Raw genomic sequence first — 57,671 nt, 5'->3', positions numbered from 1 at the left:
GCTCACCGACAGAAGATGATCGAACGCGGCTTCGACGACATCGGTGCCATATTTGCGCGCAAGCTCGGCCATGCGTCTGGCGGCAACGCGGACGGTCGCAACCTGCGCCGTGAGATCGCCTATCGCGACTTCGGGCAGACGGACATTCTCGCGGATGATGCGCAGAACCTCGCCCGAAAAGCGATCGCTACGCATGACTTTCACGCCCGGCAGCCTCAATCCCTCTTGAAAAACGGAGGTCGCATTGGGCGCCAGCGAGCCCGGAACCGAGCCGCCGACATCGAGATAATGCGCAACATTGATCGCATAGGCCAGAATCCGACCATCGAAAAAGATCGGCTTGACGATGGCAAAATCGCAGGCATGCGTGCCGCCGGAATAGGGATCGTTGGTGAGCAGGATGTCGCCGTCTTCCAAATCGTCGCCGTAAAGTGCGATCAGCGATTTGACCTGCGTGCCGAACGTGCCGGTAAAGAGGGTGATGCCGTTCATCTGCGCTACCAGCTCACCGTCACGGGTGAGAAGACCACAGGCAAAATCAAGCACCTCGTAGATCACAGGGCTCATCGAGGTTCTGGCCATGACCACGCCCATCTCGTCGACGGTGGCTGCCAGCTTGCCTTCGATAATCTCCTGCGTCACCGGATCGACGACGATCACGAATCTACCTCTCATCACTATATTCGCACGAGTGCAGATTAGGTGTTTTTTCGTCTATCGATAGCCTTTCCGATGGGTGGGCGGAGATGCCAAAACCCACCCGAACGGGTGGGTTATCGATCAAGCACGCCTTTTTGACGTGCCGCCGTCACGGCCGCGGTCCGAGTCGAGACGTTGAGCTTCGCAAAGATATTGCGCAGGTGAAACTTGATCGTATTGTCGGACAAGGCGAGCATCCGGCCGATTTCCTTGTTGGAAAGCCCCGAGCTCAGCAATTCCAGCACCGTGCGCTCCCGGCCTGTGAAAACAGAACCATCTTCACTGCCGACGGCCGGCTCTTCCGATACGTCCGCATCCGTAAATAGCGATTGAAGGCGCTGGCGGGTAATCGCTGCGACGGTCGGATGTTTGACAAGCGCACGAAGCTCTGAAAGCGCTACCGGGTGGCCCAAACGAAGCAGGTTGCGATAATCGGCAAGCGGCGTCGTCAATACGAGATCGGATAGGCGGGCGGCGGCAAGTTCGCTTTGACCCTCCGCCAGAAGAATTTCGATTTCGATGAGGGCAAGCTCGATTGCACGCGGAACATGCGGGCGCTGCGTCTGGCGCATCATGAATTGATCGAAGATCTCTCGCGCCTTGACCTTATCGCCAAGGGCCAGATGGGTGCGGGTCCAGAAGATAGCCGGCGTGGCTCCGCGCAAATGAATGGCCAGCGCATTGGCGCGATCCGAAGCGACTGCCTGTATGCCAAAACCATTGGCCTCGGCATGGCGGATTGCATGATCGAGATCGCCGGAAGCCATGAGCAGCATGGCGCGCTCCCCATCGATCAGCCGCGTGAGCCGATCGAAATTACGGCGTCTCGCAGTGGCGCGGATGCGGTCCATGGCCGCATGCGCGGCGAGCAGATCCCCACGCATGCGCAGGACCCGCTGTTCGGCCATGAAGCCGGCAGCCAGAAGATCGAACCAGGTATCGTGAAGCTCGAGATGCGGCAGCGCCCATTCAAGCATTTCCGCCGCGGTTTCCGCCTCACCGCGCATCGACAGAACCTCGGCCTTCAATACTTGGCCGACAGCATCGAGATCGCTGCCTGGACCAATATTGGCCTGGGCTTCGCAGATCAGCTCCTCATAGGCCGACAGAGCGCTCGCACAATCGCCAGAGAGAAAGAAGGCCTGGCCGATATGGGTATAAAGGTGCATCGCGCCAAAATCGGCTCCGCCATCACGGAAGGCGCGAATGGCCAGATGCCCGTAATGCAGAGCCCGGTCAAGCTCGCTGCGGATCAGAAAATTGTAGGAGAGCATGTTGAGCGCAAGCGCCCGATGAATGAGCTCCATTCCATCCGGCTGCCGCAGGTCGTCCTCAAGAGCGGAAAGGTCGGCCGCACTCGCCCAATGGTCGGTATAAAGCGCCAGGAGGATGCGCACCACGCGCACATCCTTTGCCAGGACCGGATCGCCGACGGCCGTCCGATCGGCGATGACCAGATAATGATTGGCCGCCCCAAGCTGCGCCGCCTTGGCGTTGAAGATCGAAAGGCCGAGGGTCGCAAGTGGAAAACGGGCCAGATCGATTTCCGAGGCATGGCCGCTCAGGGCCTGAAACAATGTTGCGCCGCCGCGGGTGGTGGCATAGACGCGCCGCCATCCGCCGGCGGTTTCGACAATGCGCGCTGCAAGATTGGCATCGCCTGCGGAAAGCGCATGATGAACCGCCCGGTCTATGTCGCCCCGGGCTTCGAACCAGTGTGCCGCACGATTAAGAGCGCGATTGGCATCGACACCCCTGCGACTGGCGGTTTTCTTGAGGAATTCGTTGAAGACGGGGTGAAACCGCATCCAGTTGCCGGGGCCGGCAAGCAAGGTGACCGGAAGCGCATATTCGGCCAGGCTTTCGCAGAGGTCGGCACGCTCTCTACTTTCCAGCACCGCTTCGAGCAGAGAATGATTGAAAGCAGGAAGGGCGGCCGTGTCGATGAGAAACTGGCGTATATCCTCGGGCAGATGCTCGAACACCTGCTCCGATAGATAAGAGCCCATATCCGTATCGCCGCCATCGAAAGATGCAAGGATGCTGTCGCTTTCATCCGATTCAGATACGAGCAGGCTCACCATCTGCAGTGCGACCGCCCAGCCTTCGGTCCGGCGATTGAAAGAACCGATCTGCTCCTCCGTCAGATGGGTGCCCTTCCCGGCAAAAAGCTCTCCAGCTTCGGCATCGCTGAAGCCAAGCTCGGTAACGCCGAACTGCTTGAACTCACCACGCAGCCGCAAGGCCGAGAGCGGAAAGCGTGGCGGGCTGCGGCTGACCAGTACCAGCTTGACGTGCTCGAGCGAGAGGTCGGCGAGGATCTTCGCCATCAGCGCCTCGGTCGCATCCGTCTGCGCGAAATGATAATCGTCGAGAAAGACGACGAGCGGTCCTTCGATCTTGCGCAGGCGGGTCGCCAGCACCGAAAGCAATGCTGCAGCCGGAAGGTTGCCGGCATCAGCCCCATCTTCATGAAGCAGCGTCTGCAAGGCATCGATCAATGCAAGCAGAAAGGCTTCCTGATTGGTGTGTTCGGCATCGAGCGACACCCAGCAGAGCTTGACACCATCCGCCTTCAGAAGCTCATACCACTGGACGGCGAGCGACGTCTTACCGTAGCCGGCAGGTGCGACAATGGTCGTCAAACGGCGCAGCCCGGCGCGCCGGAGCTGCCGCAATAGGTCGCTACGTTTGATTGTTTGCTGCCCGCTCGACGGGGGAGCAAATCGATTCTGTCCACTCATGGGGCGGGATGATGATGTCTTGGCAGACAGTTTGCAACCCACGCGAAAACGTTTGCAAAGCCGGTTTTACCTATCTTTTGGAAGAAACCGCCTTACAGGCAAGGGTTGACCGCTGACAGAATTGCAACGGCAAGGCTGAAGCTTTGAGAAATAAGGCATGCCAAGGGCGAAAGCGACCTCAACCGCCCATGAATATGCTCGGACCAACGAAATTTTTCCATTTCCGCCTTTAAACGGTCCGTTAGGGATTTGTTGACCATAATTGAAGGGTATAGCGATGCCGCAGGCGCGGCGCCTCTGATTTCTGTTTCTCTTAGCAAGGGCGAAAGTCGTATCCGTGCATCACGTGATCTTTTCCATTCCGGCGGCATTTTTCGCCACGACTTTCTCGTTCATCGCTTTCCGGGTGGCGCTGATCGCGATGCTGATGCTCGGCGCCTTTGCCGGTTCGGCGGCGGCCGAGGACAGGGCACTCAAGCTCTTCTTCACGCATACGGGGGAAAGGTCGACCATCGTCTTCAAGCGTAATGGCAAATATGACCCGCGCGGCCTTGCTCAAATCAACCGCTTCTTGCGCGATTGGCGAAAGAACGAGCCGACCAGGATCGATCCGGAATTGCTCGATCTCGTCTGGGAAGTCTACCGCCGCAGCGGCGCCAAAGAGGCCATTCACGTGGTTTCGGCTTATCGCTCTCCCTCGACCAACAACATGCTGAGAGGCCGGTCTCGCAGCTCCGGTGTCGCCAAGCACAGCCAGCACACGCTCGGCAAGGCAATGGATTTTTACATTCCCGGCGTGAAGCTTGCGAGCTTGCGCGCAATCGCAATGCAGATGCAGATCGGCGGTGTGGGCTTCTATCCCAATTCCGGCTCGCCCTTCGTGCATCTGGATGTTGGCGGAGTCCGCGCATGGCCGAGAATGTCGCGCCAGGAGCTTGCGCGGCTTTTCCCGAATGGACAGACGCTTCACGTGCCGGCAGATGGTAGACCGCTGCCGGGTTACGACGTAGCAGTCGCACAATCCAAAAAGCGCCCTTCCCAGATGGCGAGCAAGATCGCGGCCGTTGATGACGACAGTGACGATGCAGGGTCATTCACAGCCTCTCGCAACGTCGAGCCCGACCGCAGCCTTTTGACCAGCATGCTGCCAACCCCCAGAAGCCGGGCCGTGGATGGGCTGGAAGCTCAGCTTGGCAAGCGGGTGGCTGATGCAAACAAGAGCGAACCCTTTGCCGACCTCGCGGCCTATGCCGTTCCGCTGCCGGCGTGGCGGCCGACCAGCAGCATCGTCGTCATCCCGACGACCGCGCCGGAAAGACCTGCCCCCACTGCTGTGCTCGCCAGCCTGGTCGTGGGACGCAGCGACGCAGGTAAGCTCCTCGTGTCTGACAATGTGGAGAATACGGCCGAGAGCACCATGGCAAAGATGCAGCCGATCGCCGCCCTTCCCTCGGCGGCGGAGCAAGATGTCTCAGCCGGCGTAGGAGACATGTCGACGGGGGCGATCGTCGCCTGGGCTTTGCGTCCGCCAGGCATGGCCGTCGACATGACACTACCAGGCCTCGTCAGCGCGCCCATTCCGATGCACGACGATATGGCGGAGGCCCAAGCCGGAGCCATCAGCTATGATGGCGACGATTTCGACGTCGAGCGGTTCGGCTTCGAAGGTTGAGGCGAACTCGCACCATCCAGTAATACGATGCGCGCCAGTCGGAATTGCTCAGACTGGGGCGATCCATTTTATTCCGCGATCGCGACAGAGGCCACTCAACCCGCCATGTATTGAATGTTGCAGCGGCCGTGCACCGAGGATTTCTGCACATGCGCGCGCACGCCGAAAACGCGCTCGATTAACTCCTGCGTCAGCACCTCTTCAGGCGGCCCGGCCGCAACGACCTCGCCATTTTGCAAAACAGCAAGGCTGTCGCAGAACATGGCCGCCAGATTGAGATCGTGCAGCGCCACGATGGAGGTGACATCGAGCTTGGAGACCAGGCCGAGAATATCGAGCTGATGTTGGATATCGAGATGGTTCGTCGGCTCGTCAAGCAGCAGTTCGCTTGGAGTCTGGGCAAGCGCCCTCGCAATATGGACGCGCTGTCGTTCACCGCCCGACAGGGTTTGCCACGGCTGACCGGCGCGGCCTTGCATACCGACACGGGCAAGCGCATCGGAAACCGCCGCATCGTCGTGAGCGTTCCAGGCCGACAGGGGACCGCGATGGGGCGTACGGCCGAGACGGACGACGTCCATCACTGTGACCTGCGTATCGGTCGTCGCCTGCTGCTCGACAAGCGCGATGCGACGGGCAATATCGCTCCGCGAGATCGAGGCAATATCGCTGCCGCCGAGCCGGATGACCCCGCTTTTGACCTTCCGCAACCGGCAGATCAGCCTGAGCAGGCTGGATTTACCCGAGCCGTTCGGCCCAAGGAGCCCGAGTACCTTACCTTTTTCCACCGTCAGGCTGACGCCGTTGACGATGAGGCTGTTGCCGGCTGCAAAGGTTACCGTGTCCACAGCGATGCTCATGCCGTCCTCCGGGCGCGATAGAGAATGAGGGCGAAGGCCGGAGCCCCGAACAAGGCCGTGACGACGCCGATCGGCAGAATCTGCTGGGGAATGATGACCCGCGAGATGATATCGGCCGCGACCATGAAGATAGCGCCGGCCAGAGCCGCTGCCGGCAAAAGCCGGTCATGGCTCGGCCCGACAACGAAGCGGGCCGCATGCGGAATGACGAGCCCGACAAAACCAATCGAGCCGACGATACTGACGACCGCTGCCGTCATGAAAGCCGTCACGCCAAGCAGAACGACTTGGGCGCGCTTGACCGCAATGCCAAGCGATGCGGCAGCATCCGTGCCGAAGATAAAGGCATCGAGCACGCGGACATGCGCCATGCAGACGGCAAAGCCGATGATGGCAACCGGCCCGGAAAGATAAACGTCCGGCCAGCGCACGCCGCTCATGGAGCCGAGCAGCCAGAACATGACGCCCCTCGCCTGCTCCGCATTGGCCGAGGTGGTGACGATATAGGAGGTGAGCGCGTTGAAAAGCTGCGAACCGGCGACGCCGCATAGAATGATGCGCTCGCTCGTGCCGCCGACCCCGGCAGCAAGCACGCCGACGAAAAGAAAGGCTGCAACCGCGCCGAGGAAGGCGCCGCCGGAAAGGCCGAGAATGCCGTAGCCAAGCCCGAGGATCATGATGCAGACCGCCCCGGTGGAGGCACCGGCGGAAATGCCGAGCACAAAGGGTTCGGCGAGCGGATTGCGCAGCAACGCCTGCAAGACCACCCCGCTCAAGGCAAGCGACGCACCGGTGCTTGCAGCAACGAGCGCGCGGCTCAGGCGATAGTCCCAGACGATCCCCTGATGGATCCGGCTGAGTTCGAAGCTCGTTCCGAACAACCGGTTCGAAATGGCCTTTACGGTCGTCGACAGGGGGATCGAAATCTCGCCGATCGATACGGCGAGACTGATCATGAAGGTCAGAAGGATGACGGCAGCCATGGCGAGCGCCAAGAGCGCCCACCATGTCCTGCGTTTTGCGGCGAGACCCATATCTTACTGCGCCAGGCCGAAGGACTTAATGCCCTTGGCCAATACTTCAATGCCGTCGATGGTGCGGATGGTCGGGTTCATCGACTGCGCATCCATCATGACGAAACGCTTGTTCTTGACGGCATCGAGCTGGCTGGTGACGGGATCTTTTTCGAGGAAATCGACCTTGACCTTCGGATCGTCGGCCGCATAGCGGCGGCGATCCATGGTGGCTATGACGATCACGGCCGGATTGGCCTGCGCAATGGTCTCCCATCCGACCATCGGCCATTCCTCTTCCGTCGTCACCACATTTCTGGCGCCGAGCGTCTTCAGGATATAGGCTGGCGCGCTGTTCTTGCCGGCGATATAGGCATCGCCATTGACCTCCTTGCTGGAGAACCAGAACACGATCGGAAGATCCTTGGCTTTGGCAGCGGCAATCGAAGCGACTGCATCCGCCTCACGCTTTTTCAGATCCGCAATCAGGGCATCGCCACGATCCCTGACGTCGAAGATCTGCGAGAGCTCGGCGATTTCCTGATAGACCAGATCCACCGTGAAAAGCTCCTTGCGCACGCCGTCGCCGCCATCGGCGTTGACCTTGGCGACACAATCGGTCGGTGCAAGATAGGTATTGATGCCGAGCTCGGAAAATTGCTGGCGCTTGCCGACGGAACCCTGCGCGCCGACGTGCCATTCGAATTCGGCAGCGACGAGATCCGGGGCTTTGCCAACGACGGATTCGAAGCTCGGATCGTTATCGGCAAGCCGCGGGATCTTGCTGTTCGCCTCGGCATATTGCGGCAGAACCGGGCCGACCCAGACCGCCGTTCCGGCAATCTTGTCGGCAAGGCCGAGCGAAAAGAGGATTTCAGTCATGCCCTGGCCGATCGAAACGATCTTGGCCGGAGCCTTTTCAAAAGTGACCTTCTGACCGCAATTATCGATGGTGAGAGGATATTGGGTGGCGGCAAAGCCGGAGCTGGCAAACCCAGTCAGCCCAAGTGCAAATGCAATGGTCGTCAAAAAATGGCGCATGAAAGATCTCGATAGGATTAAGGAAACGGGGCGGCGTCAGCGCGATCGCGCTGAGAAAGACGGCCGCCGGCTGCGGAGATCCCAATCAAGGCCGATAGGTGTCGGATAATGTCGAAGGCGCGGGTCAATCATTTTCTGTCCTTTCCGAGCATCCCCGCCCGGCTGATTGGATCGTGATCGACGGCAGGTCTCCTGGCTTGCGGATCTCTGACGATCATCGGCCTTCCCGCAAGCATGCTTGCAGTGGCGCGGCTCAAAGCCTCAGGAAAGAACCAGCAGGCTGGTCATTCCCGGATGATCGGCAATCCGCTTACAGTTGCGGGGGCAGCCACGGTCTAGGTCCCGCTTGGGTCATCCTCACCGTGTTCCCTATTAATCCCCGCGGAGTCTTCCTTGGGGAACCGTCACGTCCAGTTATTCCGGACTGCCCCGTTCCGTCAAGGATGCTTGGATAGGAAATGCGGAAGCGCGGTGCTCATTGCCGAAGGAATGACCGCCAGCCTATGCGGCCTCCGCCAGTTCCACGCGATTTCTACCGCCCGCCTTCGCGCGATAAAGCGCCTTGTCGGCGGCCTCAAGCACATGTTTGAAATCCGTCGTCGGTTCGAGGGAGCAAGCAATCCCGATGCTGACTGTGACATGGACGGCTTCCTGCTCGAACATCAGGGTTGTGCCCTCGATGTCCTTGCGAATTTTCTCCGCGACAGCAGCCGCAGCCCGCGTATCGGTGTTGGGCAGCAGCACGACGATCTCCTCGCCGCCGTAACGGGCGGCAATGTCGGTCTTGCGGACGGTTTGCCTGATGACATCAGCCAACCGCGCCAGAACGGTGTCGCCAAAGGCATGGCCCCAGCTGTCGTTGATCTTCTTGAAGTGATCGATATCGAGCATGATGATCGAGAAGGGGATGCGCCGCATACCGGCCTCCTTGGTGCATCGATCACCTTCACGCTGCAGTACGCGGCGATTGGGAAGCTTTGTCAGCGGATCGAGGCTCGCTTCATTCTCCAGCGCGCGCTGGATGCCGATGCGATATTGCTCCCGCTGCAAGAGATCCGACAACAGCATGACACCGAAGATATTGACGATCGTCACCGGAAGTGTCGCCGAGATCAGAAGGGCGCGCGCAACCGCCCACGGCAAAAGGAAGACAACCACAATGGATGAGCATGTCGCCAGACCGAACAGAGCCGATCGCCGCCAGCCCGTGCCGGTCCATTGCCGTGGCAGCAGACTGAGTACATAGCCTACGGCCGCAACGATTATGATGCCGGCCACGCCGATCACGGCGCCCATGCCGCCCACCATGTACCGAAACAGGGCCATCATCGCCGCAGCGACAATGGTTCCCAAAAGGCCGCCATAGATTGGCGTAAGGACAAGGAGGATCGACCGGCCATCCTGGATCACACCTGGCATCCATTGGATGGGATCGCCCATGGACAGGATGCCGACCAGCCCGAACAACAGCCCGACGGCCACGGATTTCAAAGCGCCGCGCTCGACGATACGGATGACCCAGGAATAGGCATAGACAATAATCGCCACCTGGCCGAGGACACGTATTAGCGAGATCAGATGTGTTTCGACTTCCATGGCGATTCCCAGTCTTCGCAGCGCGCCGCGATGGATGAGCTGCGGCGGCATGGTCGAAGTCCTTACGAGATACCATGCGATCTCTAAAAATAGTTTATATGCCTCTCATCGATCGGCAGTACGGCAGCATCACGGCACGAATTGACGCATTGCGCTTGTGATAGGCCTGCCCTATGACTGAAACCTTATCCGCGAATGCGGTGGTGGGGACAAGCATGCGGAAGACGATTTCGCGAAGATTTCAGTGGAGCGCGCGCATTCTTTGCGCCGTTGCGCTGTTGCTCGTCGGCTTCGCCCATCAACCGATCGTCGCAACCGCCGACGAGATATCCCCGATCGAAGTCGCCCAATACAGGCTGCCGGACGGATCGCTGCCCATCCTCTGCATCACCTATAAGGATGCCGACGGCAAGATGCATGGGAAAGCCTACGCACCCGGATGCGAAGCATGCCGGATTGCGTCCGCCGCGATGCTGCCTGCGCCTCCGACTGAAATTTGCCAGCACTTTGCCTCCCCGCGCGGAGAGACCGTCGTCGCAAGATCGGAGGCGTTCCACCGCCAGCTTTATCCGCCGAATACAGGCCCGAGAGCACCGCCCCTCCCGGACATCGTTGGCTGAACCGGCGTTGCGGCTTTCGTCGCGATGCCCGCCGTCAATGCTGCCGCTTGCGCGACCATCACGTCGCGACATCTGAGGATTGGTGTTCACAGCTGCATCTTGCCGAACGAAGCAGGCCGATTGGTCGGCTGCTCAGGGAAAGCAAGCTCACGCCAAACGGCGACCATCTCGCCGCACCCTTCCTCAGATCGTCCCTTGCGGCAGCCTACCGATCTTCGGAGGATTTAATGTCTGCCTTTACCGCTGCAGAGCCTGCGGCCGCAGCGACCCACAATGTCTCGCTCTATCGCGCGATCTGGCGCTGGCATTTTTTCGCCGGCCTGCTCGTCATCCCTTTCATGCTCAATCTGGCGACCACCGGTTCGTTGTATCTATTCAAGGACCAGATTGCCGATACCTTCTACTCGCATCGCTATCTCGTCACCGGGGCCGGCACCATGCTGCGACCGCAGCAGATCGCCGACGCGGCGCTCTCGGCCTTTCCGGGCGCCCGCGCAACCTCCTATCACGAAGCGTCGGCGCCGAACCGCTCGGCTTGGATAACGCTGTCCAAGGATGGGCAATCGACCATCGTGTACGTCAATCCTTATGACGGCAGCATCCTGGGGTCGGTGGGTTCGAAGCAGGAATTCGGCTGGGTCGTCAAGCGCATTCACAGCCTCGAATATTTCGGCAAGTGGACCAATCGCCTCATCGAGATCGTCGCGGGCTTTGCCCTCGTGCTCGTCGTGACGGGCATTTATCTGTGGTGGCCCCGCCAGCAGACGGGCGGCGTGCTCACCGTTCGCGGCACCCCATCACGCCGCGTCTTCTGGCGCGACCTGCATGCCGTGACGGGAGCGCTTGCCGGCATCCTGATCTTCTTTCTCGCCTTCAGCGGCATGCCGTGGTCCGGCTACTGGGGCGCCAACGTCAATGCCTGGCTGACCGCTCACAATTTCGGAACACCGGCGGCAGTCTGGGACGACGTTCCGAAATCGACAAAGGTCACGCAGGATATCGTCAGCCGGCCCGGCTGGGTCGTCGAAAACGCGCCCGTTCCGCTCTCGGATATCGCGGCGCAATCGGCCAAGCCGATCGGTCTCGATAAGGCCGTCGACGTCATGCATGGGCTGGGCATGGTCGCCGGCTCGGATCTTGCCATCCCATCAGATGGGACCGGCGTCTATACGGCAAGCCATTATTTCGGCGACCTCGGCAAGGAACGCACCGTCCATATCGACCAATATTCCGGCAAGCCGCTCGTCGATATTTCCTACGATCAGTATCCGGCGCTCGGCAAGGCGATCGAATGGGGCATCAATGTCCATCAGGGACAGGAATGGGGCCTCTTCAACCAACTTCTGATGCTGGCCGCGTGTCTCGCCATCATCCTTTGCTGCGTGACGGCGGCGGCCATGTGGTGGAAGCGCCGGCCATCGGGCCGTCTCGGTGTACCGCCGATGCCGCCGCAGAAGTCCGTCTATGTCGGCCTCTGGCTCATTGCCATCGTCTTCGGCATGGCTTTCCCGCTGACGGGCGCCGCCATCGTCGCGATGCTGCTCCTCGACCAGCTCCTGGTTCGCTTCGTGCCGCCTCTCCGGCGCTTCCTCTCGTGACGAGGTGAGGCAGAGCCAGGGGCTTCGCCCGCCTGCTCTTCTTCCGGATCAAGGATATCGATCATGCAGAAACACATCTTTGCCTTTGCAGCCAACGAATATCGGTGATCGACCGATCGCCATCACACGATCCGCGGGCTTTCCGCGGATCACCAACATAGTGAGGAAATCAAATGCCCCCTATCAAGAAACTGCTTCTCGTTGCAGCTGCAATCAGCATCGCCCTTGCCGGCCAGGCTATGGCGCATGCCCATCTGAAATCTGCCATTCCGGCCGCCGACGGCGCGGTCAAGAGCGCCCCGTCGGAGCTCGACTTAACCTTCTCCGAAAGTCTCAATGTGAAATTCAGCGGCGTTAAGATAACCGGGCCCGACAAGGCAACCGCCAAGACCGGTGAGGCCATGCTGATGAATAGCGGCACGACGCTCATGGTGCCGGTAGCCGACAAGCTTGCGCCGGGGAAGTACACGGTCGAATGGCACGTGCTCTCCACGGATGGCCACAAGACCAACGGGAGCTACAGTTTCACCATAGCGCCTTGAACGGCCCGGAAGCGGCCGGCAACCATTGGTGCGCAAGCTAAACTACTTGCGATAAGCGGACGGATTGATGCCGTGGCGCTGCAGGCGTGCATAGAGACTGCGGCGCGGCAGTCTGAGCGCCTGCGCGACTTCGGCAATATCCCCTTCGAAACGTTCCAGCGTGGCCCGGAGAATGTTTGCCTCGAAATGATCCATCTGCTCGGAGAGGCCAAGCTCCAGCGCAGGCTGACTGCGAACGGAGGAGAGGCCTAGCGCCGCTTGTGTCGCATAGTTACGCAGTTCCCGGACATTGCCCGGCCAATCGTGCGTCAGAAACCGTGCCTCCATCGCGGCATCGATGGGCGGACGCGGCACGCCGTGCAGGCGGGCGGCCTCGTCGAGGAAGGCGCTGAACAACAGGCCGATATCGGCGCGGCGCTCCCGCAGCGACGGAATGCGGATTCTCACGGTTTCCAGCCGATAGAGCAGATCGGCGCGAAAAAGGCCATCGGCGACTGCAGCATGCAAATCGCTTTTGGTGGCAGCGACAATCCGGAGATCGACAGGGGTCGGCTCGCCGCTTGCCGAAGGCAGCTCGCGTTCCTCGGCGACACGCAGAAGCCGTCCCTGCAGCATGGGCGACATGCTATCGATCTCATCGAGAAACAGCGTGCCGCGATCTGCCTCGGCAATGCGTCCGCGCCGAACGCGGTTTCCGAACAGAGCCTCGTCGGCGATCGCGTCCGGCAAGGCGGCACAATCGACCGCGACGAAACTGCGGGTACGCCGCCTGCTCCAGCGGTGAATGAGCCGAGCCACAAGCTCCTTGCCGGTCCCGGTTTCGCCTTCGATCAGAACATCCACATCGGCGTTTGCGACCTGGCGGATCGTTTCGCGCAACCGTGCCATAACCGTCGTCTGGCCGAGAAGCGGCGATGCATCCTCCGCCTCGGCAGCCGCCTGCCGCAAACGCCGGTTTTCCAGCACTAGGCGGCGCGTTTCCAGCGCCCGGCGCACCGATGCGATCAGATGATCGGTGGCAAAGGGCTTGGCAATGAAATCATAAGCGCCCTGTTTCAGCGCCCCGACAGCCATGGCGATATCGCCGTGGCCAGTCATCAGGATAACGGGCAAGTCCGGATCGCGCGCCAGCACGGCTTCCAGCAGATCGTGCCCATCGATGCGCGGCAGACGGATATCGCTGACGATCACGCCGGGCAATGCGGTTGCAAGGCTTGCCAGCGCCGATTGCCCGTCACCATGCGTCTCCACGTCGAAGCCCGCTATAGCAAAGGAATCCGTGAGTGCGGCATTGAAGGGGCCGTCATCCTCGACCAGAAGAACTTTCTGCGGCGCTTCCAGGGTCATGCTCGCCTCACCGTCATTACGAAAGCCGCGCCACCGAGCCGCGAAGGGCCGATGGTCAATGATCCGCCGAGATCATTCATAATATCCTGGGCAATCCCGAGTCCGAGACCAAGTCCATCGGGCTTGCCGGTAACGAACGGACGGAATATTTCCTTGGCCAGTGCCGGATCGATACCGGGACCATTATCGGCGACCGTCAGTTTCACCGTATCCTTTTCGGCAGCGTCCACGAGCAGAGCAACATGCGGATCCTCGATACCGGCAACGGCATCGATAGCGTTCTGCAGCAGATTGACGATGACCTGCTCCAGCCGCACCCGTTCGGCAAGCACATGCGGCTGGCCCTGCGCCGGCAGATCCAGCCGCACGCCGGCTTTGCGAAACCGATTCCCCACCAGCAGCAAGGCGCCCGCGATGATGGCATCGAGCGGTTCCGCTCCGGCTGCGCGCCGTCCCCGGCGTGAAAAACGCCGCATCTCCTGCGTGATCGTCCCGATGCGCGCTGTCACTTCGACCGCGGCATCCAGATTGGCGCCGACGCGATCGAGGCGATTGGCCGCGAGATGATGGCGCGCATTCTCGGCAAGGGTGCGGATGGTCGCGACAGGCTGGTTGATCTCATGCATCAACCCCGCCGTGATCGAACCGACGGAAGCAAGCCGGTTCGCCTGGGCAAGTTCCTCACGGGCATCGCGATATCGATCCTCGGCGCGCGCACGTTCAGTCATCTCGTCGTGCAGCTCGGCCGTGCGTGCGGCGACGGCCTCCTCAAGTGCTCGTCGATCGTCTGCTGCTCTGGCCGCTCGGGTCATCCGCCACCAGATCGCAGCGACGATGGCGGCCAAACCCACGATGACGGGCAAAGCCAGCAGCCAGGCCTGCGCCTGCGCCTCCTGCAGCGCCGCGCGGGTGTCGAGAAGATGCAGGAGACGCAGATGCGTCCCGGCCACCGGCTGCTCCGCAGCAATCATGATCCGACCGCGCGGATCGCGTATGCGACCGGCATCCTCGACGCGATAATTCCCCTGCCCAAGGGCGGCGTCGCGATATTGGCCGCTTGCGGCGATGCCGGCCCGGACTTCAGGCGACAGAGGTGCAAGCGTCGTCAGCACTTGTGACGGGTCAGATGCGGCAAGGATGATCTGATGTTCGTCGACGACAAACGTTTTTCCGCGATCGTTCGCCCAGATCCGCGACACCGCGTCGAACTCGAATTTGACCACGACGACTCCCGCCGGAGCAGCGGCATCGCCGACCCTGCGAGCCAGAAACAGGCCCGGCCGGCCGCTGATGGCTCCAGCACCGTAATATTCCGCCTTGCCGTCTTTCAGCGCCTCGGAAAAATAGGGACGAAAGCTGAAGTTCTTGCCGACGAAACTGTCTTCTGTTCCCGCATTCGACGCGGAAATGACAAGTCCCTTCTGATCGACGAGATAGATGATATAGGCGCCGGTTTCCCGCGCCAGAAAGCCAAGCTTTTCGTCAAGTCGGCGGGCGGCATCCGTTGTGGGGCTCGTGAGCGCCTCACCAAGATCGCGATATTCGCCGAGCACGATTGGAAGAAGCCGGAAGCGCGCCAGCTCACTGTCGAGCAGGCGGATATGCTGGACCGCAAGCCCGCTCGCCTCCGCATCCAGCCGCCTGAGAGCGTCCTGACGCGCAAGCGAAAGCGCCGCATACCAAATGCCCGCGGCAGCGGCTAAACCGGCCACCACCAGCAGCACAATTCGCTTCAGACCTGTTCCGTTCATTTGTGCAGAATATTGCACAAACCCCGAAATAGCCATGCAGAATCTTGCGCGTGGTTTTCCAAGAGCGACGATATCATCCTGAGAAAAATGAAATATATCAATAGAATATCCTGAGTGGCCCTTAAATCTCGTGCACCGCGCTTTCCTCGCATATCAATAGCGCCACTGGGAGAGTGGGCCTTCAATACGCAGAACCGTCGGATGTCGGTCGGTCAATGGCATTGCGGATATCGCCTTGATAGTTGCCGCCAGCCAACCGAATGCGCAAGGCCTTCCCTGGCGAACCCGTCGTGTGCAACGCCATTGCTGCATAACGACGATCCGAAGCAAGAACGGGAGGAGAGGAACAATGCTGAATACACTGGATCCCATCACGACGACGGCAGCGACGGAGGCAGCCGCGCGGCGTCAACGTCTGAAATCGATCATCGGCGGCTCCACCGGCAATCTGGTCGAATGGTTCGACTGGTATGTCTATGCGGCCTTCGCGCTTTATTTCGCACCGCATTTCTTCCCGGCCGGCGACCAGACCGCACAGCTATTGAATTCGGCAGCGGTTTTTGCCGTGGGTTTCATCATGCGGCCGATCGGCGCCTGGATCATGGGGCTCTATGCCGACCGCAAGGGCCGCAAAGCCGGCCTCGCCCTGTCAGTGACGTTGATGTGCGCGGGGTCGCTGATTATCGCGCTGACGCCGGGATATGAAACCATCGGCGTTGTGGCGCCGGCGCTTCTGGTCCTCGCTCGCCTGATGCAGGGCCTCTCCGTCGGCGGTGAGTACGGCGCCTCGGCGACCTATCTTTCCGAAATGGCCGGCCGCCAGCGCCGCGGATTCTTCTCATCCTTTCAGTATGTCACGCTGATCTCGGGTCAGCTTCTTGCCATCGCGCTCCTGATCCTGTTGCAGGCCGTGATGACGACGGAAGCGTTGAACGCCTGGGGATGGCGCATTCCCTTCTTCATGGGAGCAGCGCTTGCAGTCGTGGTCTTTTGGCTGCGGCGCGGCCTTGCCGAAACCGAGAGCTTCAAGAATATGCGCGTGAGCAACACGCAGAAGTCCGGCTTCTGGATGCTCATCACCCGCCACCCCAAGGAAACCGCACTGGTCATGCTGCTGACGGCCGGCGGCACACTCGCCTTCTACGCCTATTCGATCTACATGCAGAAATTCCTGGTCAACACCTCCGGGTTCAGCCGGGAAACGTCGAGCGAGATCAACGCAATCACGTTGTTCATCTTCATGCTGCTGCAGCCGATCGCAGGCGGGCTTTCCGACAGGATCGGCCGCAAGCCGCTGATGATCGGCTTCGGCCTTTGTGGCGTCCTCTTTACCTATCCGATCTTCTCGGCGCTCGAAACCACGAAAGATCCTCTCATCGCCGGCCTGCTGGTCATGGGCGCATTGGTCATTGTCACCGGCTACACATCGATCAATGCGGTCGTGAAGGCGGAGCTGTTTCCTGCCCATATCCGAGCTCTCGGCGTCGCGTTGCCCTATGCCCTCGCCAATACGCTCTTCGGCGGCACAGCCGAATTTGTGGCGCTGAAATTCAAGAGCAGCGGCTGGGAACAGGGTTTCTACTGGTATGTGACGGCGATGATCGGCATTTCGCTCATCGTCTATCTCTTCATGCGGGATACGGCCCGAGACAGCGCCATCCAGGAAGATTGAGAGGATCGCCCAACCGTCGTCATGTCGGCCGGTGAGACCGGCCAATGCACGGGGAAACCAAAAACGGCAAAGCATCCATCCGCACTTCCTGAGCCGGATGGATGCAGTCGGGCCGGCCAATTATTGCGTCAGTGCACCAGTCCATGGCTTTTCTTGCGTTCGTTCAGCAGGTGAATGAAAGTAATCCCCTGCTCCAGCAGCAGTTCGGCTGCTTTCAGATCATTCGGGCCGAGATCGGACGAACAGCCGCGAAGATTGCAAGCCAGAAACAGGGAATTGGTGACGGCAAGCGTATCGCCGTCCTCCTCGGCCTCTTCGGCAGTGGCTTGCAGTACATCCGCAACGGCTGCCATAAGATCGGCCCGCTCCTGCAGGTTCATTTCACCAAGACTTTTCGAGATCTCATTCATGGCTTCTCCTTGGCGCGCACGATTGCCCACGGCATCGGTCGGTATCGGCGCGGCTCACAACGTGGAAATGATTGGAATGCGATTGGTAAGTAAAATATGGCGATGAGCACGCGAAGCAGCAAGGCATGGCTTCCATGTTGGAAACGCATGGCATTGCTGTTGGTTCACCATGCATGAGATGGGATGTCGGCGCTCTCAGGATCCAGCCTGAAGTCTCGTCTATACTCGACGATTTTAAAGTCGTGCTATCCAGTCGTGGTCCGGATGCAATCGTTTGAGGCAGAGGCGTAAGTCTGCTCTTCCTGAAACGACATGTCCGGGGCCGATCATCCGGCCCCGGATACAAGATACCTCCACTGCAAACCGCTCAACGCGGACGGCGGATCGCCCGCAGTTTGCCGCTACCGCCGCCACCGGCGTAGAAGCGGTCCTTGCCATCGGATTCCAGGCCGGAAACGCCGGTACCCTCGGGCATTTCCAGCCGCTCCAAAACCTCGCCGGTCACTGGATCAACACGGCGGACGTCGCTTTCGTCGCCCTCCCAGGTGCCGTGCCATAGCTCGCCATCCACCCATGTCACGCCCGTGACGATGCGGTTGGATTCGATGGTGCGCCGGATAGCGCCCGTTTCGGGATCGATTTCATAGATCTTGCGGCCGCGATGCTGGCCGACCCACAGGCTGCCCTCGCTCCAGGCAAGGCCTGAATCGCCGCCATGACCGGGCGCTGGAATGGTGGAGATTATCTTGCCGGTTTCCGGGTCGACCTTATGAATCTGGTCTTCGGCGATCTGGTAGAGGTAACGGCCGTCGAAGGCGGTGCCGGCGTGAGAGGCAACGTCGATCGTGCGCACTTGCTCACCGCTTTCGGGGTTGAGGGCATGCAGCTTCTCGCCGGAGGCGAACCACACGTGCTGGCCGTCGAAGGTGACGCCGTTTACACGCGGCGCATTGTCGAAGGGGCCGTATTCGCGAATGATTTCCGCTTGGGACTTTTTCATGCTTCCATCCTCCGGTCGGGATCGGTTGAGTGTCGATAATAATTAAGAAGCCTAGTCGCTCGGCAGCGGTCCCGGGAGTAACAATGTTGTCGGGAAGCCGACGACAGGCGGCATCATCCAGCGACAAGCCCGTCCGTTGCCGACGCTTTGCACCATGCCTGCCGCCGCAAGCGCATCGAGCGCACGCTGCACGGTACGCGGACTTGTCGACAGGGCAATTGACAGTGCCGAACTCGACCAAGCCTCGCCATCCGAAAGCAGGGCAAGCACAGAAGCATGCTCGACCTCGACCGGCGGCGCCAGCACGACGACATCACCTGGCATCCGCGGCGTCAGCACGAAACCGTCCGCCGTCGCGCTGATCTCTGTGAGCGGCTCCAAGGCGGCGCGAAGCCTGCCGACCTCCACACGCAGCCGCGCTCTGTGGGATTCGTCGGCATGGCGGGCACCGAATGCGCGGGAAAGCAAAAGCGCCCGCGGCGCATCGGCAGGAGCCGCTTCAGCAAGCACGCGCGCAAGGGCAAAAAGCACGGGCCGGCTCGCAAGCGATATGATGTCTCCGGCGCGGCGCACGACGTTGCGGCAGGCGTCCACGACCAAGGCATCGGACGCCAGAAGCGCCTCGACCTCGTCCAGCGACAATGGTCTTTCGCCTTCCTTGGCCACCAGGCGCGCGGCCGGCTCGTCGAGTGTGCGCGCCGCATCCTGTACCTCGACGATGAGCGCGGGGATTCCTGCCTTCTGTGCCGCTTCCGCCGCACGCGTCAGAGCGGCACGCGCCGGCTCAATACGCAGGCGGCGGATGGCAATGCCGGCAACCGCCAGCTCATGACTTGCCCTTACGGCCGGCGGCAGTGGCGATGGGTCGAGCCTCGCCAGCAAGCGCTCCGCCTCGTCCAGATGACCGATGAGCAGCAGGCGGCGTATCTGCAAATTGCGGGCATGAGCGGCGTTGATGCGATCGCCATGTTTTTCGAGAGCGGCCCGCGCCGTCTCCAGCGCCTTTTCCGGCCAGCCAAGGTCGCGTGAGACAAGGGCGATTTCCGCCTCGGCAACCACGCAACGGGCGCGGGCGATGGCCTCGCGCGGACCGAAGGCGCGCGCGGCACTCTTCAGCAGTACCTTGGCGCGGGCGAGATCGCCGAGCTGGGCCATGGCGATGCCGCGAAGTGCCAGCGCCGGAGCGTCGTCGCGCAATGCGACGCGCTTCAGCGCTCCCAGCACATCTCCGGCAGCGAGCGCCTGGGCAGCCGCGACGATCAGCGAGTCCATCGAAATCCCGTCACACTTGTAACTCCCACCCCTTCGCACTTCAGCCGTAAGGTATCGCACATCGGCAGGCAAGACGCAGCGCCGACAGGACAGATGTCGCTGACAAGAGGAGATCAATCATGACGATGCATGCGACTGGAACACGCAAAGATTGGCTTGCGGCACGACTTTCCCTGCTGGAGCAGGAAAAGGAGCTGACGCGGCGCAGCGACGAGATCGCCGCCCGCCGCCAGGAGTTGCCCTGGGTGAAGGTGGAAAAGGACTATCGGCTCGAGACCGACCAGGGTGTCGTTCCGCTCTCAGGCCTCTTCAAGGGGCGCTCGCAGCTTCTCGTCTATCATTTCATGTTCGGGCCGGACTATACGGCCGGTTGCCCATCCTGCTCATCGATCGCGGATGGTTTCAACGGCATTGCGGTGCATCTTGAAAATCACGACGTCGCCTTCTCGGCCATTTCCCGCGCACCGCTCGAAAAACTGCAGGAGTTCAAGCGGCGCATGGGCTGGACCTTCGACTGGGCCTCTTCGGCAAACAGCGATTTCAATCATGATTTCAATGTCTGGTTCACGCCGGAAGAACAGAGCGGCGGCAAAATCGAATATAATTATCGTCGCGAGCCGCCAATGCTCGATGCTCAGGCGGGCAAGACGATACAGCAATGGGAGCTGCGCGGCAGCGAAGGTCCGGTTGAACTGATGGCGTCAATGACGGGGACGGATATCGCGACCTACACGCGTGACCGGCCTGGCGTCAGCGCCTTCGTCATGCAGGATGGCGATATCTATCACACCTATTCGTCCTATGCCCGCGGCCTTGATGGTCTCTGGGGCATGTACCAGTGGCTCGACCGCGCGCCGCTGGGCCGCAACGAGACCGGCGTGTGGTGGAAGCATCACGATCGCTACGGGGCAAACTGATGTTGCGCCTATCCGAAAGCAATGAAGGGGCCGGCGTGCATCTCGCCGCCCCCAACCTGCCCGTCACCGCCAGCCGATGGCTGGCGCTGGCGGCAGCGCCGAGCTTCGCCCTCATGACCGTGCTGTCGGCCTACGGTGCGGGCGGCGATATGATCTGCTCGGCGCAAGGCGGTTCGATGCTCGGCGGGATGGTACCGATGTATCTGCTTATGAGCCTGTTTCATTGCGGCCCCTGGCTGAGGCTGCTTGCAAGACAGGAACATGGCGCTCGCGCGCCGGGCTAAGCCCCGGCGGCATTGACCAGTCTGAAAGAAAATCCACGACAGACGGCAAACGAGGGATCGATCGCCGTCTGTCGTAATTGATCGGCAGGTAAGTTCCTGCGGCTCTGTCAGAAACGTTGCGGCGAGAAGGGTGCCAGATCGATCGCCGGCCTCTGCCCCGTTAAAAGGTCGGCGACCAGGCGTGCGGTACCGGCCGATTGGGTCAGGCCGAGATGGCCGTGGCCGAAGGCATAGATCACATCCGGCGTAACCCTGGCCTGGCCGATAGCGGGGAGGCTGTCCGGCAGCGACGGCCGGAAGCCCATCCACCGCACCCCGCCCTCCGGTTTAAAGCCGGTCAAGAAAGTGCGGACCTTCTGAAGCATGGCCTCGGAGCGGCGAAAATTCGCAGGCAACTCCAGTCCGCCCAGCTCCACCGCACCACCGACGCGGATGCCGGTAGAAAGCTTGCTGACGACGAAGCCATGGCCGCCGAAGGTTATCTGCGTGCGCAGATCGAAGGCATCGGCCGGAAGCGTCGTGTTATAGCCGCGTTCGGTCTCAAGCGGGATGCGCTCGCCGAGCGTTTTGGCGATCCGATGCGAGAAGGCACCGGCAGCCAGGACGACCTTGCCGCTCTGGCGCAGTTTTCCATCCGCCGTCGCCACCTCGACACCCGCAGGGATCGCACGAAGCGCGGAGATATCAGCCGCCTCGATGACACCGCCGTGGCTGCGAAAATGCTCAGCCAGCGCCAGCGTATAAAGCTTTGGGTCGGCAATGGAATACCAGCCGGGCGTGAAGGTACCGAGTATAAAGCGCGACGCCAGCCCCGGCTGAATCGCCGCCATCTCGTCGGCTTTCAGGTGCTGAAATTCGATGCCGTGATTTCGGCGTGCGTCCCAACCGGGCAGCGAAGCACGGAATTCCGCCTCGCTTTCATAGACCTGCAGATTGCCCTCCTTGCGCAGCATCGAGAGCGTATCGGTGGCAGCCAGAAAAGGCTCCAGTTCCGCCTTCGACAAATCCATAAGGCTTGTCTGGGCCGCGATGGAATGGGCAACGCGCGACGGCTGGCAGGCGCGCCAAAACCGAAACATCCAGGGCGCGATCCGCAGCGCATAGGCGGGGGGCACGGAGAGCGGCCCAAGCGGATCGAGGAGCCACTTGGGCGCTTTCTTCAGGATACCTGGAGAGGCAAGCGGCAGGATATCGGTGAAAGCGAAAGCTCCGGCATTCCCCGCCGATGCACCTGCGGCCGGTCCCTCGCGATCGAGGACCACAACCTGCAAGCCGCGCTTCTGAGCCGCGATCGCAGTGGAAAGCCCAATCACGCCGGCCCCGATGACCATAACGTCCGGTCTGCTCATCTCTGTATTTCCGCAATCTGCGTCGCTCCGCGGGCAAACGCTATTCCAGGTGTCAGGCTGATCATGGGCATCCCTCCTCCCGGTACGGGATCAAGCGCGGATATCGATAGGTTAAGCAATTATCGTCAAGCGTTATGGCAAACCGAAATGCGCGACGAAACAGCGAACCCGCATGTCGATTTTTTGTATTCTTTTTGTATTTATAATTTCCATGTTTATGATGCAAGCAAGCATAATAAGGGAGAATCGAAATTGACCGATGTGACCACCCTGACATCCGCTGCACTGCAAAGCCGCGTCGAATTGATCCTTTCCAAAGCCGGCTTCAATGCACAACAGGGAGCTGCGATCGCACGGACGATCGTCGCGGGCGAACGGGACGCCTGCAAATCGCATGGCATCTATCGCATCGAAGGCGTGCTGCGCACGGTCAAGGCCGGCAAAGTTCGGCCGGATGCAGTGCCCGAACTGGAGCACCTAGCCGACTCGGCCATCGTTCGCGTGGATGCCAGGAGCGGCTTTTCCAATGCCGCCTTCGAGCTCGGCGTACCTGTACTTGCCGAACAGGCTCGCCATTTCGGCATTGCTGCACTTGCCATCAACGACTGCACGCATTTCGCAGCACTCTGGCCGGAGGTGGAAGCGCTGACGGAGCGTGGCCTTGCCGCCTTTGCCATGTGCCCCAGCTATGCCACCGTCGCGCCCGCAGGGGGCACGGCGCCGCTGCTGGGAACCAACCCATTCGCCTTCGGCTGGCCGCGCCTCGACAATCCGCCTTACGTCTTCGACTTCGCGACTTCGGTTGCGGCGCGCGGCGAGATCGAATTGCATCGGCGCGCCGGCAAGCCTTTGCCTGAGGGTTGGGCGATAGATACCGATGGTCAGCCGACGACCGATCCGGAAGCGGCGCTCGCGGGCGCTATGCTACCGTTTGGCGGTCACAAGGGTTCGGCGATCGGCACCATGATCGAACTTCTGGCTGGCATCATGATCGGTGATTTCACCAGCCGCGAGGCACTCGATTATCTCGGCTCGACCGCGTTTGCGCCACGCCACGGCGAACTCATCGTCGCCTTCTCGCCAGAGGCTTTTGCGGCGGGTCGACCAGGAAACCCGCTTGCCCGTGCCGAAGTGCTGTTCGAAGCAATTGTCGGCCAAGGCGCGCGCTTGCCCTCGCAACGTCGTTTCGACGCTCGCGCCCGTGCGGAAAAGAATGGTATCCCGCTGACATTAGAGGAGATGCGCCAACTCGATCGCCTGGAAGAGCTGGGCCTCGATGCCGTGGCCTGAGCGACGTTGAAATGCAAGTGAAGGCCAGAACAAGATAAAAGAGGCCCCGGAGCCTCTCGCATATCGAGCCTAAAGCGCGTCGCGATCTTTCAGATTCGCTTCCCGCGCTTTAGGTCCTTCATTTTGCGCATGTCGTTGTCGCAAAACCGCTGCACACTTTTGCGCGACATGCTCTAAGCTGATCGTAACAGCTTAGGCCTTATACTTTTCCACGGCGCCGGGAAGCCTGCTCCACTCGGCGTACCAGCTGTTGAACAGCTTGAACTGCGTCTCGACATAGCCGCGCTGGCTCTCGTTCAAGACATCGCTTTCATTGAAATGAAGCTCGTATTCCTTGTCGCCCTTCAGCACCATCATGTACTTGAAAAAGAGAACCAGATCCGGACCTTCATCGAAAGAAGACAGGACGGCAAGCGCCTGCTCCAGCTCGAGCGCGCGCTGACGCGCATCGACATCACCCTTAGCGGCAGCCTGCGCGAGATTGCAGAGATGGATGACTTCCTTGGGCAGAACGTTGCCGATGCCGGTGATAGCACCGGTCGCGCCGCAATTGACGAAGCCGTGGAAGACCGCGGTATCGACGCCGATCATGAGTGATACCTCATCGTCGCGGCTGGTGATGTTCTCGGCAGCATAGCGCATGTCGGCGGGGCCGCCGAATTCCTTAAAGCCCACGAGGTTCGGATGCTCGGCACGCAGCGCAAAGAACAGATCGGCACGCGTGGCAAACCCATAATAAGGGCTGTTATAGATAACGGCGGGAAGATCGGGCGCGGCTGACAAGATCGCCTTGAAGTGCGCCTTCTGCGCGGCAATCACAGAGCCGCGCGACAGCACGCGGGGGATCACCATCAGGCCCTTGGCGCCCACTTTCTGGGCATGCGCGGCATGGGCAACGGCCGAGGCCGTATTGACGGCGCCGGTGCCAACGACGACAGGTACGCCTGCCTGGGTCAGCCGTTCTACCCCTTCCATGCGCTGCGCATCGGTCAACAGCGGCCAATCGCCCATGGAGCCGCAATAGACGACAGCCGACATGCCCTCGGCAATGAGCCGCTTGCCCTTGCGCACGAGCGCATCGAAATCGGGGCTGCGATCGGCCTTGCACGGGGTCATCAAGGCAGGGATTACGCCGGAGAAAATGCTTGCGGTCATCTGTCTATCCTCTTGTGGCTTGGGCTCGAGTGGATCGGCAACCAGCCGCATTCGCCGCCACGCCTCACCGTCTGTGCAGCATTCATACAGCCTTGTATTTAATTTGTCGACAAGAAATATGCAGACTAAAGACTGACCTCGAGACGCTCTTCGCGCGTCAGCAGTTTCTGGATCTGACTGACGATCTGTTCGGCATGTTCGCGGGCGAGACGCTCCGCAAGCTCCGTATTCCGCGCCTCGATCGCGGCAATGATTTCATCGTGCTCCTCGACGAAGCGGCGCGGCAGCTGATCGTTGTAGGATTGGTAATAAAGGCGCAGGAGGCGCCGGCCCTCGTTCAGCAAACGCGAGAAGAGGCTGGTGAAATAGGGATTGCGCCCGGCCTCGGCGATCGCAAGATGCAGCGCGGCATTGGTCGAGATCATGGCAAGCGCATCCTGCGCTTCGACCGCATTGGCGAATTCAGCCTGGAGAGCCCTCACGGTTTCCAGATCCTCCGAACGGTGATATTTCGCCGCGAGCTGCGTCGTGACCCGATACATCAGCACCAGCGCATCGAAATAGCTGTGCATGTTGAGGAAGTCGATCTGCGACACCATGGTCGAGCGATTGGGCAGCGTATCGATCAGCCCCTCGCCCGCCAGCCGCACCAAGGCTTCACGGATCGGCGTGCGCGACATGCCGAAACGTTCGGAAAGCTGCACCTCGTCGATGGGGCTGCCCGGCGGCAGCTCCAGATCCAGAATCTCGTCACGCAAGATATCGTAGACCACCTTTACGCCGGAGCCGCGCTTGCGCTCGTTTCGGAGGCTTGTTTCATGATCCATGGCTGGCTGACCTCTTCTTTCAGCGAGAGAAGTAAAGGGGCCTGCCAGGTAAATCAACGGCGCTTCCGAGCCTTCGCTAAAATCGAGACTCGGCATCGCGCATATTCAGCGGCGCCGCAAGCTGCGGTCTTCACAGACCACCTCTTCCGGCGCCGGCGCATCACGATCTGTGTGTAAATGGGCAAATAGTGCGGCAAGCTTCGAATTATGATGAAGCCGCATCATATCCAGCCGGCCGGAGTGCCCACTTTGCGACAAGCACGCTGCCTGGCCCTTGCACCGCTGCGAAGAGCAGCCCCGCCAGGAAAACGAAATGATCTACGAAAAAGCCGAATTCGGCCTGGTTGCCGGCCCAGCGTGCCGGACCGTGGAACGAGAATCCGAGGAAGATGACATAAACGGCGGCAACAAGCGCCGCCGGGGTAAACAGGGCACCGGTCAAGAAGGCAATGACGAGCAGCACTTCAAGGATCGCCGCACACCAGGCCAGGAATAATGGGAACGGGAAACCGGCGGCGGCGATAAAGCCGGCGGTGGCGCCCATATCCATGAATTTGAACGAGGCGGCCATCACGAAGACGGCGGCGAAGATCAGGCGAGCGACGAGAATGGCGGCAATCTGCCAAACTGATTGAGCGTTTTCCACGATATTCCTCCAAGTTGAAGCGTTTGATGCTCCAAGGACGACGCACAGAAGGCGATTCCGACAAGCGGAAGAAAATTATTTTGATGGTGCAACCGCCGGCGAATAAAGAAACTGATCGAAGTCGTTTTCGCCAGCTTAGCGCCCCACATCCTTCTGCAAATCGGGATTGAACCTTTGGGAGGCGAGCCTGCCAAGATTGCCCCTCTTCGCCGCCTATGCGGCAAGAGTCACCCTCGGCTCAGACCCTGCGACATTTTCGCGGGACCGCTTGTTACGAATTCGAGATTGAGAGAGGATGCGCCGCGTACGCGCTACCTATCGCGGCGCCGCAAAAACTAGCCAGCCAACTATGAAAATCTCGTTAACCAAACTTGCTGCAGAACAACGCACCTCATATATGGACGTCGGCTTGGCGTGAGGGCGAACAAGCGGCAGCGGATTTCGTTGCCGTCTCGTCAAAATCACTTCACAATCAAACCGTAATGGAATTGCACGCAGAGGAACGATTTGATGGAAGAACCCTGGACGACCAATCGCGAGCCGATCGTGGCGACGGAGCTCGACATCAAGAAGGCGGCTGCGATCAACACGCTCCTGCTTCACCCCATCGGCATTCTGCCCGTCAAGGCCGGTGATCCAATTCGTCCCTTTGCGCTGGGTCTCTGGAATGAAATCCGTCCGCTTTTGAAGCCTGATGTGCCAGTCATGTCGCTTCGTCGCGCCACCAGCGCGTTTCTGCATTCCAAGCGATATTATCATGCCTGCGCTCTGTTGGATTCCATGCGTCACGATCTCGCCGGCAATCCCATCGAGCCGCTTTCGGCAGAGGACAGACTTGCCGCGCAGCAGCGACTGATCGCGCTGCGTCAAACACACGCCAAGGCGGCAACTCGGGCCGAAGAGCCGCCCCCGCCGCCGGTAGTGAACAAAGCGGAACTCATTCGAGCCTCCCTGCTGGGTAGACGATCCGACCGCGCCGCTCGCTGACGCACCTGAGGCGCGCCTCCTATACTTTCTCATTTTATTGCCGGGAGACCGCAGCGGAAGCGCCGTTCGTTCTTCCGTGAGGGTAGTGCGCCGTGTTCGCCGCACGACCGCCTTTCGAGATAACATTTGCCAAATCTCGCCTGCTCGACAGAATCGATGATTCCCCGGCTATTTGCGCCCCTTTGGGTTTGAAGAGCGGTCACATCGTGCCATGGGACAAGTTCGATGTGACGGATCCCGGCCATCTGAAGCTGAAATGCACCATCGCGGAGCGCGACGCGAAGCCTCGATGAGCATGCGCATGACCTCCCGATGATGTCTGTGCATGATCGCCTTCCACTTCGAATTGCCTGGCAAACGATACAACCGGACCCAAGACTACGAATATCGATTGGTTAAGAGCGAATAATGCGCTAACTTAGCGTTGCAGAATATTTGGATTGCCAAGATGTTTGACGCCAAGAAATTCATGTTGTCTGGATTATCATCTGCTGTTGGCAGATTTCATAAGAATAAAACTCTGCAAAAAGCTATTTTCAACGCCATTCGCCTGAACAGAGCGGAAATAGCCGATGTCATACTGGACGACAATGCCAGGTTCCTCAGCTATTGCCTGGCCAGGCGAAGCTGGTCGCACGCGCAGATTCTGCAGGATCTCTGGGTCTGTTTCGAGCTGGCAGAGAAAAGAAACGGATTTTTCGTGGAATTCGGCTCGACCAATGGCTTGAAGAATAGCAACAGCTGGCTCCTTGAAAAGAAGTTCGGCTGGAATGGGATCCTCGCCGAGCCGAACCCGATCTGGCATTCCGATCTGGCGGCCAACAGATCCGCCGCCATCGAGCATCGATGCGTATCATCGAGTTCCGGCGCGACAGTCAAGTTCATCGTTACGGATGAAACGGACCCGGAATTGAGCTCCATTGCAGATTTTTCTCAGGGAGATCATTTTTCCGGCGTTCGCAGTCAGGGGAGACAGATCGAGGTAGAGACCATATCGCTGGACGACCTGCTTGATACCTACAATGCGCCGACCGTCATCGACTACTTTTCGATAGATACGGAAGGCAGTGAGCTGGACATACTTTCTGCCTATAGTTTCAGCCGTGAATTTCAGCTCATTTCCGTGGAGAATAATCCCAAGACCGAAACGGCGATCCAGACGCTCCTTGAGGGCAAGGGATATAGGCGCGTATTTCCGCAGTTCTCCCAATGGGACGGCTGGTATGTTTCGCGGACGCTCAGAAGCGGAGAAACGCCAAAAATTATAGCGCCTGAATCCTGAGCGACGCACGGCCTCCCTTGCAAAACAAAGGCACAGACTATCAGCGCGGCTTTTCTTTCAGTCCGGCATCCCGGGGCGAGCTTTGTCGACACCTCCGCGCTCAGCTTTCGCAGAAAGCCTTGCATCCGAACGGGCTTGAAACAGATCGCTGGTGAAAAGGTCCGACCCGTTCCTCGAGTTCGACCTGCCGATATCCCGTCCGAGCACTTTTACATAGATGACGTAAAGTAACATGCGCGGAAAAATATACCCAGCCTCGAGCACGGCAGCCAGAATGAAAGACCATACTAAGATGTCGAGTGCAGAGCTACCAGAGCCGATATTGGAAAGTGCGTAGCCGACCATCACAATGAGGACGATGATCGTAAAAAGCAGAATTGGTACTCTTAGGGCACATAAAGCCCCCACTACGAAAGAGACAATGAGACCCCAAGCCATCAAACGTCTAGCTCCGAGTAGTTCATCTTCGATCAAAAATAATACCTATTCATAGTATCCGTGATCTGCGCCTCTGGGACAAGTCGAATATTTCCAGCTTATACGGTTATACGCCCAATTTTCAGAGAAAGACTGACGACGAGAGCAAAATTACTACTCTGAGATGATTATTGGCTGCGATCGATACGCGCATAATGCGAAATCCACTCTCAAAGCATCCTCTGCTTGCAGGCCTTTTGGATGATTTGCCCGAATCTACGGAACCGTCCTGTCATCACGGAGACAATGCCGGGCCTAACCCATTGTCCGTCGTTTGAGTCAGCGCCTGCGGCTTTTCATCTTCGACGCGAATGACATCGCCGGGCGCGACCGGGTCATTGTCGCTCGCAGCCATGCTATGTAAGCTGCCATCGACGATACGATCGATCGTGGTCTTGAGCGTGCGTCGCGGATCCTCGCTTGCCAGACTTGCCGCAGCCGCGGGGGCACGCGCTTGAATATTGTCGAGCAGAGCTTGGGTCGTTGCTGACTTCTCCCTGTTGGCGGCGAGGCGATCGCGCACATCTGCCGCCTCGGTCAATGCCTGCGTACGATAACGATTGCTGACATCGGCAATATCGCCATCCGCCTTCGCGATGTCCTGCCGTGCCTTGAGATTGGCAAGTGCCACGTCCAGGTTCTGGCTTTCGAGCTGGGCCAGGTTCTGATTGGCGTTAAGCTCGCGCGATGACACGGTCAACCCCTGGGCGATCAGCTTGTTGACCGTTCCGACATCCTTGTTGGCGAGTTCTATCTGCTTTGCAAGCGAAGCGGCTTTCGAGGTGAGAGCTTCGATCTGATTGCTGGCGAGAAGCTTTGCCTGGTTCAGCGCATCGGTCTCGGTGCGCAAGGAGCGCTGTCGCGTATCGAACAAATCCTGCTCTTCGTCCATCATGCGGGCGATAAGCGGATCGACTGCGCGCTGCATCAACTCCGGCGGAAAGCTGATCGAGGGCTTGTTGTCGATGACGGCGTCCAGACGCGCCTGCCGCGCCAGAAGGCTGAGCCTCTCGACATCCAAAGAGCGCAGATCACCCCGAGCGACCACGGCCTCTCGCTGCAGACCGACAAGCGTCGGGTCAGTGACACCGAATGTCCCTCCGGCCATGCTGAGGGCCTGAATGACCGTAAGGCCAGGACTGTAATCATAACGCCCGGGCTTGGCCACCAGACCGGTCAGGAAGAATGGCCGGTATTGCGCCACCTCCACCGATGCGTTGGGACGCTTTTGCATGCCGACCTGCGTCTTCAACCGCTCGCCGATGCTCTCGGCGACCTGCTCGGAAGTCATACCGGCTGCCGGTACGGTCCCGATGATAGGCAGCGACAGGTTACCCGATGCCGATATGACAAACTCGCCGGTCAACGGCTCCCATTCGACAGCGGAGCCGGCCATCGGACGCCATTCATATACGCGTATGCGCAATTTGTCCTGAGGCCCGAGGATATAGTCATCCGCATGAGCGCTCGACAAGCCCAGCACGAAAGCCATGCCAATCGTAGCCAGAATGGACAACCCATATCCGGTACGCCGATTATTTTTCTCGGCTATATTGCCATGGCCCCCTGCCCTTCGCACCGATCTATTCAGCTCCATGGCTTCCACTCCTACTCGACGGCGAAGGCGCCTTATTGAATGCCGCACTTCCCATCATACACCTAGCCATGAACGACTTTTGGCTGTTCACCGGTCGATCTGTTGACGAAGGACGCAAATCTTCTCATGAAGATTTCGGTTCTGAATTCCGCAGCGCGCGCAACGGCATCACCTGGACGGAGATCCATGCGCTCGAGATGCTCCACCGCTTCGATCAATGCATCGACCGTCTGGGACTCGAAAAAGATCCCTGTCTTTCCGGCAACGACCGTTTCTGTTGCCCCCCCGCGATTGAACGCAATAACCGGCCGACCGCTCGCCATTGCTTCGACGGGTACAATTCCAAAATCCTCTTCGCCCGGAAAGACCAATGCCTTGCAGCGCGCATATTGCTCCTGCAGAACGCGAAACGGCTGCGGCCCCATCATCGTCACCGTCGGCCCCGCCATTTTCTGCAATCGTTCCAGCATCTCGCCGCCGCCGATAACGACAAGCTTCATCTTCATTTGGTTGAACGCCTCGATGGCAAGGTCCGGTCGCTTGTAGCTGACGAGTTCGCCAACCATAAGATAATGATCGCCGACTTCCGACTGAGCCACAGGATGAAATGCAGACGTGTCGACCGGCGGATGGATGATTTCGGCATCTCGCCGGTAGTAGCTCTTGATACGCCGGGCAACTGTCAGCGAATTTGCAGCAAAATCATCGACGCGATTGGCGGTAGCCACGTCCCATGTTCTTAGATAATGGGCGAGCGGCGGCATCATCAGGCGCGTCATGAGGCCGGAGCTATCGTAATAGCTATTATACATGTTCCAGATATACCTCATCGGCGAATGGCAGTAACACACATGCAGAGCCGTTGAATTGGGTATTATTCCTTTGGCTGGCCCTGATTCACTGCTGATAACGAGATCATATTCATTCAGATTGACCTGCTCGAGCGCCATGGGCATCAACGGAAGATATTTCTTATACATCCGCTTCGCATAGGGAAGCCGATCTATGAATGTCGTATGGACGCGATGCTTTTTGATGGTTTCGGAGATAACAGATGGATCGTAGACATGCGTAAAGATATCGGCACCCGGATACATCCGGCAAAGGGCCTCCAGAACTTTTTCTCCTCCACGCATTCCAACCAACCAATAATGTATGATTGCGACACGCATGAAGCACCCCGTGAACAGAACAGTTATACTACATTCTATGTATAGTCTGGAGTTATACTGATTTATTCAGCCGCTCCGATATATTCAGGCTTAGCGCCTTGATGTCCGGTGCGCTTTTCTGCCGGAACGTGTGCCGGGAGGGATAAGCCGTATCGGATTTAAGCCATTTATATGGGCTGATGCTTTCACTGTGATGCTCGATGAAAGCCCGCATATCAGCTTCCAACTGGCTTGCTGAAGCCTGAGCACCAAGAGGAGCCCGCCTGCGCCTCATTTCTCCGATCCAGCTCTCAACCTGACGCAACCAGAAAACCGGCGTAGGTGTAAAATGCAGGTGATAGCGAGGGCGATGCATCAGCCATGACTGAACCAACGAGCTCTTATGCACCTCGCTATTATCCAAAATGATGTGAATATCGATCTCGGGCTGGGCGCTTGCATCAATCTGTTTCAGAAACTCCAGAAACTCGCCGGCACCATGCTGCTTGTGATATTTATCGACCACAAAACCGCAAACGATATCGAGGGCGCCGACCAGTGAAACGGTTCCCTGCCAAGGGGCGGAAGCGGCGTGAGCTTCCGTTCCGTAGTGGCTTGCCGAAGTGGCGGGACGCTCGTTCTCAAGCTCCTGAAGAAGGCCGCGCTCATTGACACCCAACACCAGTGCGCGATTGGGCGGAGACATGTAAAGCCCAAGAATATCAATGACTTTATCGATGAAAAGCGGATCAGTTGATAACTTGAATGTCTGCATACGATGGGGCTGCAGACCGAACGCCGCCCATATGCGGCGAATTGTCGTGTGCGAAAATCCCGTCGCCGCCGCCATCGAACGGATTGACCAATGGGTGGCGTCCTGGGTGGATTGAAGGGTGCGCTCAATAATGGCCGCAATCTGCTCGTCATCGATCGTGCGCGGCCGACCCGGCCGCTCCTGATCGAGAAGCCCGTCTGTACGATTTTTCAAGAAGCGCCGCCGCCACTTGCCGACTGTGTTTTCATGGATTCCAAGCTTCGCCGCCACGGCCTTGCTGGTCATGCCATCTGCGCAGTAAAGGATGATCTGGCATCGTTCGGCCATTGAGCGCGTTGCCGCCCGACGCCGATGCACTTGCAGCTCCAGATAATCCCGCTCTTCCTTACTCAAAACCAAGGGCTCTGTGGGCCGTCCGGTCGCATTTGCCATCGCTAAGCTCCCTGCCAACAAGTACTCACTAAATAACTCGAACTTATGTTCCGACCACTAACCACACAACAAAATATACATAGAGACGATAACCGCTATATATATCAACATATACAAAAATAAGTTGTGTAATAACTCGAATTTATCGGAAATAATGTACATATATTGCAGAGCAACAAAGACATTGTCAAATTATTTATTATTTGTTAATCTCAAACTACATTCGATCTCGGCGCGGGACAGCGCCTTTCTAAACATTGCTGACGACATTTCTTTGTTTCTTCCGAATGCGGGGCAAGCTGATGAGGGAAATTAACGTTAGACGTGAGCTCGATTCACTGAGCGATCTGGGGACGCGTCGCCGCAGCGGCACGTCCATTCGTCGGGCAAACAACAGGACTCCAACCTCCAGCACGACCAAGCGTTGTGTTGACGCCACCTTAGCCGGAGTGGCATTGGTTGTATTGGCGCCCATGATTATCATGGTCGTGGCTATTCTTTTGGTAACGCAGGGGCGACCGATCTTCCATGCGCATCGGCGCGTTGGCAAAAATGGGGTCCTATTTCCCTGCCTCAAATTCAGAACGATGGTCAAAAATGGCGAGGAAGTTCTAGCCCAGCATCTTGATGCCAATCCTTCCCTCAGGGCCGAGTGGAACGCGACGCGCAAACTGAAGGACGACCCCCGCGTCACGCAATTCGGCAAACTGCTGCGCAAGAACAGTGTCGATGAAATTCCCCAACTTTTCAACGTGTTACGTGGAGAAATGAGCCTTGTCGGGCCACGGCCGATCGTCACAAGTGAAGCCGAGTTGTATGGAGCACATTTTGCCGACTATATCCGTGTCAGGCCCGGCCTGACGGGCCTTTGGCAGGTCAGCGGCCGTAGCGACACCAGCTATGATACGCGCATCGCACTTGATGTGCGCTATATTGCTGAACAGAGCCTATGGGGCGACGTCGTGATCATGGCCAAGACCATTCCGGCCGTCTTGTCGTCGCGGGGCAGCTACTGATCCGGCTGCCTCGGATGCATATTGCATGCGATTGCATACCAGCTGCGTAAGCTTCCATTTTCGTAAGCCGTAGCTACCAAACGACCCAGTATAGATTTCCAGAACCTCCGCGGCAGTCGACAGGAGGTATAAACTCCTGGCAGGGAAGGGTTAGCTTTGCACGATATTTATCTCACCGACCAATATGCCGAACTGAACCCGACGTGGCACGAGGAAGATTCCCCGTGGAAGGCACATCAGATCGAAGCGATTATTCGCAAAAATCGGCTGAACTTCGACAGCCTTTGCGAAGTCGGCTGCGGTACGGGTGAAATCCTCCTGAATCTGTCGCGCTCCTTTCCAAAGGCACATTTTACCGGCTATGAGATTTCCCCCCACGCCTATCAAAGAGCAAAGACGAAGGAAACCAGTCGCGTTTCCTTTCAATTGAGCGATATACTTGAGGAGAAGGATAGTACTTTTGACGTCGTCGTCATTGCCGACGTGATCGAGCATGTCGAAGACTATATTTCCTTCATCAAGGGACTGCGCTCTTGCGGTCGCTACAAGATCTTCCATATCCCGCTCGACCTTTCCGTACAGTCGGTCCTGCGTGCTTGGCCGATCGCGAATTTGCGCGATAATGTCGGGCATCTACATTATTTCTTCAAGGATACGGCGCTTGCTACCCTGCGGGGCTGCGGCTACTCCGTTATCGACTATGCGTATACTGCAAGCCGCCTGGAATTACCCAATCAGGCTTTCAGCAGTACATTGATGCGGCTGCCGCGCAGGTTGCTTTATTCGATTCATCCGGATTTGGCAGTGCGAATCCTTGGCGGCTACTCTCTCCTCGTTCTTGCAGAGTAGTCATCCATGGCATCAGCGCAAACCCATGCCGGCGCCTGCGATGCGGCAGATTTGCAGCTTCGCCTCGACGTCTCCGCCTCACGGGGCGTCCCGAACCGCAACGCTGCCCAGCGTCGATCTCGTCGCCGCGAGGCTTTGCCATGAGTATCGAGCCGATCGGTATCGCTGCCATTCTATGCGGGCTCTTCTGCCTCTTCCTCGGCGATAGTGCAACCGTCATAGCCCTGGGGGTGGCGGCTGTATTCGGATCGGCAGCGGCAATGTTCGTCGGAGCCGCCAATATTCAGCCCGGCCATGTTATGCTCGGCTTTCTGCTACTGGGTGTCATGACGCGGGAACGCGCAACACGCGAATTTCTCCACGCGTTGAAATTCGGCGAACCTGGCTTCTGGTTCGCCCTCCTTGTCTTTTATGGTGTGCTGAGCGCATACTTTTCGCCGCGGATTCTGTCGGGCGTCACCCAGATCGTACCGCTCGGCACGACAATATTTGACGATAGCCGATCGACGGTTCCTCTTGTTCCTGTTTCGAGCAATCTTACGCAAAGCGTCTACATGGTTGGCAATCTTCTTTGCTACGCGTTGACGGTTGCGATTGCCTCCAATTGGCGCGGCTTTAACGCGGTCTTGACCGGGCTTCTTGCCTATGCCGTTGCCAACACTGCCTTTGCATTTCTTGACGTCGCCACTTATTCCACGGGCACACAAGGCATGCTCGCCTTCATACGAAATGCCCAGTATGTTCTCCATACCGACGATCAGATTGCCGGCGTTAAACGCATCGTTGGATCATTCACCGAAGCCTCTTCCTTTGCACGCTCAACCCTCGGCGTCTTTGCCTTCACCGGCACGCTCTGGCTCTGTGGCCGCCGTCCTTATCTCACTGGTTTTGTCGCCGTGACGTCGCTTATCCTGGTTGTGATGTCAACATCTTCAACCGGCCTGGTAGGCGCACCCGTGATGGGTTTGATCCTTTACCTGACGGCAATTGTCGTCGGAGGGCATAAGAATGCCCGCCGCTTCAGTACCCTGGCGATCGTATTCATACCGACGATTGCGACCGCGGCGGCGCTACTGATCGCGATAGATCCTGAGGTGTCGAAGACCGTATATAATTACATCGACATCATCGCACTCGGCAAATCCACGTCCGACTCCGCCGTTGAGCGGGGCTCCTGGAACATGGCCGCAATCCAGAATGTCGTTGACACCATGGGCGTAGGCGTCGGTCTCGGCACTGCTCGCACCTCGAGCTTTGCCCTTGCCCTTCTCGCAAATGTCGGCATCGCCGGTACGGTTTTCTATCTGCTTTTCGCCTTCGGAGCATTGATCAGGAAGCGTGGAACCCCTGGCAGCCTTACCGCGGATGCGCGGCTGGCGGCCTGCAACGGCTGCTTCGGCCTCCTTATCGGCGATATGCTCGTCAGCCCCGTCATCGATCAGGGCCTATTCTTCTGCATGCTTGCCGGACTGGCGTCGGCCCTGCCGGAACGCAGCAGACAACATATACGCACCGGTCGCCCTATAGGAGTAGTCACCATATGAGCGCTGGCGCCCTTTTTGCGGTCAACGGCCGCTTCCTCGGTCAGAATCCAACAGGCGTGCAGCGTTACGCATCGAATGTGGTGCGCGCGCTCAACACGGCGCTTGCCGCCGCTGATGAACGGGCGGCCATCATTGCCCCTTCCGGGACAACGGATCCGGGGTTCAGTCATATGCCGCTTATGCAATCCGGAGCGCTTTCCGGCCATCCATGGGAACAGATCACCTTGCCGGCTCAATGGCATGGCCGCCTTCTCAACCTCTGCAACACGGCGCCGGCCACCAAGGCTGATCAGATCGTATGCATCCACGACGCCAACGTCTTCACGACGCCGGATAGCTATAGCCGGGCTTTCCGGATCGTCTATCAGACGCTCCAGCCGCTTCTCGTGAAACGCTCGGCTCGCATCGTCACCGTGTCGCATGCAGCGGCACGCCAGATCACGAGGCATCTGCCGATCCGGATCGAAGACATTGCCGTTCTTCCCAATGGTCACGAACATGCATTTGGCTGGAATCCGGCGCTTGCGCAGATTGCGCCGGGCTTCGTCGCCGAAACCTTCGAACGATGCGATCGTCAGTTCATCCTGGCACTCGGATCCAAGGCGCGGCACAAGAACCTTGCCCTGCTCGTTGACGCCGCACCGGGCCTCGATGAGATGGGCATCGATATCGTGATCGCCGGCGGCGATGCAGGAATTTTCGTTCCCGGCGCACTCAAGGAACGGCCGAACGTCCATATGATAGGACGCGTTTCGGATCACGACCTGGCTTACCTACTCGAAAGGGCGCTCTGTCTTGCCTTTCCATCCTTAACGGAAGGCTTCGGTCTGCCGATCGTGGAGGCGATGGCGCGTGGCTGCCCTGTGGTTGCCTCTTACAGTGCAAGCATACCGGAGGTCTGCGGCGACGCCGCCCTGCTTGCCTCGCCGACCGATCCGGCGGCATGGATTCGGCAAATCCGAGCACTGAAGGAATCCCCGGGAATGCGCATCGATCTGATGGGACGGGGATACGACCAGATCAAGAATTTCTCCTGGTCGCAGACAGCCGCCGGCTACATGGAGCTGCTTGCTCAACCCATCGCCCGGCCGAAAACCTATAAGCCTTCCGGAATCGGCACCCCCCATATTGCGGTTATCGTCGCAACGCGGGGACGGCCAGCGACCGTAAACGCGACCGTGCGCCACCTGCTGGCCACGCAGACGTTGAAACCTAAAACAGTCATCGTCTCCTGCATCGATGCCGCGGATGCCGGCAATCTCATCGGTCATCCCGACGTGACCGTCGTGACAGGCCCCGCTGGGTTGACGAAGCAGCGAAATACCGCACTTTTGAACATCCCCGAGGAATGCGAGATCGTCGCTTTTTTCGACGATGATTTCCTGGCAGACGCGAATTGGCTGGCGGCGGCGGCAAGGGCGTTTCGCGATGACAATCAGATCGTGGGCTTCACCGGCCGGGTGCTCGCCGATGGCGTCGGCGGCCCGGGGATTGGCTTCGAGGAAGCTTTGCGTCTTATCGAGGCCGCGCCAACGAGCGACTGGGCCTGGGTAGAGCCCTACAGCCCCTACGGATGCAACATGGCCTTCCGGGCGGAAGCGATCGGCGAAACGCGTTTCGACGAACGTCTTGTCCTTTATGGCTGGCTGGAGGACCGCGACTTTGCTGCAGCCCTTGGCAAGCACGGAGGCCGCTTCGTCAAATGCGCGGAAGCTTTCGGGGTGCATATGGGCGTGAAGAGCGGCCGCGTCAGCGGGGACCGCTTCGGCTATTCGCAGGTGATCAATCCCATTTATATGCTGCGTAAGGGAACAATGACAGGCCCGATGGTTGCCAATCACATCTTCTGCAACATGGCCATGAACTTTTCGCGGGCTGTCTGGCCGGAACCGTTCATCGACAGATGGGGGCGCGCAAAAGGCAATCTCATTGCAATCAAAGATCTCCTTTACGGGCGCCTTGAACCCGAACGAGCGGCAAAATTGCCGACGCAAAGCAACGCAGAACAACTCAAGTCGGAGGTGAGGACTAGATGACGCAAAACGCTCCGTCTCTACTGGAACGGTCGTCACGGCTTTGGCGGTTGGACGAACTGCCCGCGGACAAGACCAGCGAAGGGCCGGTCGCGCTCCTGCGATCGCTGTGCATGCTCGCTCTGCGGCACAAGACGAAGCTCATTCTTTGCACGGCAGTCGGCGTCGGCCTGGCAGCAGCCTATGCGCATTCATTGCCGCGCACTTACACGGCGACGGCCACTGTCTTGCTCGAACCTCGCCACCTCTCTCTGACTTCAAGCCAGGACGCCCAGAATTTCGACCTCAACAGAGCGGACGGCGAGCTTCAAATCATCCGTTCCGAACGTCTGCTCTCGGCCGTCTTCAGCAGCCTCAATCTTGCCAACAACCCGGAGCTTGGCCCGCAGCCGCCAAGCATAAGTGCGTTTGTCATCGGCAACATAACGGGTGCAATAAACTATGTGTGGTCTGCCATAAGCAGCCCTGACGCGGGGAAAGCCCCTCGTTCCGATACCACGTCGGGCACACCGGCAAATAGCTCGGCGGGCGATGCATACCAAGCAGCCTTCTCGAATTTCACACAGCATCTGGACGCGCGCCGTGTCGGTCAATCCTATGTCATCGAGATCAGCTATTCTTCGTCCAATCCGACGCTTTCAGCACGCATCGCGAACGCTACGGTTTCCGCCTACATCCTCCAGGCCGTGAGCTTCAAGGACGAAATGGCCCGGGCGGGAACCGAGGTTCTTCAGTGGCGACTCGACGCGCTGGCGGCCCAGGTTGCCGCCGCGACCGATGCCATGAAGCTGGGAGCCTTGCCTGCGGTACCGACGCCCGACGGCGATGCACGAATTATCGGCGCGGCACTTGTGCCGCTTAGTCCATCGGGGCCACGCGCCACCTTGATTACCATTTTGGGCGGTATTCTCGGCGTACTCTTCGGCTTCTCGATCATCGTTCTCAATATCGCCTTTGATCGCAAGGTTCGCAATGCGAAAGATCTGGCGCGGGATACGGGGGTACCATGTCTCGGAAGCCTGCCGGACCCGGCTGGCCGGGCGAGCACCTTGCGTGGATACAGCAGGAAGTCCTCGGTTGTCGTCAATCAGCCGGGCAGCGCCTATGCCATGGCCATTCACAATCTCAGGACATCCATCGAGATCGCATGCTCGACGATCCGAAGTGAACGAGGACTCATCATCGCGATTACCGGATGGGAGCCGGGCCAGGGCATCTCGAAGATGGGCGTCAGTCTGGCGCAATTCCTCAGCCGAAGCGGCCGGCATGTCACCCTCTTTTATGACGAGGCGGGCCAGCACAACCACAGCAATCGAGAGTCGGATGATCTGCTGATGACATCGCTGGCAGATGCTCTCGTCGACGATATGCGGCCCGAGCAGATATTGCTTTCCAACGGACGCAATGACGGACAAGGCATCGCCCGTTTTCCGATCCATTCGACCAATGCACTAACAAACCTCTATGTCGATTTCCGCGACAGAAGGGCAGGACGGATCGTGGAGACGGCAAGAGCCAGAGGCGACGTACTCCTGGCGTTGCCTCCTGTCGGCAACTCGTCGGATGCGGTGGCGCTGTCTGTCCACGCCGATGCCGTGGTGGTGATTGCCAGCGCCGGCAGGACAACGACCGACCAAGTCAACGATACCTTGCTACAATTGCGACGCGCCGGCGCCAATGTCATCGGCACGGTCATCGATCTGGCAAAGGCATGATGCATGTCAAATCAAGCCGGTAGAACTTGTTTCAAGGCACCCGCTACTATTTCAATAAGATAAATCCCGATGAAACCGCCAAGAATTGCCGTCGTCATCACATGCTGGAATTATGAAACCTATGTGGCGAATGCGATCCGCAGCGTCGTATCGCAGGATTGCGACGAATGCGAACTTGTCGTCATCGATGACGGTTCTACCGATATGTCGTGGGATGTCATTCAACGTGAAGGCGTCGCAGCCTATCGCATTGAAAACAGTGGTCAGAGGGCGGCCGGCCTTTATGGCCTGGAGCGAACGCAGGCACCTTTCGTGCTGTTTCTGGATGCAGACGACGAGCTGGCACCGGGCTCCCTTGCGACCATCCTGTCGGAATTGGACGACGACGTTGCCAAACTTCAATTCTCGCTGACACGGATCGATCACCGCGGAGACACTATCGGCGCCGGCACGACCCTCGAAGGATTTCGAGATCGCCACGTGATTGCAGAGAGCGTGCTGCATACGGGTGTTTATACCAGCCCTCCGACATCGGGAAATGTCTTCAGACGCGACGTCTGCGAATATTTGAGAGAAATGGACTATGATCCGGCAATCGATGGATTGCCGCTCTTCGTCGCCCCTTTCATGGGCGATATCGTCAGCCTGCCGCAAAGGCTTGGGCGCTACCGCATCCACGGCAAAAATTTTTCCGGACTAGGACGCGCGGTCGATCCAGCCCCGTTGCGCCAGGAACTACGCCGCTTTGTTATGAGGATGGAGCACTTGCGCCGAATTCTGGAGCCAACCGGACGCGCAGACGCGCTCGTTCGACCGGAAGAGGCCTATTATTATATCGAGCGCAATTTCTATCTGGCGATCGCGGAAGGCAGGCGCCCCCCGATCAAGTGCTTCCTTTCTCTGCTGCGAAAACTCCAACACCAGCAATACCCGTTGAAGACCAAGGGGACGATTGCGGCATTTTGCCTGCTCACGATGATATTGCCGAACCGGAACGCCCGCCGCGGCCTCGCCTACCGGCTGAACGGCGGCAACCGTTCGACCGTCGGACTTCTGCAGGCTTTGATGTAAGCCATCCTTCACGCGCGGTACAAGCGAAGGATCACCGGCGATCGGCCAATTCGAACCGCCCTTGGCCCGCGATCAGGCGCATGCCGAGCGCCAGCAGCGTACCGACATAGGCTGCCGCGCCGGTTCCCGCAACGAAGGCAAGCTCGAAAACGTGGTTCAAGGCACGCCCGGCCAATGCGTCGCGCAACATGACGACCCATAGGACCATCACCGCGGCGGCAACGCCGATTTTCCAGAGATTCTTCAGCTGGGTCCCTATTCCAAGATCCAGCTGCCGCCGCACCTCACGCAGATAGAACGCGAACATGATGGTTGAAAGGAGCACTCTTGCTGCGCTGACGCCCGTAATCGAGAAAAGATAGAAGCCAATCGATATCAGTGTGATCCGCAGGCACAAATCGATGCTGTTGAGCCGGAAGAGGACATGCGGGCGATCAAGCGCGAGACTGACCGAATACAGCGTCTGGAAGTAAGGTATGGGGATCACGGACAAGGATAGAAGGCTTAGTAAGGGAGCAGCATCTTTCCATTTCTCTCCGAGAAGGAGATCGGTAACGAGATCTGCCGTCAGAAATATTCCAATGCACGCCGGGACGGAAATGAGCATCGCAAACCGAGCCGCCTTTAGAAAGGCCAGACGCATTCGCTGCCGATCCGACGTTATGAGCGAGAATGCAGCCATGACTGGCTGCAGTGCGGGACCAATGAGAGACTGTGTTGGAACAACGGAGACATCGCTGGCAACCGCGTAGCGTCCAAGCGTCGTACTATCGGTCGTCGCACCGATGAGAAAGCGATCGAACTGCCAGTTGAGCGCCGAAATCAGTTGTGCGGAACTAAACCATCCCACGAATCCGGCGAAATCCGAGAGACGCCGCAGCGAAAACGCCGGCCGATATGGTGCAAGCAGATAGGAAACCACCACAGCCGCCACTGAATTGGTGACGAAATTCGCGGCGATTGCCCAATAGCTGCCTCCCGAAAAGACCGTGATCATCGCAATGACAAAGGCGCATAGTTTTCCGCTGAATTCCAGAAGGAAGGTCTGGCGAAAGCCGAGCTCCCGGACGAAATGTACCATCGCCGGACTACAGAAACCCCTGGCAATCGGCCCGATCGCCAGAACGGCAATCAGCGGAGTGAGTTGCGGATTGTGATTGATCAACGAGAAGGGCCAGGCGGCGGCCAGGACGATGAGCGCAATCAGGCCGCTTCTTACGATACTCAGCGTAAAGCCCGTATCGAGGTGGCTCTTGTCGACCATATCGAGCCGAACCATCGCCTGCGTAACAGGCACTTCCAACACCGTATCGACAACCACGACAAGCGACATTGCCAGTGCCGCCAAGCCGAAATCGGCGGGTGTCAGGATACGAGCGAAGAGCAGAAGCGTGCAGAAATCGACGAGGCGGCCGATAAAGCGTGAAACAACGAGCCAACCGGCTCCCTTGAAGGCTTTGAACGCAAGCATGCGATCCTAATGCTCCGTCTGTCTGGGACCCGGCCCGCGACTGCGACGGCGCAACGCATAGACCTGATGTCGAAAGCAGCTCATCGCTGACGACCGCTCCAAGGCTTTGCGAGCCGGAACGATTCCCGTTCCCCATCCGGGATCCGTCGCTCTCCTAGAGAAACCATTACGCGCCATATCACTCATGTACATATCCTTGGCAGCCTCCGTTGTTCAGCGATACAGCCGGGCCGAGACCCCTCGCAGCACATGCGCCATTTCCAGAGCCGCAAGCAGCGGCGGCTTGAAGCGGGGAAAATCACGAGCGATGGCGCCTTCACGCCAAAGATGGGATTTCACCGACATCAGCTTCGCGGCCAGGGCGACTTTCTGCGAATGATTGAGCACTTGAACAAGATCGGAGCGGCCGAAATCTACGGAGCGGGCGCCGACGTCGAGCGCGACAACATCGCTGGGGCTTGGATTGATGATCGCCTGCTTCAGACGAAGCCACGCACGCCCGGCATCCTGCAGAACCTGGCCTCCCGTCTCGACCTGTTCGATATATTGCAGCGCGCCAGTCAGAAGCGGATTTCCGGCCGACGGATCCACCGCGCCGAAGCGGATATCCCCGGCATTGGAGACGACGGCACCCTCCGCTGTCTCACTGAAATGACGAACGGAAGAGAGTGCCGGCTCGAACAGGCTCTCGATGATCTGCCAGTACCGTAGAATGACGGTTTCCGGCTTGAAAGGGTTATAAAGATTCTGCTCGACGACAAGGCCGGCGACCCTGGGAAAATGATCCTCGCTCAGGCCCTTGTAGTTGCACCGGGCAAACTGGATCGTCTCGAAGCGCTGTTGAGGAAACCCCGCAGACAGCAGGCGCTGCGTGCTGCCGTAAAAGCCGGTATCGCAAAGTATGATGCGCTGCGCTCCGGCAGAGATCTGTTCCAGGTGGCGAGCGAAGAGATCGTTCTGCTTGCGGATGTCATCGAGAACGTCTCGCCCAGCATCCGTCTCCAGAAGGGCAAAGAACCGCGCTGGATCGAATATATGGCGCCAGGTATCAGGCAATTCATAGGCACGCCCGCCCAGGGCGCGAGCGACATCTGCAAAGCTTCCACCCTGGAATTCGCGTCCAAGCTCATCCAGGACCGCGGGGCCTCGAAGCACGACCGCCGAGCGCGCGGCCACGAGCCTCGAAATCTGGATATTGTCACGCTTGAGATCGAGGGGAAGCCCCAGCTTCTGCACGACGCGCTCGAACGCCTCGCGGATGCCGATGCCGCCGCGCGCGCAGAAGAGCAGCGCGGTGTCATGCCCAAGTCTGGCCTGCGCAGCATAGAGCCAGATATAGAGGCAAAATTCTGCAACGATCGGCCCGAAGACATCTCGGCCGAACAAGACCTTATCGCTTAGAGTGGGTGGCGGAGGGACGTTCCGCCAAGGCTGCCTCCCCAATCGACTGATCGCCTCGGTCTTTGCGCCGTCCACGCGCGAGGCGTAGCGTTCCAATCGGCTCTTGGGCAGGTGAAGTGTGCGCAACCCCATCGAGGCCGGCATTTGAAAATCGGCGATATCGTCATCGCCTATATGCAAGACGCGAGATGGAGCAACGGACTCGTTCTCGAGCACGGCGGAGAACAATGCGCCATAGCGCTTGCTTGCCTGGGCGTCGGCGCTTGAATAGACGCGATCGATCAAGCCTGGGCCATGAAAATGATTGATCAGCACCGTAAGCTCTGCAGCGGAAAGCGCTGTATCGCTGACTGCGACGATCCGGATTCCCTCCTGGCGAAACTGCCGCAGCAGAGCAGCAAGCCAGGCGTTTGCGCGAAGAGCCGTCTTCTCGACCGAAAGCTCTATGGCGATGCGCTCTCCGACAAGATCGTCCGGCAAGCCAAGCAATTGGAGCTGCCTGCGGATAATGTCGCTCAGTTGAACTTCGCCGACCCCTCCGCCCATGTTGAGCGCGCGATAGGCGAACTTCTGCGCGAGAAGGCGGCACCTGACCAGTTCAGCCTTCTCGACAAACAGTCCCTTTTCTTTCAGGAGGCGGGCAAACCGGGTTTCGCCGGCGGCAATGCGCGAACGCTGCGACGTCCCGCGGCGCAATAGCAGTGTGTCGAATACATCGGTGGAAATCAGGTCGATTTCGCCAAGATTCTTGTAGACATCGTCGAGGCTTGGCCGCAGCACGAGATAACTCCCTCGGCGTTCACCGGAATAGTAATAATCGACACAGTCGTAATTTATTCGCAATCAAACCTGGCGCTCATCAGAAGACGAGCCGATCCGCGGATGATCTAACTACACAAATACGGATATATCAAGTAAAATTGCAATATAGATTGAGTATTCACTCGAATTTTTGTTCCATATAGAACTTACACAGATTTGTGATACACCATTAATGAAGTGAGTTCGGAACACTTTTCGACTTAAACTTTCAATAAGCAAAATTTAATCTAGTGCATGAAAAGCCGCAGCAGGGGACGCTTCCATGAACGATGCGGGTCATTATGTCGCCAACGATGTTATCGCCGAAGTAGAGAGATTTGATGCCATAGTGCTAGGGGCGGGCATTTCTGGGCTGGTCTCCGCCTCGGTCCTCCAAAAGCAGGGCTATCAGCGTATCCTGATCGTCGATACCTACGGCCATGTCGGGGGCAATCACATCGACTGGTCGCATGGAGGATATACATTCGATATCGGCAGCTTGATCTTTCAGGACGACTCCCCGTTGCTTGCCCATTTTCCGGAATTGCTGCCACTCTATGTTCCGATCGAACCGACATGGGCGCGCTTGAACCCTCAGGGAATGATCACTGCCTATCCGATTTCGGTACGCGATGACATTTTCAGCGCCGGCGTCGCTGAAGTAGTCCGAATTTTCTCCTCGGTCATTTTCGCGCGGCTCTTTCAGCGAAAGATGCATAATGCGAAAGAATTTGCCCGCTATTGGATCGGGAGCCGCCTGCTGCATCGCTCCGGCCTGGAATCCTACATGAAGCGTTTCTATGGAGCTGCCGTCGAAAGCATAGACATCGATCTCGCCCGCAAGCGGATGCTCTGGATCAGCGAACATGCCTCCTTGAAAAATCAGATCGCGCGGGCATTCAGACGCAGTCACAAAGGGCCGAAAAACCGGCAGATGGCTCGCCCGAAGGAAGGTTTTCAATTCCTCTACCGGGCTGCAGTCGAACGGTTGGAGCGGCGTGGCGCGGAATTTCATTTGGCAGCGGACATGCAGACGATCCGCAAGGTTCACGATCAGCTCCACCTGCAACTACAAGACAGGGTCGTGGCGTCGCATCGCGTTATCTCAACCATACCCATTCATATGGCCGAAAAGCTGTGTGGCCTCGATTCCGGCCGGAAGCTTGAGACGATCACCCTCATCTCCCTCTATTTCAGCTTTTCCGGCAATCGCGGCTTTTCGCAACCGATCATCTATAATTTCTCGCATCAAGGCGCCTGGAAGCGCCTGACGATGTACTCCGATTTCTACGGTCGGGTCGATGATCGCGATTATTTTACAGTCGAGGTCATCGGCAACCAGATTGGCTGCTCGATAGAACGCGCCGAGAGCGACTTCAGGGATCATGTTCACGCCAACGGCCTTTTTGAGGGTGATCTCAAATTGGAAGGCAGCGACATGCTCGGAGAAGCATATCCCATCTATAGCAAGGGTGCTGCTGCCCATGCTGCCCAAGCAATGCAACAACTCCTTGCGTTCGGTCTCGAATCCTTAGGTCGCCAGGGTGGCTTCAACTATCAGCCAACAGCACGGGCTTCAACGGTGGAAGCAGAAGCAGCACTGCAAAGGCCAATACCATAAGCATTGACAACAGCGCTCCGGTATAATTGGAAATACCATTCGAGATAGCAGCGAATTCCATAATATAAATACGATGCTTTATCATTGCCATGCCGGGACAGCTAAAGCATACTACGTCAGCATCCTCGATATATCGTGTTTATGTTTATCACACTTATATAAGGTGCATTCATGCGGATCCTGCATATACTGAATCACACGAACAGGCTGAATGGACATGTCCATGCAGCAGTCGATCTGGCATGTGCACAGGCCCAATTGGGACATGACGTATGTATTGCAAGCGGCGGCGGTGACTTCGACCCGCTGCTACACAAGAATAATGTCGCAACCGCAATGGTTGACCACCAGCGAAAGCCGGTCAATCTTTTGAAATCATCCTTCGCCTTGCGCAAGCACGTCCATGCATGGCAGCCCGATATCGTCCATGCCCATATGATGACAAGCGCAGTTCTGGCATGGCCGATTTGCAGGTTGTCGGGCACTCCGCTCATCACCACCGTTCACAATGAATTCGAAAAGAGCGCGATCTTGATGGGCCTTGGAAACCGCGTCATCGCAGTCAGCGAGGCCGTGCGCGCTTCCATGCTCAGGCGGGGCATACCGTCATCGAAGCTTTGTGTGGTCCTTAACGGGACGATCGGCTCGGTCCGCTCCGAAGGCCGCAGCAGAACGCCGGTCGATCTGCCATCTCCGAGCATCCTTTTCGTCGGCGGCCTACATCCGAGGAAAGGCCTGCCCGATCTCTTTGAGGCCTTTCGCCTGGCGCATGCACAGCATCCCGAGGCCAGACTTGTTATCGTCGGAGAAGGCCCCTTCCAGACCAACTACATGGAAATGGTGGCAAAGATGGAGTGCGCTTCGGCCGTCGCCTTCCTGGGCGCCAAGGAGGATCCATTCCCCTGGATGGCGGCGGCGGATATTTTTGTGTTGCCGTCACATGCCGATCCGGCTCCGCTGGTTCTCTCCGAAGCCCGCGAGGCAGGATGCGCGGTTATAGGCAGCAAAGTGGACGGGATCCCGCAGCTCCTGGAATACGGGGCGGCAGGAATACTGGTGCCGCCGCACGATCCACCCGCTTTGGCAGCCGTGCTCTGCGAACTGCTTGGAGAACCCGCCCGAATGCAGGAGTGGAAGGACAAGAGCCAAGTTCATCTCGACCGCCTGACGATCAGCCGCGTTGCCCATGAGACGCTTGATATCTATGGCAGCGCTCTTGCAGCCGGCTCGAAGAACGCAGCCGTCGCCGCGTAACTTAAACCGTCAGGGACGATGCAATCGATCGAGGAGAAGCAGCAATGCCAAGCCTGACATCCCGGCGCAACGTGCTGATAGGCACGGCATCGTTGGCAGCGGCCGGCGGCCTGCTGCTTGCAAACCGCCATCCCTCAGCGCAAGTACAGCAGGATCCGACCGCGGGCCGTACCATCATCTTCGATGAAAACTTTACGGCGCTTGATCAGACGATCTGGCATGCCGGGGCCAAGGCGACCACCTTCGACAGCGGCTTTTATGGCAGATCGGCCTTCAGCCGCTTCGGTGGTGAGGAAGGGTTCGATCCTTATGCGATCGTGGATGATCCATCCGCCGGCAACGGCAAGGCACTGCAGATCTCGGCTCAATATATTGGGCGCCCTATGCAGGTGCCGAACTATTACGGCAACAATCTTCCCGAATATCAATGGATATCGGGCAATATCCAGACGGCGAAGCCCGACGGCACGATCCTGAAGGGTTGGCGACAAGGCTATTTCGAGGCGCGGATGTGGTTTCCTACCCATCCCTTGAGCTTTCCGGCTTTCTGGCTGATGAATGGCAGAAGCATTCTGTTTCCCGCAACGAGCAACGAACTCGACATCGTCGAGCAGAAGGGCTGGGAGCACGATTTATACGGCGCCTATCTGCATGAATGGGGCAAGCCCGGCGAGCATCACGAAGGAGTGGGCGTTCCCACCGGCGTCGATATTACAACCGGCTATTTCCGCTATGGCCTGCTCATCGAAGGTGCGCGCTGCCGCTTCTATTTCGAACGCAAGCAAATCGCCGATCCAAAGACTGGCGGACTTATCGAGTGGACGCTCGGACGCGCGGCGGAGATGGACGCGCAGAACGATGTCTTTTGGCCGCTCCTGACGCTTGCTCTGCGCTCGGATGTCCCCTTCCCCGATCCTTTGCAGCCGCAGGATCGCCAAACCCACATGCGTGTCGATTACATGCGGGTCTATGCATGATATCCGTAAGACCCGGGGAGCGCCGGGTTTCGTGATGCCGTCATTTTTCAGGCAATCAGCGGTGCAGGTCCCATGGCGGCTATCCGCAAGGCATCTGCATGAACATCCACGACGCGTTCTGTGTCGTAAATATCAATGAAGTTTTGCCGAAATTCGGCATGCGCACGTTCTTCCTCGAGATGGTCGCAATAATAAAGCATCGCCCTGACAAGCTCCTCGCCCCCGGAAACCGGCACGAGAAGGCCGAGGCGTCTATCGACCAATATGTCGCTCGGGCCAAATTCACAATCGGTCGAGATGACCGGCAGCCCAAATCGCAACGCCTCACATATTGCTAGCGACCATCCTTCCCAGCGTGATGTCGACACATAAACATCACTCGCCGCCAGTGCCGGTGAGGGATTGTCGGGATGGTGTTCGACGCTTACCACGGCTGCGAGCCCCAAATCCCCTATCTGGTTACGCAGTTCAGCCTCGCCGTCTCCATAACCCACGACCTTCAGCCTGATATTAGGACGAAGCTTGTAGGCTTCGGCAAATGCCGTGAGGAGAATGTCCTGCCCTTTCTGGAAGGAGAAGCGACCAACATTTACAAACGTGACGCAGCCCTCTTCCCCCTCGGGCTTTTGAAGGGCATCGAAGCGTCTGACGGGATTGGGCAGCCAATATTGCCGGACGTTGCTTCTGAACATCGCTTTGAACGATTCAAGCTGCCTTGGCGATGTGCCGAACACATAGGTCAGCCGCTTGATGAAATAGATCCTCATCAAGAAGAACAGGATCTTCGCTTTCAGATGGCTCGGCTCCAACCGCGGGTTACCGTGCAGATGCATGGCAAAGTTCCGCCGGATGCCGATACAGGCAATCATGCAGATCACTGTCGGCTCGATCTGCGGAACAACGACCAAGTCATAGTCTTTTGCGCCGATGACATCGCGCAAGACCGACATGAGCTCGCGTCTGTTGTGCACGATCCTGTCGATTGTGTTGTAGCTCTGTGTTCCGTGCGGCCGGTTTTTATGCTCGGACGTGTAGAGAACATCGATATCGAAATCGGCGGGATATTTATCGGAGAGGGCTGAGCATATCGTATCGACAACTCTCTCGATACCGGCAAACGAACTCGTTCCCGGCTGGATATAGAGGATTCTCTTGGGGGAAGCAGGCGAAGCCTGATCCGTCTCAGTCGATAATGCGGCCTTCATCTGCACGCGCCCTCTTCGACCTCTTCGTTCATCGCTGACTATACTATCAATGCTAAAACTAGATGAGGGAATATTGCCTCAAATTCGGAAGAAATCTACACGAATAATGCTGACGATCGAACAAGTTCTCGTTCGCGACTATAAACCTCGCATTACTTCTATTCGAACATTCGATCTTGCTGTATCTAGCCCGAGGCGCTCCACTGGATCGGATACATCGGTCGTGACAAGATCGATGCGGTGATACTGCTCGCCAGCAAATATTTTCCGCTTACAGTCTCCTCACCGTCAGGCCTGAAAAATGCTGATCCCCTGCAGAGGCCAAAACCGGCCAAAATAATCCATAAAATTAGTAGAAAAAGAACAACCAGTCTTTCTCCTTTTGGTTCTGCCTGCGTAGGCTTTGTTTCAAGAATTCGCCGAACCCGAACCATCAGGACCTCTCTATGACCGAACGCCTTTTCTCGCTCTCCCTTTCCCGGCGCCGCTTGTTGATCACTTCATCCGCCGTGGCGACCGGTGCTTTGGTGGCGATGGCAGGCTTCACTCCCGCACATAGTGCCGGCGAGCCGAATGGCGGCGACATCACCTTCCTCATCGATTCATTGGGTGACAGCTGGATCCCGAACAACAGCGCGATTTCCAGTTTCCAGGGCCACATATGGGGTCACGTAACCGACAAGCTCGTCTACGTGGATGCCGCCGGCAAGGTTAGCCCGTGGATCGCCGAGCACTGGGAGCAGAATGACAGTGCCACCGAGTTCACCCTGCATCTCAAGAGTGGTGTGACCTTCTCGGATGGCACGCCCCTCGATGCATCTGCTACTGTCGCCAATCTCGACATCTGGTACGCCGGACGCAAGAAGGAAGGCATCAACCCGATCGGGCTTTTCCCGAAGACCTACGACCACGCCGAGGCGGTTGACGCAACCACGGTGAAGGTCTTCTTCAAAAAACCGACGCTCGGCTTCATTCCGACCCTTGGCTATCACGGTTCCATTCTGATCTCTCCCAAGACCATCGCACAGCCGGCCGCGCAGCAGGCCGATCTCAGCAAGACCTCCGGCAGTGGGCCCTATGTGGTCGATTCCTGGAAGGAAGGCGACTTCGTCAAGCTGGTCAAACGCAAGGATTACAACTGGGGTCCAGCGGCCGTCGGTCATACCGGTCCGGCCTATCTCGATACGATCACCTACAAGCTGGTATCCGAACCGTCACTGCGGGTTGCCGCAGTCCAGTCCGGCCAGGCGGACGTTGCCTATAACGCCTCGCCGCAGGAGCTGACGTCGCTCAAGCAGGAGGGCTTTACCGTCGCGACGCCGCGTTATCTCGGCTTCGTCAATGGCTGGGCGATCAATACGAAACTCGCGCCTTACGATGACGTCAAGGTACGACAGGCCTTGCAGGCCAGCATCAATCGTCAGGAAATCATCGATACCGTCTACACGCCCGACTGGAAGCTCGCGACATCATTCATTCAGAGCAACGTTCCCGGCGCGACCGATCACAGCGAGCTTCTGGCCTACAATCCAGACAGAGCCGAGAAACTCCTCGACGAGGCGGGCTGGAAAAAGGCGGCTGACGGCATACGCGCCAAGGACGGCAAGCAGCTGTCATTGACGCTTCATTCCAACCCATATCTCGTGACCTCAAGGTCGATCGACGAACTCATCGCTCAGCAGCTCGGCAAGATCGGCTGGAAGGTCGATATCCGGGCCTATGACGTCGTGACCTACGGCCAGAAGGTTCAGTATGGCGGCGCCAGCGTCCCGGCTTATGAGGTAACGCGCAGCTTTATCGACGCCGGTACCGTCGCGAGCATCCTGACTAACGCCAATAACGGCGAGAACTGGTTCGCGCTCGGCGAGAGCGACCAGAAGATCAACGAACTGCGCGACAAGATCGCCAGCGCCGGTTCTCTCGAGGCCAGAAACCCGCTGCTCGACGAGCTTCAGAAATATGTTCTTGAGCAGGGCTACTTCATTCCGCGCACACAGATGGTCCAGCGTATCTATGTCCAGTCTCCCAAGCTCAAAGGCGAGACATACAACGGCGTCGCCTATGCCAGCTATTACACGGCCACGATCAGTGACTGACCCACAGCGTAGCGAAGGAAAGCGAGGAGGTGACGAGCATGAACAATGCCTATCTTAGCTATGCCACAAAGCGCCTCGTCCAGGCCGTCATTGTTATCCTGCTGGCCTATGTCTTCACCTTCATCGTCGTCAGCGTTCTGCCGGGCGATCCCGTTACCAACGTTCTGCGCAACCCGCAAAACGGCTTCAGCGAGGCGGAGATCCAGGAAATCATTGCCGCCCAGGGCCTCGACAGGCCCGTTCTCGTGCAGTTGTCGACATCGCTTTCCCACTTCCTGATCGGCGATCTCGGCCTGTCGATGCGAACCAACCGTTCCGTGACGACCATGATCGCCGAGGTCTTGCCCTCGACGCTCGTTCTCGCCTTTGCGGGCCTCGTCGTCGCGCTGATCCTGGCGATCGTGATTGCCTATGGCACTCAGTTTCTCCCAAAAAGGTTCGGCCAGGGCCTGTTGCGGGGCTTCCCGTCCCTGTTCCTGTCGGTGCCGAATTTCGTGATCGGGCTGGTGCTGATCCACATCTTCGGCTTCCAGCTCGGTCTCTTCCGCGTGATCAATCCCGACAGCTTCTGGGCAACTTTTTTCGCGGCGGTCGCACTCGGCATTCCGATCTCGGCGCAGATCGCCGAAGTGCTTATCGCCAATCTCGATCATGAGTCGGGACAGGAATATGCCGCCGTCGCGCGCAGCCGCGGCCTTGGCCAGCTGCAACTTTTTGCCAGGCATCTCCTCAAGCCGTCTTCGCTTCCGGTCATTACCGTCGTCGCGCTGACGATCGGTGAATTGCTTGGCGGCTCGCTGATCACCGAGGCGGTGTTCGGGCGCACCGGCATCGGCAGCCTGGTCCAGCGCTCGGTCAGCACCCAGGACCTGCCTGTCCTGCAGGCGGTCGTATCGCTCGCGGCCGTGGTTTTCGTGCTGGTCAACCTGATCGCCGATCTTGTCTATCCGCTGCTCGACCCGCGCGTGAAACTGCTCGGTAGTGCCGAGCGCCGCCCGGCCACTTCGGACGAAGGATCCGCCGATATTTCAAAGTCGGTGCTGTCATGACCCTTCTCTCAACCAATACGTCCCCCCGCATCACAGCTGGCAACCGGCTTGCTGGTTTCCGACTGCCTGCGACCGTCGCGCTCTCATTCGCGATCGTGGCGATCGTGATCGCCTGGTCGCTCGCACCCAGCCTCTTCACCAGCCATAATCCGGCGGTCGGCATTCCCTCTCAAAAGCTGCTCGGGCCGAGTACCCAGCACTGGTTCGGAACCGATCAGCTCGGCCGCGATCTCTACACCCGCGTTGTCTATGGCTCGGCCGCCTCGGTCAGGAGTGCGCTAATTGCTGTCGTCATCGGTGCGGTCGCCGGCGGTTTCATCGGCCTGCTCGCCGGCTTCTTCGGCGGCCGTGTCGATATCGCTCTTGCCCGCCTGGTCGATGTCCTGCTTGCAATTCCGAAATTCCTGCTTGCCGTCATCGTCGTCACCGCGATCGGCTTCGACACCACGAACGCCGCCATCGCCACCGGCATCTCCTCGGTTGCCGTGTTTGCCCGTGTCATGCGGGCGGAGGTCATCAAGACCAGGCAGGCGACCTTCATCGAAGCGTCTTTCCTTTCGGGTGGCTCGCGCTGGCACATCCTCTGGCGGCACATCCTGCCGAACGCATCGCGCTCCGTGCTCCCGCTTGCCGTGCTGCAGTTCGGCGACTCGATCCTGGTGATCGCCAGCCTCGCCTTCCTCGGCTACGGCGATCCGCCGCCAGCTTCCGATTGGGGTCTGCTGATCTCGATCGGCAAGGACTACCTCAAGTGGCCATGGCTGGTCTACGCACCCGCCTTCGTCACGATCGCGACCGTCCTCTCTGTGAATAGGATCAGCCGATGGCTTCGCAAGATAGACTAAATGCAGTTCGCACCCTTATCACTGAGAAAGCCCCGACGCCGCAGCAGCAAACGCCATTGCTTCAGGTAGAGGGCCTGTCCGTCTCCTACGGCTCGCATGAGGTCGTCAGCAATGTCGGCTTCGAGCTAGGCCGCGGCAAAAGCCTTGCACTCATCGGGGAATCGGGCTCGGGCAAGTCGACCATTGCGCGCGCCGTGCTGCGATTGCTTCCCCGCACGGGACAGGCGACGGGCCGCATCGCGGTCGACGGCCAGGACATATTGCAACTCTCCGAGCGCCGCTTCCGCCATCTTCGAGGCCGGGCTATCGGCTTCGTGCCGCAGGACCCGGGAAACGCACTCAACCCGGTGCGGACAATCGGTTCGCAGGCGATGGAAGCCGCAGCCCTTGTCGACGAGCCCAGCAAGGCAATCCGCAAGGCGCTTGTCCTGGAGACGTTCGCCCAGGTCGGGCTCGACAACCCGCAGCGTGCCTATGATTCCTACCCGCACCAACTGTCCGGCGGTATGCTTCAGCGCGTCCTGATCGGACTTGCGGTTCTGCCGCGGCCACAGTTGCTGGTCGCCGATGAGCCAACCTCGGCGCTCGATGTTACGATCCAGAAGAGAATCCTCGACCTGCTCTCACGGTTGCAGCAAGACCTCGACATCAGTCTGCTGCTCATCACCCATGACCTGGCGATCGCAGCCGAACGGGCAAACTCCCTGGTCGTTCTCAAGGATGGCATCGTTCAGGAGGCCGGCAGCACCGCGGCCGTTTTCTCCTCACCCGCATCGACTTACGCAAAGAAGCTGCATGCCGATGTTCCGGCGCTTAATCCCAACCGTTACTACAAGCTTCGGGATCCTGGCTTTCGGTTCCTTGACGCTGAGGGCAACAACTCGCCGAAGATCGAGGTCAAGGGTATCACCAAGAGCTTCACGGTCGACGGCAAGGTCCTGACGGCCGTTGATGACGTGTCCTTTACCGTTCCGGCGGGCACCACGCACGCACTGGTCGGCGAGTCCGGCTCCGGTAAGACGACGACGATCCGGCTGCTGCTGGGGCTCGATCAACCGGACGTCGGTCATATTTCGGTCGCTGGGGAAAAACTCAACGGACGCTCACACCAGTCTCTACGCTCCGTATGGCGCAATCTTCAGCTCGTCTATCAAAATCCATTCACATCGCTCGATCCGACCTGGAAGGTCGAGCAGCTTGTGCGCGAGCCGCTCGACAGGTTCGGCATTGGAACTCATGCGGAACGGGCGGAACGTGTCCGCGAAGCGCTGTCGAATGTCGGGCTCGGGGAGCACCTGCTTTCACGCAAGCCGCAAGCCTTGTCCGGCGGTCAGCGGCAGCGTGTCGCGATTGCCCGCTCGCTGGTCCTGAAGCCGGAGGTGATCGTGCTCGACGAGCCGACCTCGGCACTCGACGTGAGCGTGCAGGCTGATATCGTCGGAGTATTGCTCTCGCTGCAGGCAAGCCTCGGCCTGACCTATATCTTCGTCTCCCACGATCTGGCCCTCGTGCGCCAATTCGCCCATACCGTCTCCGTGATGCAACGCGGGCGCATCGTCGAACACGGCAACGTCAGGGACATCTTCGACAATCCACGCGAGCCTTACACGGTGTCGTTGCTGGAATCGATTCCGGCCGCCGCCAGCCCTACCCGCGCACCGCTCCCGCAACTCCGCCGGATCATCAGCCAGGAACAGATCGCATGAGTATCGTTGCCCCCGCAGGCACCCTGCCCGCCACATTCCGCCCCAAGCGGCGGCTCGGCTTCAACACCCGCGTGTCGTTCAACGATGAGGTCGGTCCGGCGCAGGGACTGCGCGACGGCATAGAACTGTTCAAGGCAGCCGAGCGGCTGGGCTACCAGTCGGGCTGGGCCTATCAGCGCCACTTCGATCACTACCTGTCCTCTCCGATCCCATTCTTTGCTGCTGTCGGCCAACATACAAGCCATATCACGCTGGGATCGGCTGTCATCCCGATGCGCTACCAGGATCCCATCCTGCTTGCCGAGGCAGCCGCCACTGCGGACCTGCTCATCGGCGAAAGGCTTGAGCTGGCCATTTCGACCGGCGCCAACGCTGCATTCGACGCGGTATTCGGTACGGTCGACACCGATGCCCGTACGGAAGCGAAGCACCGCCAGGCGCGTTTTCTTGCGGCGGTCGCCGGCGAGGTACTGCATACGGTCGATGGTCCGGGCCAGGGCGCCCCGGAGGGCACCGAACTGCGGGTGACCCCGCACAGTCCGACGCTGCGATCGCGTATCCGGCAAGGCTCTGGTAGCCTTGCCTCGGCCGTGCAGGCTGCCGAACTCGGGATCGGCCTCATCTCGGGAACCGTGCAACACGACCACGCCGAAGGCGAGAGTTTTGGAGAATATCAAGCCCGCGCCATCGAGGCTTTCCGCGCGACATGGCGCCAGAGATGGGGCACCGAGCCGCCGCCGGTCACTGTCGCGGCGTCGATCCTGGTTGGCACCACCGCCGATTTGCGGGAGAAATATGCCGCTTACGACCTCGAGCGCCAAACCAAGGGCATCGGGGCATCCCGGCCCGCAGGCGCCCTCGAGCCGACCGCGCCGGCCATTCAGCCGCCGGGCATCCAAATTTCTCCGGTCTTCCACGGCACCCCCGATCAGGTGATCGAAGCAGTGCTCAAGGACCCGGGGCTGGCCGCCGCCGACGAGATTGTTCTCTTCCTGCCGCCCGCTTTCGGTCTTGCGGAGAACGTTCGCCTCCTGGCCGATCTCGTACAGACGGTGGCCCCGAGCCTCGGCTGGTCGCCAACCACGATTTGATGCATTTCAAGGCCTGAGACTATCCGCCCGAAATACGTCCGCCGCTCAGTCACGAGAACGGCGGCTAGAGCGGTTCCAGGAAAAGTGCACAGCGGTTTTCCATCCGGAATTGCCTGATAGAACGGTTCAGAGATTCCGTGAAAAGCTGAACCGCTCTATTGGCCGAACCTTCGTTCAGGCCGCCGGCGTTGGCTCGCCAAGCGAAAGCATCAACCGGTTCGCCCAGTTGAAGAAGGCGGCTCCATGGAGCACATCGGCGATTTCCAGATCATCCAAACCTTCTTCGCGTAACCTGCGGATTTCGTCCACTCCGAATTGCGAGGGGGTGGCTGTCAGCGCAGCTGATGCTTCGACAACGGCATTCCATCGGCTGCCGAGATCGGCTTGAAGGCCCTCGTCCAACAGACGCTGCACATCCTCAGTCCGCTTGGAATGATGGGAAGCAAAACGCGAATGGACCGATGCGCAGAAGATGCACCCGTTCGCCCTCGAAGCGGCCGTAGCAGCCAGCTCCCGTTCAGCGCGGGGAAGGCCGGCCGATACATTGTAGAAGATATCCTTGTCGGTCTTCGTACGCGCGCCCAGAATGTCGGGATCGCGCGCCAACAGCATGAAATAGGGCGATTTTGCGCGGGACGCGTCCACGAGGCCCGCCCAATGGCGTTCGGTCAGCTCCGCTTCGTCAAGGGGCTGCAGCCAGGGCGTCCAGCCGATCTCAGCTTGAGTGAAGGCGTTTGGCCGGTTTTCGATTGCCGGATGAATGACAGTTTCGGTCATGGCAGAATTCCTTATCCGTGCGATTTAGGCTTGGGCGACCTGTCCGATGGTGGCGGAACTTGCCGCCAGGGCCTTCAGGCCGGTAACGACCCTGATTTGGAACGCAAGGAATGCGACGAGCTGCGACAGGGTGACGATGCCGG

48 protein-coding genes and 1 riboswitch (2 of these 49 cut by a window edge) are annotated in these 57,671 nt (G+C 58.8%); of the genes, 24 read left to right on the top strand and 24 right to left on the bottom strand.

Features of this window, described 5'->3' with window-relative positions; all coding sequences use genetic code 11:
• Together AC13QE_RS02380 and AC13QE_RS02375 are read right to left on the bottom strand one after the other, a co-directional pair.
• Positions 1-675, bottom strand: partial view of a hydantoinase B/oxoprolinase family protein gene (locus AC13QE_RS02380; protein WP_488482418.1) — the 5' portion only. 1,020 nt of this gene lie to the left of the window's left edge; the window shows 675 of its 1,695 coding nt (coding positions 1-675); the start codon lies at positions 673-675; the stop codon falls past the left edge of the window.
• Between the two features lie 98 nt (positions 676-773).
• Positions 774-3,344 carry a winged helix-turn-helix domain-containing protein gene (locus AC13QE_RS02375; protein WP_488482417.1) on the bottom strand — a complete coding sequence of 857 codons (2,571 nt, stop codon included), beginning with the start codon at positions 3,342-3,344 and terminating at the stop codon, positions 774-776.
• Between the two features lie 436 nt (positions 3,345-3,780).
• Here AC13QE_RS02375 and AC13QE_RS02370 point away from each other — a divergent pair, with 436 nt between their 5' ends.
• A complete protein-coding gene (locus tag AC13QE_RS02370) occupies positions 3,781-5,115 on the top strand; it encodes a peptidoglycan L,D-endopeptidase MepK (RefSeq protein ID WP_488482416.1) in 1,335 nt (444 codons plus the stop codon).
• Positions 5,116-5,210: 95 nt separating this feature from the next.
• Here the strand turns inward: AC13QE_RS02370 and AC13QE_RS02365 are convergent, their stop codons facing one another.
• From AC13QE_RS02365 to AC13QE_RS02350, 4 genes are all read right to left on the bottom strand, one after another.
• Positions 5,211-5,975, bottom strand: coding sequence for an ABC transporter ATP-binding protein (locus tag AC13QE_RS02365; protein WP_488482415.1), 765 nt, complete (start codon positions 5,973-5,975; stop codon positions 5,211-5,213).
• Entirely contained in the window at positions 5,972-7,009 is a 1,038-nt protein-coding gene (locus tag AC13QE_RS02360; protein ID WP_488482414.1) for a FecCD family ABC transporter permease, read from the bottom strand. The genes AC13QE_RS02365 and AC13QE_RS02360 overlap by 4 nt, the downstream gene beginning before the upstream one ends.
• A gap of 3 nt (positions 7,010-7,012) precedes the next feature.
• Positions 7,013-8,029, bottom strand: coding sequence for an ABC transporter substrate-binding protein (locus AC13QE_RS02355; RefSeq protein ID WP_488482413.1), 1,017 nt, complete (start codon positions 8,027-8,029; stop codon positions 7,013-7,015).
• Between the two features lie 165 nt (positions 8,030-8,194).
• Positions 8,195-8,450: riboswitch (cobalamin riboswitch) on the bottom strand.
• An 80-nt stretch (positions 8,451-8,530) separates the two neighbouring features.
• On the bottom strand, positions 8,531-9,676 hold the full coding sequence (locus AC13QE_RS02350; protein WP_488482412.1) for a GGDEF domain-containing protein: 1,146 nt from the start codon (positions 9,674-9,676) through the stop codon (positions 8,531-8,533).
• A 164-nt stretch (positions 9,677-9,840) separates the two neighbouring features.
• On the opposite strand from AC13QE_RS02350, the gene AC13QE_RS02345 reads away from it, so the two are divergent.
• The 3 genes from AC13QE_RS02345 (at position 9,841) to copC (ending at position 12,385) form a co-directional block, all read left to right on the top strand.
• Positions 9,841-10,245, top strand: coding sequence for a hypothetical protein (locus AC13QE_RS02345; protein WP_488482411.1), 405 nt, complete (start codon positions 9,841-9,843; stop codon positions 10,243-10,245).
• Positions 10,246-10,472: 227 nt separating this feature from the next.
• On the top strand, positions 10,473-11,843 hold the full coding sequence (locus AC13QE_RS02340; protein ID WP_488482410.1) for a PepSY-associated TM helix domain-containing protein: 1,371 nt from the start codon (positions 10,473-10,475) through the stop codon (positions 11,841-11,843).
• A gap of 173 nt (positions 11,844-12,016) precedes the next feature.
• Entirely contained in the window at positions 12,017-12,385 is a 369-nt protein-coding gene (gene copC, locus AC13QE_RS02335; protein ID WP_488482409.1) for a copper homeostasis periplasmic binding protein CopC, read from the top strand.
• Between the two features lie 42 nt (positions 12,386-12,427).
• Here copC and AC13QE_RS02330 read toward each other — a convergent pair whose 3' ends face one another.
• Together AC13QE_RS02330 and AC13QE_RS02325 are read right to left on the bottom strand one after the other, a co-directional pair.
• Positions 12,428-13,732 carry a sigma-54-dependent transcriptional regulator gene (locus tag AC13QE_RS02330; RefSeq protein WP_488482408.1) on the bottom strand — a complete coding sequence of 435 codons (1,305 nt, stop codon included), beginning with the start codon at positions 13,730-13,732 and terminating at the stop codon, positions 12,428-12,430.
• On the bottom strand, positions 13,729-15,483 hold the full coding sequence (locus AC13QE_RS02325; RefSeq protein ID WP_488482407.1) for a sensor histidine kinase: 1,755 nt from the start codon (positions 15,481-15,483) through the stop codon (positions 13,729-13,731). The genes AC13QE_RS02330 and AC13QE_RS02325 overlap by 4 nt, the downstream gene beginning before the upstream one ends.
• Positions 15,484-15,832: 349 nt before the next feature.
• Here AC13QE_RS02325 and AC13QE_RS02320 point away from each other — a divergent pair, with 349 nt between their 5' ends.
• Positions 15,833-17,155: an MFS transporter gene (locus AC13QE_RS02320; protein ID WP_488482406.1), complete on the top strand. Its 1,323-nt coding sequence runs from the start codon at positions 15,833-15,835 to the stop codon at positions 17,153-17,155.
• Between the two features lie 128 nt (positions 17,156-17,283).
• On the opposite strand, the gene AC13QE_RS02315 is transcribed toward AC13QE_RS02320, so the two are convergent.
• The 3 genes from AC13QE_RS02315 to AC13QE_RS02305 form a co-directional block, all read right to left on the bottom strand.
• Positions 17,284-17,565 (bottom strand): hypothetical protein, encoded by a 282-nt coding sequence (locus AC13QE_RS02315; protein ID WP_488482405.1) that lies wholly within the window; start codon positions 17,563-17,565, stop codon positions 17,284-17,286.
• Between the two features lie 367 nt (positions 17,566-17,932).
• Positions 17,933-18,565: a Vgb family protein gene (locus AC13QE_RS02310; protein WP_488482404.1), complete on the bottom strand. Its 633-nt coding sequence runs from the start codon at positions 18,563-18,565 to the stop codon at positions 17,933-17,935.
• A 51-nt stretch (positions 18,566-18,616) separates the two neighbouring features.
• Positions 18,617-19,837, bottom strand: a complete 1,221-nt coding sequence (locus tag AC13QE_RS02305) for a helix-turn-helix domain-containing protein (protein WP_488482403.1) — start codon at positions 19,835-19,837, stop codon at positions 18,617-18,619.
• A 119-nt stretch (positions 19,838-19,956) separates the two neighbouring features.
• Here AC13QE_RS02305 and AC13QE_RS02300 point away from each other — a divergent pair, with 119 nt between their 5' ends.
• Together AC13QE_RS02300 and AC13QE_RS02295 are read left to right on the top strand one after the other, a co-directional pair.
• The gene (locus tag AC13QE_RS02300; RefSeq protein WP_488482402.1) at positions 19,957-20,754 is read left to right on the top strand and encodes a DUF899 domain-containing protein; all 798 of its coding nucleotides are present in this window, start codon (positions 19,957-19,959) and stop codon (positions 20,752-20,754) included.
• Entirely contained in the window at positions 20,754-21,038 is a 285-nt protein-coding gene (locus AC13QE_RS02295; RefSeq protein ID WP_488482401.1) for a hypothetical protein, read from the top strand. The genes AC13QE_RS02300 and AC13QE_RS02295 overlap by 1 nt, the downstream gene beginning before the upstream one ends.
• A 107-nt stretch (positions 21,039-21,145) precedes the next feature.
• On the opposite strand, the gene AC13QE_RS02290 is transcribed toward AC13QE_RS02295, so the two are convergent.
• Positions 21,146-22,387: an NAD(P)/FAD-dependent oxidoreductase gene (locus tag AC13QE_RS02290; RefSeq protein ID WP_488482400.1), complete on the bottom strand. Its 1,242-nt coding sequence runs from the start codon at positions 22,385-22,387 to the stop codon at positions 21,146-21,148.
• A 252-nt stretch (positions 22,388-22,639) separates the two neighbouring features.
• On the opposite strand from AC13QE_RS02290, the gene AC13QE_RS02285 reads away from it, so the two are divergent.
• Positions 22,640-23,677: an Ldh family oxidoreductase gene (locus AC13QE_RS02285; RefSeq protein ID WP_488482399.1), complete on the top strand. Its 1,038-nt coding sequence runs from the start codon at positions 22,640-22,642 to the stop codon at positions 23,675-23,677.
• Positions 23,678-23,869: 192 nt separating this feature from the next.
• Here AC13QE_RS02285 and AC13QE_RS02280 read toward each other — a convergent pair whose 3' ends face one another.
• The 3 genes from AC13QE_RS02280 to AC13QE_RS02270 all read right to left on the bottom strand — a co-directional run bounded on the left by AC13QE_RS02280 (position 23,870) and on the right by AC13QE_RS02270 (position 26,305).
• The gene (locus AC13QE_RS02280; protein ID WP_488482398.1) at positions 23,870-24,832 is read right to left on the bottom strand and encodes a dihydrodipicolinate synthase family protein; all 963 of its coding nucleotides are present in this window, start codon (positions 24,830-24,832) and stop codon (positions 23,870-23,872) included.
• Between the two features lie 125 nt (positions 24,833-24,957).
• Entirely contained in the window at positions 24,958-25,659 is a 702-nt protein-coding gene (locus tag AC13QE_RS02275; protein ID WP_488482397.1) for a GntR family transcriptional regulator, read from the bottom strand.
• Between the two features lie 205 nt (positions 25,660-25,864).
• Positions 25,865-26,305 (bottom strand): DoxX family protein, encoded by a 441-nt coding sequence (locus tag AC13QE_RS02270; RefSeq protein WP_488482396.1) that lies wholly within the window; start codon positions 26,303-26,305, stop codon positions 25,865-25,867.
• A 510-nt stretch (positions 26,306-26,815) separates the two neighbouring features.
• Here AC13QE_RS02270 and AC13QE_RS02265 point away from each other — a divergent pair.
• Together AC13QE_RS02265 and AC13QE_RS02260 are read left to right on the top strand one after the other, a co-directional pair.
• Positions 26,816-27,292: a ProQ/FINO family protein gene (locus AC13QE_RS02265; RefSeq protein ID WP_488482395.1), complete on the top strand. Its 477-nt coding sequence runs from the start codon at positions 26,816-26,818 to the stop codon at positions 27,290-27,292.
• Between the two features lie 448 nt (positions 27,293-27,740).
• Positions 27,741-28,574: an FkbM family methyltransferase gene (locus AC13QE_RS02260; RefSeq protein WP_132717769.1), complete on the top strand. Its 834-nt coding sequence runs from the start codon at positions 27,741-27,743 to the stop codon at positions 28,572-28,574.
• Positions 28,575-28,631: 57 nt separating this feature from the next.
• Here the strand turns inward: AC13QE_RS02260 and AC13QE_RS02255 are convergent, their stop codons facing one another.
• The 4 genes from AC13QE_RS02255 to AC13QE_RS02240 all read right to left on the bottom strand — a co-directional run bounded on the left by AC13QE_RS02255 (position 28,632) and on the right by AC13QE_RS02240 (position 33,006).
• On the bottom strand, positions 28,632-29,012 hold the full coding sequence (locus tag AC13QE_RS02255; protein WP_488482394.1) for a hypothetical protein: 381 nt from the start codon (positions 29,010-29,012) through the stop codon (positions 28,632-28,634).
• A 274-nt stretch (positions 29,013-29,286) separates the two neighbouring features.
• A complete protein-coding gene (locus AC13QE_RS02250; protein ID WP_132717767.1) occupies positions 29,287-30,567 on the bottom strand; it encodes a polysaccharide biosynthesis/export family protein in 1,281 nt (426 codons plus the stop codon).
• Positions 30,568-30,710: 143 nt separating this feature from the next.
• Positions 30,711-31,820, bottom strand: a complete 1,110-nt coding sequence (locus tag AC13QE_RS02245) for a glycosyltransferase (RefSeq protein WP_488482393.1) — start codon at positions 31,818-31,820, stop codon at positions 30,711-30,713.
• A 52-nt stretch (positions 31,821-31,872) separates the two neighbouring features.
• A complete protein-coding gene (locus tag AC13QE_RS02240; RefSeq protein ID WP_488482392.1) occupies positions 31,873-33,006 on the bottom strand; it encodes an IS630 family transposase in 1,134 nt (377 codons plus the stop codon).
• Between the two features lie 302 nt (positions 33,007-33,308).
• Here AC13QE_RS02240 and AC13QE_RS02235 point away from each other — a divergent pair, with 302 nt between their 5' ends.
• The 6 genes from AC13QE_RS02235 to AC13QE_RS02210 all read left to right on the top strand — a co-directional run bounded on the left by AC13QE_RS02235 (position 33,309) and on the right by AC13QE_RS02210 (position 41,234).
• Positions 33,309-34,022 (top strand): sugar transferase, encoded by a 714-nt coding sequence (locus tag AC13QE_RS02235; RefSeq protein ID WP_132717764.1) that lies wholly within the window; start codon positions 33,309-33,311, stop codon positions 34,020-34,022.
• A gap of 156 nt (positions 34,023-34,178) precedes the next feature.
• Positions 34,179-34,871 carry a class I SAM-dependent methyltransferase gene (locus AC13QE_RS02230; protein ID WP_015342459.1) on the top strand — a complete coding sequence of 231 codons (693 nt, stop codon included), beginning with the start codon at positions 34,179-34,181 and terminating at the stop codon, positions 34,869-34,871.
• A gap of 140 nt (positions 34,872-35,011) precedes the next feature.
• On the top strand, positions 35,012-36,415 hold the full coding sequence (locus AC13QE_RS02225) for a hypothetical protein (RefSeq protein ID WP_488482391.1): 1,404 nt from the start codon (positions 35,012-35,014) through the stop codon (positions 36,413-36,415).
• Complete coding sequence (locus AC13QE_RS02220) at positions 36,412-38,451, top strand: glycosyltransferase (RefSeq protein WP_488482390.1); 2,040 nt, start codon at positions 36,412-36,414, stop codon at positions 38,449-38,451. The genes AC13QE_RS02225 and AC13QE_RS02220 overlap by 4 nt, the downstream gene beginning before the upstream one ends.
• Complete coding sequence (locus AC13QE_RS02215; RefSeq protein ID WP_488482389.1) at positions 38,448-40,163, top strand: Wzz/FepE/Etk N-terminal domain-containing protein; 1,716 nt, start codon at positions 38,448-38,450, stop codon at positions 40,161-40,163. Before AC13QE_RS02220 ends, AC13QE_RS02215 begins: the two co-directional genes overlap by 4 nt.
• A gap of 69 nt (positions 40,164-40,232) precedes the next feature.
• Positions 40,233-41,234, top strand: a complete 1,002-nt coding sequence (locus tag AC13QE_RS02210; RefSeq protein WP_488482388.1) for a glycosyltransferase family 2 protein — start codon at positions 40,233-40,235, stop codon at positions 41,232-41,234.
• Positions 41,235-41,265: 31 nt separating this feature from the next.
• Here AC13QE_RS02210 and AC13QE_RS02205 read toward each other — a convergent pair whose 3' ends face one another.
• Entirely contained in the window at positions 41,266-42,705 is a 1,440-nt protein-coding gene (locus AC13QE_RS02205) for a lipopolysaccharide biosynthesis protein (protein ID WP_488482387.1), read from the bottom strand.
• Between the two features lie 213 nt (positions 42,706-42,918).
• Positions 42,919-44,886 (bottom strand): hydrolase, encoded by a 1,968-nt coding sequence (locus AC13QE_RS02200; protein ID WP_488482386.1) that lies wholly within the window; start codon positions 44,884-44,886, stop codon positions 42,919-42,921.
• Between the two features lie 304 nt (positions 44,887-45,190).
• On the opposite strand from AC13QE_RS02200, the gene AC13QE_RS02195 reads away from it, so the two are divergent.
• The 3 genes from AC13QE_RS02195 (at position 45,191) to AC13QE_RS02185 (ending at position 48,759) form a co-directional block, all read left to right on the top strand.
• Positions 45,191-46,528, top strand: coding sequence for an NAD(P)-binding protein (locus AC13QE_RS02195; RefSeq protein WP_488482385.1), 1,338 nt, complete (start codon positions 45,191-45,193; stop codon positions 46,526-46,528).
• A gap of 171 nt (positions 46,529-46,699) precedes the next feature.
• Positions 46,700-47,782, top strand: a complete 1,083-nt coding sequence (locus AC13QE_RS02190) for a glycosyltransferase family 4 protein (protein WP_132717756.1) — start codon at positions 46,700-46,702, stop codon at positions 47,780-47,782.
• A 44-nt stretch (positions 47,783-47,826) separates the two neighbouring features.
• The gene (locus AC13QE_RS02185) at positions 47,827-48,759 is read left to right on the top strand and encodes a glycoside hydrolase family 16 protein (RefSeq protein ID WP_488482384.1); all 933 of its coding nucleotides are present in this window, start codon (positions 47,827-47,829) and stop codon (positions 48,757-48,759) included.
• A gap of 47 nt (positions 48,760-48,806) precedes the next feature.
• On the opposite strand, the gene AC13QE_RS02180 is transcribed toward AC13QE_RS02185, so the two are convergent.
• Positions 48,807-49,964: a glycosyltransferase gene (locus AC13QE_RS02180; RefSeq protein WP_488482865.1), complete on the bottom strand. Its 1,158-nt coding sequence runs from the start codon at positions 49,962-49,964 to the stop codon at positions 48,807-48,809.
• 446 nt (positions 49,965-50,410) lie between these two features.
• Here AC13QE_RS02180 and AC13QE_RS02175 point away from each other — a divergent pair, with 446 nt between their 5' ends.
• From AC13QE_RS02175 to AC13QE_RS02155, 5 genes are read left to right on the top strand one after another with little or no spacing between them, the layout of a single operon-like run.
• Positions 50,411-52,060 carry an ABC transporter substrate-binding protein gene (locus AC13QE_RS02175; protein ID WP_488482383.1) on the top strand — a complete coding sequence of 550 codons (1,650 nt, stop codon included), beginning with the start codon at positions 50,411-50,413 and terminating at the stop codon, positions 52,058-52,060.
• A gap of 38 nt (positions 52,061-52,098) precedes the next feature.
• The gene (locus AC13QE_RS02170) at positions 52,099-53,109 is read left to right on the top strand and encodes an ABC transporter permease (RefSeq protein WP_488482382.1); all 1,011 of its coding nucleotides are present in this window, start codon (positions 52,099-52,101) and stop codon (positions 53,107-53,109) included.
• On the top strand, positions 53,106-53,954 hold the full coding sequence (locus AC13QE_RS02165; RefSeq protein ID WP_488482381.1) for an ABC transporter permease: 849 nt from the start codon (positions 53,106-53,108) through the stop codon (positions 53,952-53,954). The genes AC13QE_RS02170 and AC13QE_RS02165 overlap by 4 nt, the downstream gene beginning before the upstream one ends.
• Positions 53,933-55,660 carry an ABC transporter ATP-binding protein gene (locus tag AC13QE_RS02160; RefSeq protein WP_488482380.1) on the top strand — a complete coding sequence of 576 codons (1,728 nt, stop codon included), beginning with the start codon at positions 53,933-53,935 and terminating at the stop codon, positions 55,658-55,660. The genes AC13QE_RS02165 and AC13QE_RS02160 overlap by 22 nt, the downstream gene beginning before the upstream one ends.
• Entirely contained in the window at positions 55,657-56,751 is a 1,095-nt protein-coding gene (locus tag AC13QE_RS02155) for an LLM class flavin-dependent oxidoreductase (RefSeq protein WP_488482379.1), read from the top strand. The genes AC13QE_RS02160 and AC13QE_RS02155 overlap by 4 nt, the downstream gene beginning before the upstream one ends.
• 174 nt (positions 56,752-56,925) lie before the next feature.
• Here the strand turns inward: AC13QE_RS02155 and AC13QE_RS02150 are convergent, their stop codons facing one another.
• Both AC13QE_RS02150 and AC13QE_RS02145 read right to left on the bottom strand, forming a co-directional pair.
• Positions 56,926-57,528, bottom strand: coding sequence for an alkylhydroperoxidase domain protein (locus AC13QE_RS02150; RefSeq protein ID WP_488482378.1), 603 nt, complete (start codon positions 57,526-57,528; stop codon positions 56,926-56,928).
• 24 nt (positions 57,529-57,552) lie between these two features.
• Positions 57,553-57,671: the 3' portion of a CMD domain protein gene (locus AC13QE_RS02145; protein WP_488482377.1), read on the bottom strand. It continues 511 nt past the right edge of the window; only the last 119 of its 630 coding nucleotides appear in the window; its start codon lies beyond the right edge, outside the window — the gene reads right to left on this strand; the stop codon is at positions 57,553-57,555.

It is taken from the genome of Martinezella sp. CNPSo 3957 (assembly GCF_057784395.1).
Note: the sequence above shows the minus strand (reverse complement) of the source record. Positions and strands in the feature narration are given on the sequence as shown.

Coding starts and splice junctions, on each gene's coding strand:
- AC13QE_RS02365 (WP_488482415.1), bottom strand. CDS start 5,975: ATGAGCATCGCTGTGGACACGGTAACCTTTGCAGCCGGCAACAGCCTC.
- AC13QE_RS02360 (WP_488482414.1), bottom strand. CDS start 7,009: ATGGGTCTCGCCGCAAAACGCAGGACATGGTGGGCGCTCTTGGCGCTC.
- AC13QE_RS02355 (WP_488482413.1), bottom strand. CDS start 8,029: ATGCGCCATTTTTTGACGACCATTGCATTTGCACTTGGGCTGACTGGG.
- AC13QE_RS02350 (WP_488482412.1), bottom strand. CDS start 9,676: ATGCCGCCGCAGCTCATCCATCGCGGCGCGCTGCGAAGACTGGGAATC.
- AC13QE_RS02345 (WP_488482411.1), top strand. CDS start 9,841: ATGCGGAAGACGATTTCGCGAAGATTTCAGTGGAGCGCGCGCATTCTT.
- AC13QE_RS02340 (WP_488482410.1), top strand. CDS start 10,473: ATGTCTGCCTTTACCGCTGCAGAGCCTGCGGCCGCAGCGACCCACAAT.
- copC (WP_488482409.1), top strand. CDS start 12,017: ATGCCCCCTATCAAGAAACTGCTTCTCGTTGCAGCTGCAATCAGCATC.
- AC13QE_RS02330 (WP_488482408.1), bottom strand. CDS start 13,732: ATGACCCTGGAAGCGCCGCAGAAAGTTCTTCTGGTCGAGGATGACGGC.
- AC13QE_RS02325 (WP_488482407.1), bottom strand. CDS start 15,483: ATGAACGGAACAGGTCTGAAGCGAATTGTGCTGCTGGTGGTGGCCGGT.
- AC13QE_RS02320 (WP_488482406.1), top strand. CDS start 15,833: ATGCTGAATACACTGGATCCCATCACGACGACGGCAGCGACGGAGGCA.
- AC13QE_RS02315 (WP_488482405.1), bottom strand. CDS start 17,565: ATGAATGAGATCTCGAAAAGTCTTGGTGAAATGAACCTGCAGGAGCGG.
- AC13QE_RS02310 (WP_488482404.1), bottom strand. CDS start 18,565: ATGAAAAAGTCCCAAGCGGAAATCATTCGCGAATACGGCCCCTTCGAC.
- AC13QE_RS02305 (WP_488482403.1), bottom strand. CDS start 19,837: ATGGACTCGCTGATCGTCGCGGCTGCCCAGGCGCTCGCTGCCGGAGAT.
- AC13QE_RS02300 (WP_488482402.1), top strand. CDS start 19,957: ATGACGATGCATGCGACTGGAACACGCAAAGATTGGCTTGCGGCACGA.
- AC13QE_RS02295 (WP_488482401.1), top strand. CDS start 20,754: ATGTTGCGCCTATCCGAAAGCAATGAAGGGGCCGGCGTGCATCTCGCC.
- AC13QE_RS02290 (WP_488482400.1), bottom strand. CDS start 22,387: ATGAGCAGACCGGACGTTATGGTCATCGGGGCCGGCGTGATTGGGCTT.
- AC13QE_RS02280 (WP_488482398.1), bottom strand. CDS start 24,832: ATGACCGCAAGCATTTTCTCCGGCGTAATCCCTGCCTTGATGACCCCG.
- AC13QE_RS02275 (WP_488482397.1), bottom strand. CDS start 25,659: ATGGATCATGAAACAAGCCTCCGAAACGAGCGCAAGCGCGGCTCCGGC.
- AC13QE_RS02265 (WP_488482395.1), top strand. CDS start 26,816: ATGGAAGAACCCTGGACGACCAATCGCGAGCCGATCGTGGCGACGGAG.
- AC13QE_RS02260 (WP_132717769.1), top strand. CDS start 27,741: ATGTTTGACGCCAAGAAATTCATGTTGTCTGGATTATCATCTGCTGTT.
- AC13QE_RS02255 (WP_488482394.1), bottom strand. CDS start 29,012: ATGGCTTGGGGTCTCATTGTCTCTTTCGTAGTGGGGGCTTTATGTGCC.
- AC13QE_RS02245 (WP_488482393.1), bottom strand. CDS start 31,820: ATGCGTGTCGCAATCATACATTATTGGTTGGTTGGAATGCGTGGAGGA.
- AC13QE_RS02240 (WP_488482392.1), bottom strand. CDS start 33,006: ATGGCAAATGCGACCGGACGGCCCACAGAGCCCTTGGTTTTGAGTAAG.
- AC13QE_RS02235 (WP_132717764.1), top strand. CDS start 33,309: ATGAGGGAAATTAACGTTAGACGTGAGCTCGATTCACTGAGCGATCTG.
- AC13QE_RS02225 (WP_488482391.1), top strand. CDS start 35,012: ATGAGTATCGAGCCGATCGGTATCGCTGCCATTCTATGCGGGCTCTTC.
- AC13QE_RS02220 (WP_488482390.1), top strand. CDS start 36,412: ATGAGCGCTGGCGCCCTTTTTGCGGTCAACGGCCGCTTCCTCGGTCAG.
- AC13QE_RS02215 (WP_488482389.1), top strand. CDS start 38,448: ATGACGCAAAACGCTCCGTCTCTACTGGAACGGTCGTCACGGCTTTGG.
- AC13QE_RS02210 (WP_488482388.1), top strand. CDS start 40,233: ATGAAACCGCCAAGAATTGCCGTCGTCATCACATGCTGGAATTATGAA.
- AC13QE_RS02205 (WP_488482387.1), bottom strand. CDS start 42,705: ATGCTTGCGTTCAAAGCCTTCAAGGGAGCCGGTTGGCTCGTTGTTTCA.
- AC13QE_RS02195 (WP_488482385.1), top strand. CDS start 45,191: ATGAACGATGCGGGTCATTATGTCGCCAACGATGTTATCGCCGAAGTA.
- AC13QE_RS02190 (WP_132717756.1), top strand. CDS start 46,700: ATGCGGATCCTGCATATACTGAATCACACGAACAGGCTGAATGGACAT.
- AC13QE_RS02185 (WP_488482384.1), top strand. CDS start 47,827: ATGCCAAGCCTGACATCCCGGCGCAACGTGCTGATAGGCACGGCATCG.
- AC13QE_RS02180 (WP_488482865.1), bottom strand. CDS start 49,964: ATGAAGGCCGCATTATCGACTGAGACGGATCAGGCTTCGCCTGCTTCC.
- AC13QE_RS02175 (WP_488482383.1), top strand. CDS start 50,411: ATGACCGAACGCCTTTTCTCGCTCTCCCTTTCCCGGCGCCGCTTGTTG.
- AC13QE_RS02170 (WP_488482382.1), top strand. CDS start 52,099: ATGAACAATGCCTATCTTAGCTATGCCACAAAGCGCCTCGTCCAGGCC.
- AC13QE_RS02165 (WP_488482381.1), top strand. CDS start 53,106: ATGACCCTTCTCTCAACCAATACGTCCCCCCGCATCACAGCTGGCAAC.
- AC13QE_RS02160 (WP_488482380.1), top strand. CDS start 53,933: ATGGCTTCGCAAGATAGACTAAATGCAGTTCGCACCCTTATCACTGAG.
- AC13QE_RS02155 (WP_488482379.1), top strand. CDS start 55,657: ATGAGTATCGTTGCCCCCGCAGGCACCCTGCCCGCCACATTCCGCCCC.
- AC13QE_RS02150 (WP_488482378.1), bottom strand. CDS start 57,528: ATGACCGAAACTGTCATTCATCCGGCAATCGAAAACCGGCCAAACGCC.